Raw genomic sequence first — 57,501 nt, 5'->3', positions numbered from 1 at the left:
CGGCAAGGCGGTGTCGAAGACCTTGGCAGCAGAGGCGAAGTCGTGGCCACCGCCGACGGGGACCACCGAACATGGAATGCCGCTGCTGCTGGCCACCGAACAGAGGAACACCGCGACGGCTGCGTGGTCCGCCGGATCCACGTCGTCGGGATTCGGATCAATCGGTGGGTCCGCGGTGGCCGGGTAGTAGACCGTGGGGCCGGCGGTCGACGTGGCGAACCAGCCGGTCAGCCCGGTATACGGGCCGTGAGCCGTCATCACCGGTGCGGGATCGAAGGCGGCGAACGCCGTTGCATCGCCGCCGAAGAGGCGGGCGACGGTCTGCTGCTTGGAGCCCGCGTCGGGCCGCAGTCCTCCGTCGACGTCGACGAAGGCGGAGAAGAGGTCGGGGTGCATCACCGCGGTCATCAGCGCGCAGGTGCCGCCGGAGGACCACCCCACGATGCCCCAGTGTGACGCGGCGGGGCTGACGCCGAAGTGCGAGATGACGTAGGGCACGACGTCTTTGGTGAGGTGGTCGGCGGCGTTGCCTCGTACGCCGTCGACGCATTCGGTGTCGTTGCTGAAGCGTCCACTGGTGTCTGCGAAGACCAGTACCGGGGCATTGCCGCCGTGCGTGGTCGCGAAGTCGTCGGCAATGTGTTGAGCGCCACCGGCGGTCGGCCAGTCCGCGGGGTGACCGAACTCACCACCGGCCATTATGACGGCGGGCAGGTCTGATGCCGAATCGCCGGTGAACCAGGCGGGTGGCAGGTACACCAGCTCGTCGCGATGCTCGAATCCCGACGCGTCGTCGCCGATCGTCACCGACACCAGGACACCGCGGGTGGGTCGGACATGTTGCCGGCGAAGGTCCATCGCGCCTGCCTCGTCGGTCTGATTCGGCAGCGATGCGCCGGTGGCCCGGTCCCACGCCGAGTTCAGCGTCGGCAGGTAGCCGGTCCAGGCGTCGAGCCCAAGCGCAACGCACGACGCGCACAGTGCGATGGCCAGCAGGGACGTGACCCGTCGCGACCAGCGGGTTCCGTGCCACCCGGTCACCGCGACCGTCGCCGCCGCCGCGGTTAGACCTATCCACCACCAGAGCGATGCCGGCGCGGGATCGTCGGCCAGTGCCAGATAGCCGACCAGCCAGTAGGCCCCGCCGGCCAGTGCGGCACCCATGGCGACCGACAGCGGGAGCCACTTCAGCCGCCACGCCCGCGACCGTCGGCCGATCGCCACGCCGAGCACGATCGCGGCGACGACCTCGACGGCAATCGGAAGCCAGCCACCAGTCAAGGAGAGATCCACGAGACCATGTATCGCAAACGTGCTCGTGGATCGGCTGTGTGTTGTTGGTCAGCCGTGGGTGGCGGGGCAGTCGTTCGCGGCGGGGAGCCCGGCAAATCGGTCACCCATCCACCCGATCAGCCCTGGCATCGGGTCACCGCCGTCGAGAGGACCGGAGGAGACGACGTCGCCCATCGTGCACGCCTTGGCGAGCGCGGCGTCCGTCTGCGCCGTCGGGATCAGTCCGTCGGGTCCCTCCGGCACGACCACCATGGGTGCGCTGGTCGGCCCCTGGGGAAGCGATGTCTTCTGCAGAAATCCCCGGAGGACGCGGGTCGCATCGTCGCCGTCGGGGCGGAGGTCGTCGGGACCGATTCGTTCGGCGATCTGCGCCCGATCGCGATACGCCGGACCCCAGCACGCCGACAAGGCGTCCCAGTTGCTCTCGACCACGCCGTGCCGATAGGGGCCGAGGTCGAAGTCGTCGTACTCCTTGGCAAGTGAGGCGAGGAACTGTTGCAGCGTCAGCTGCTGATCCCTGGTGAGGGTGCCGCTGGCCGCGGAGTCGGCCAGGCCTTCGAGGGCAGCGGTCGGGTGCACGGCCGCGACGCCGACGAGGGTCAGCTTGCCCCGGTAGTCGGCTGCGAGTTCGTTGGCTGCCCACACGGCCTGACCGCCCTGTCCGACGCCGTAGGCGGCGAAGGCGTCCGAGGCGGCGGGCACCAGCGTCCGGGCGGCCCGCACCGAGTCGATGACGTCGTATCCCTCGGTCGTCGAGTCGAGGAACGGGTGGTATCCGTTGAAGGGCCCAATCGTGGGATCCGTCGTCGAGTGGTCGTCGTCGCGCAGGCCCAGGCCCTGGTAGTCGGTGGCAGTCACGACGTACCCGGCGTCGAGGAGCGACGCGATGTCGGTGGCCGACCCCAGCAGCGTCGGCGACGCCGACGGCGCGCACCGAGCCTGGATCCCCGTCGCCGGGTGGGCGTAGGCGATGATCTGCCATCCGCCGGGTGGCGGAGCTCCCTTGGGGACGAAGACGGTGCCCGTCACCAGGCTGTGGCTGTCGTTCACCCCGGAGGTGGACTCGTAGACGATGCGCGCCGCGAGCGACGTCTTGTCCCGCAGCTCGGGGTCGAGGTCGACGAGTCCCTCCGCTGACACCAGCGCTCCAGGCCCGGTGCCACTGAAGTCGGCCCTGATGGCCGGGCCCCTCGGAGGTCCGGAGTGATCAGCGGCGGGACCGGTGGACGTGGTACCGCAAGCCGCGAGAAGCGTGGTGGCACAAGCCAATAACGCTACCGAGACACGCCTCATCGGGTGTCGGCCTCGGCGAGCATCTCGTCGCAGCGGCTCAGCAATGCCGCCCGCAGCGGCGCCGAGCGGTCGGCGATGTCACGTTGGCAGCGCACGTACTCGGTGCGGCCTGCCGCGTTCTCGACGGCGATCGGCTCGATTCCGAAGCCCGCCAAATCGTAGGGACTGGCCCGCATGTCGAGCTCCCTGGCCCGTGCCGCGAGCTCCAGGCTGTCCATCAGCAACTCCGAGGGCACCAGTGCCCCGAGTTTGTAACACCACTTGTACAAGTCCATGTTGGCGTGCACGCACCCCGGTTGTTCGGTGGCGACCTGGGTTTCGCGGCTCAGCGCCTCGGCGTTGCGGGGTGCGGCGGGCTCGGTGAAGAAGCGATAGGCGTCGAAGTGACTGCAGCGCAACGGAATCGACTCAACGACCTCGTCGGTGCCCGCGGCTCCCAGTCGCAGCGGGACCTGGTCGTGCCGCACGTCGGTGGTCCGGTACACCATGGCCCACTCGTGCAGCCCGAAGCAGTTGAGCCGGGGCGGACGATCGGCGGTGGCGCGGAGCAACTTTGCAATGAAGGCGACGGTGTCGGCGCGCGTGCGCAGGTGCTCTTGGCTCACCGTGACGCCGGCGCCGGATTTCTCGTAGCCCGCGCGGTCGAGGAACCGGTGAGCCTCGCCGCCGTCGAGTGCGACGCCGAAGCCGGGGTGCCAGCGACGCAACTGCCGGGGTCGCAGGCTGTAGTAGCTGAACAGGAAGTCCCAGACCGGGTGCGCCTCGCCGCGCTGAGCCCGCGCCCGATGCGGCCCGAGGAAGGATTCGGCCCGTTCGACGTGCCCGCGCTCGCGCCCGGTCCACTCGGCTTCGTCGAGCAACCGGCGCTCGAGGAGCACCTCAGACACGGTGCGTCCCGTCGCGCACCGTCCCCACCAGGTCCTCGACCAGGTCCTCCAGCGCCACGACGGCCGTCACCCGGTCGTCGGTGGTGACCAGAGCCAGATGGCTGTTGTCGCGGCGGAGCCGAGTCAACGCGTCAGGAACCGGCAACGAGGCGGCCAGCCGTGGCAGCGCGCGGACCGTGGCCAGGTCGACGACCGCGTCGGGGTCACTCATCAATCCGAGCACGTCCTTGATGTGCAGGTAGCCGAGGAACGCGCCGGTGCTGTCGGTGACGGGGAAGCGGGAGTAGCCGGTGTCGACGAGCGCCCGTTCGATCGCGGCGACGGTGGGTCCGAGTCCCGGACCTGCGACCGGGACGGCCCTGATGTCGGCAAGCGGAATCGCGACGTCGGCCACGACGTGGGTGCGGATCTGGAGCGCGCGGGTCAACCTGCCGTGCTCCTCGGGGTCGAGCAGGCCCTCCGAGAGCGACTCGGCGATCATCTCCGAGAGCTCCACCGTGGACACCGTGACGTCGAGCTCGTCCTTCGGTTCGACGCCGAAGGAGCGCAGGGTCGTGTTGGCGCACCAGTTGTAGAACGCGATGAACGGCTTGGCCAACCGCATGTAGACCAGGTACGGCGGGATCAGCAGCATCGCCGCCGATTCCGGCCCGGCGATGGCGATGTTCTTCGGCACCATCTCGCCGAGCAGCACGTGCAGGGTGACGACGATGCCGAGCGCGATGACGAACGACACCGTGTGCAGGATCGTGTCGGGTATGCCGACGACGGCGAACGGCACTTCGAGGAGGTGGGCCACCGCCGGTTCGCCGACCCGGCCCAGCAGGATCGAGCAGATCGTGATGCCCAGTTGGGCGCCGGCCAACATCAACGACAGCCGCTCACCGGCCCTGATGACGGTGACGGCGCTCTTCTTGCCCTGTTCGGCAAGGGCTTCGAGGCGGTCGCGGCGCGCGGAGATCAGGGCGAACTCGGCGCCGACGAAGAACGCGTTGGCGCCAAGCAGGACGACGGTCAGGAGCACGCCGAAGACGTCGGATCCCATCAGCGCACCTCCTCCTCGGACTCGCCGCGGCGGCCCAGTTCGGTGAGCTCCAGCAGGTCGATGCGGCGGCCGTCCATCTGGATCACGGTCGCCTGCCAATGCACGGGGTCGTCCAGCGGACCGTCGGGGTCGAACTCGGTGAGTTCGACGGTCTCGCCGGGCTCGGGAATGTGGCCGAGCTCTTGGAGGATGAGTCCGCCGATCGTTTCGTAGTCACCCTCCGGCGGCCGGAAGGACGTCTCGCTCTCGACCTCGTCGATGCGCAACAGGCCCGAGATGCGCCAGCCGTTGCGGACCTCGACGACGTCGAGGGTGGCGTCGTCGTGCTCGTCGCGGACGTCGCCCACGATTTCCTCGATGAGATCCTCGACGGTGACCATGCCTGCCGTGCCGCCGTATTCGTCGACCACCAGGGCGGTCTGCAAACCGTTGGCGCGGATCTGGGTCATCACGGCGTCACCGTCGAGGCTCGACGGCACGGTGGACACCGGTCGCGCGAGCGTCACGAGCTGCGTGGTGCCACGGTCGGCGACCGGCACGGTAAATGCTTGCTTGACGTGCACGATGCCGACCGTCTCGTCGAGATCGCCAGCGGTGATGGGGAAGCGCGAGAAGCCGGTCTCGATGGCCTTGTGCACCAGGTCCGCGACGGTGTCGTCGACGTGCAGCGATTCGATCTTGGACCGCGGCGTCATGAGTTCCTCCGCCGACCGTTCGCCGAACTTCAGTGAGCGGTCCACCAGGTCGGCGGTGCTGGCGTCCAGGGACCCGCTGCGCTTCGAGGTGCGCACCAGCGAAACGAGTTCCTGCGGTGAGCGGGCGGACCGCAGTTCCTCGGCGGGTTCGATGCCGAGCCTGCGCAGGATCCAGTTGGCCGTGCCGTTGGTGACCTTGATGGCAGGTGTCAGAAATCGGGAGAACCACCACTGCGGCGGGGCGGCCCACCGCGCGGTGGGCAACGGCTTGGCGACGGCGAGGTTCTTGGGCACCAGCTCGCCGAAGATCATCGAGACCGACGTGGCGATCAGCAGGGCCAGGCCGAGGGAGATGCCGTCGAGCATGCTTGCGGGAACGCCGATCAGGGTGAGCGGCGCGTGGAGCAGCGTGGCGACGACCGGTTCGGCCAGGTAGCCGGTGGCCAGTGTCGTGATCGAGATGCCGAGCTGGGCGCCGGACAACTGGAATGACAGTGAGCGGTGGGCCTTTTGGACGTAGGCGTCCCGCCAGCCGCCGGACTTGGCGTTGGCTTCGACGGTGCTGCGTTCCAGCGCGGTCAGCGAGAACTCGGCGGCCACGAACAGAGCCGTCCCCGCCGTCAGCAGTAGGAAGGCGAGCAGACTGAGGGCAAGACTCATCGGAGCCACGCACCACGGGCGCCGGGCACGAGGCCCGGCTTCCTACTGGAGGGTTCGGCGTCGGATGGCTCCGAGGAGGCCCGTTCAGGTTCCGGGGCCTCGGCGGGTGCCTGCGGCACGTGTTCCCCTTCGATCGGCGTTGAGATGGACCAATCGTACCGGGACCGTCGCCACTGAGAACACCGCGGAGGTCACCAGCCCGACGGCAGCGGATGCCCTTCGGCGAAGCCTGCGGCAGATTGCACGCCGAGCACGACCTTGTCGTGGAGTTCCTCCAGCGTCGTCGCGCCGACGTAGGTGCAGGTGCTCCGCACGCCGGAGGTGATGTGGTCGAGGAGATCCTCGACGCCGCCGCGGGCCGGGTCCAGGCTCATCCGCGAGGTGGAGATTCCTTCTTCGAACAACGCCTTGCGGGCCCGGTCGAACTGGCTGTCGCCCGAGGTGCGGGCCGCGACGGCGCGCTTGGACGCCATGCCGTAGCTCTCCTTGTACAGCCGGTCGTCGCGGTCGTGCAACAGGTCGCCCGGCGATTCGTAGGTGCCCGCGAACCAAGAACCGATCATGACGTTGGCGGCGCCGGCGGCCAGGGCCAGTGCGACGTCGCGAGGATGGCGCACGCCGCCGTCGGCCCAGACGTGCCCGCCCAATTGCCGTGCGGCAGCCGAACATTCGACGACCGCCGAGAACTGGGGGCGTCCGACGCCGGTCATCATCCGCGTGGTGCACATCGCCCCGGGGCCAACGCCCACCTTGACGATCGACGCGCCGGCACTGATCAGGTCGCGAGTGCCCTCGGCCGACACCACGTTGCCCGCGGCCAGTGGAAGCCCGAGGTCCAGTGACGACACCGCCTTGATGGCGTCGAGCATCTTGAGCTGGTGACCGTGGGCGGTGTCGACCACCAGCAGGTCGACGCCCGCTTCGGCCAACGCCTGCGCCTTGGCGGCAACGTCGCCGTTGATGCCGACCGCGGCGGCGATCCGCAGCCGACCGGAGTCGTCGACGGCGGGGGAGTAGATGCCCGCCCTGATCGCGCCGGTGCGCGTCAGCACCCCAGCCAGGCGGCCGTCGGGACCGGTCATCACGGCCACGCCGACCGGGTTGTGCTCGAGCTTGTCGAACACGGTTCGCGGATCGGTGCCAACCTGCGCGGTGACGAAGTCGACCGTCGCGACGTCGCGAACCCGCGCGAAGCGGTCCACGCCGCGGCACGACGCCTCGGTGACCAGTCCGACCGGCTTGCCATCGTCGTCGACGACGACGGCGGCCCCGTGGGCGCGCTTGTGGATCAGCGCGGTGGCATCGGACACCGAATCGTCCGGCGACAGGGTGACTGGCGTGTCGACGACGAGGTCGCGGCTCTTGACGAACTCGACCATCTCGCGAACCGCCGAGGTCGGAAGGTCTTGGGGCAGAACGACGATGCCGCCGCGCCGGGCAACCGTCTCGGCCATCCGACGGCCCGCCACGGCGGTCATGTTCGCCACGACCACCGGGATCGTGGTGCCCGATCCGTCGGCGGTGGACAGGTCGACGTCGAACCGGGACGCCACGTCCGAGCGTCCCGGAACGACGAAGACGTCGTTGTAGGTCAGGTCATAGGGCGGGTGGTGCCCCTCGAGAAACTTCATGACACCTTCCATCCGCGCCGAGTGTGGACTTCATCCACGCCGTTGGGCTCTGGTGCGTGGCAAAAGTCCACGTTCGGCGGGTTGTTCACGCAGGCGACTCGCTGCGATCACCGCTCCACTGGGTGTGGAACTTCTTGCTCGGATCCTCGTCGATGCGCCCGTAGGTGTGCGCACCGAAGAAGTCGCGCAGCCCCTGGGTCAGCGCCGCGGGAAGCCGCTCGGTGCGCAGCGCGTCGTAGTACGACAGCGCGGAGGCGAATCCGGGGATCGGAATGCCAAGCTCGGTGGCCTTCACGACGACCCGACGCCAGCTGTCGATGCCCGCCTCGACCGCGTCGCGGAAGTACGGCGCGGCGATCAGGGTGGCCAGCTCGCCGTTCTCGTCGTACGCCTCCTTGATGCGGTTGAGGAACTTCGCGCGGATGATGCAGCCGCCACGCCAGATGGTGGCCATGTCGCCGAGCGTGATGTCCCAGCCGTATTCGGCGCTGCCCGCCTGAATCTGGTTGAAGCCCTGGGCGTACGCGATGATCTTCGACGCGTACAGCGCCTTGCTGACGTCGTCGACGAACTGCGCCGCGTCGTCGGGCTTGGCGCCCAATTCCCCGGCGGCCAGTCCGGTGGTGGCCTTGCGTTGGGCGACGGAGCCGGACAGGGCGCGGGCGAACACGGCCTCGGCGATGCCGGTCACCGGCACCCCGAGGTCGAGGGCCGACTTGACGGTCCAGCGACCGGTGCCCTTCTGCTCGGCCTCGTCGAGGATGACGTCGACCAGTGGCTTGCCGGTCCTCGCGTCGACCTGCTTGAGCACCTCGGCGGTGATCTCGATCAGGTAGCTGTCCAGGTCGCCCTTGTTCCATTCGGCGAAGATGTCGGCGATCTCCGGGGCGGTCTTTCCGAGCCCGTCGCGCAGCAGCTGGTAGGCCTCGCCGATGAGTTGCATGTCGGAGTACTCGATGCCGTTGTGCACCATCTTGACGAAGTGTCCCGCTCCGTCGGGTCCGATGTGCGTGCAGCACGGGACGCCGTCGACGTGGGCGGAGATTTCCTCGAGCAGCGGGCCGAGCGACGTGTAGGACTCGACGGGGCCGCCTGGCATGATCGACGGCCCGTTGAGCGCGCCCTCCTCGCCGCCGGAGATGCCGGCGCCGACGTAGTGCAGACCGCGCTCGCGGATGGCCTTCTCGCGGCGGATGGTGTCGGTGAAGAGGGAGTTGCCGCCGTCGATGATGATGTCGCCTTCCTCCATCGCGTCGGCGAGCTCGTTGATGACCGCATCGGTGGGATCGCCGGCCTTGACCATGATCAGGACCCGGCGCGGCTTCTCAAGCGTCGCAAGGAATTCCGGGATGGTGTCGCCGCGCACGAAGTTGCCCTCGGAACCGTGTGCCTCGAGCAGCGCGTCGATCTTGGCGGTCGTGCGGTTGTGCAGCGCGACGGTGTAGCCGTGGTGGGCGAAGTTGCGCGCGATGTTGGATCCCATCACCGCGAGGCCGGTGACGCCGATCTGAGCTGTTCCGGTGGTTGCAGGTGATTCCGACGAGCTCACGGGCGGCCTTTCATTGGGGGGATCGAACACGACTTCCGACAGCTGAATCTAGCCGGTGATCAAGCGTTGTAGCTCGGTGAGCCAGGGGACTGCGAGCGCGACGGTGGGCACGACGAGCAGTGCGGCGGCGGTGACGTACGCCGCGACCGCAAGGGGGACGCTGTTGGGCTTGCCGCAGAGGCGGCGTACCCGCGTCACGGTGTGCGGACCGCCCGCGGCGAGCGCGCCGGACGGTGCGTGGCTGGACGCACACGCCACCAGTGCCCTGGCCAGCGGCGTCGGGCCTGCCGTCCGCACCGCGGCGTCGTCGGCGAGAAGTTCGATGAGCAAGCGCACCGCGTCGAGCGCGTTGGCGCTGCGGACGAATCGGGGGAAGGCGGCGTGGACGGCGGTGAACATCTCGAGCACCAGATCGTGTCGGGCCCGCAGGTGCGCGCGCTCGTGGCTGAGGATGGCAGCCATCTCCGACTCCGAGAGCGCGCTCAGCGTGCCCTCGCTGACCACGACGCGGCTGCGGACACCGGGCAGGCAGTAGGCCAGCGGCTGGGCGACGTCGAGGATGCGAAGTGCGTGGGATCGTCCGTGGCACCTGCCGACGAGGTCGACGACCATCCGGTGATGCGCTCGCCGCCGTCGGGTGGCGATCGCCACCTGGACCACGGCCACGATGAGGCGGGCGCCGATCAGCAGGGTGAGGGTGAACACCACGACGTAGAGCAGCCACAGTGGCCAGCCAAGGACCTTGATCTCACTGGTGATCGTGGCGGTGGGTCTGCCGTCGGGACCTGGCACGAAGAGCCTGCTGGCGATCGCGATGCCGGCACTGAACGCCGACAGCACGGCGGCCAGCGCGATCGACTGCCACAGCACCACCGCGGCGCGGGGTGCCCGCAGCGGCCAGGACGAGCGCGCCAACAACGCAGGCACTGGTCCAATGAGGAGCAGCGCGACTACGGCGAAGGCCAGCGCGGACACACTGCCAGTGTCCCTCAGGCGGTACCCGGATTGCCAGCGGCTGCGCCAGAACGGTCCTTGGCCTCCAGTTCGGCAAGCGCGCGTCGCAGCGCGGCGGCCTCGTCGGCCCCCACCCGTTCGACGAAGTGGACGAGCGCGGCCTCTCGGCTGCCGGAATCCGAGGCCTGGTCTAGGGCGTCGACCATGAGTCCTGCGACCAGTTCGTCGCGGCCGTTGGTCGGTGCGTAGCGGTGTGCTCTGTCGTCGCGATGTTGGACGACGAGGTTCTTCTTGGCGAGGCGCTGGAGGACGGTCATGATCGTCGTGTAGGCCAGGTCTCGCCGCGCCGCCAGTGATTCGTGCACCTGGCGGACGGTTTGGGGCTCGCGCGAGGACCAGAGGTGGTCCATCACTTCGCGTTCGAGTTCCCCGAGTCGCGCTTGTTTGGCCATGTTTCGTTCACTCTCCTGAGCAATGGAATCAGGGTACTACGCGCTTACTACCGTGCGTCGTATGAGTCGCGGGACCCCGGTCGCTTCGCCAACCTGTGAGTCGGGTCACTAGGGGTTTCCCGGTTCGTCACTCTCACTATAGTAAGGCTAACCTAACTGTAGGAGGTGCCCATGACCGTCGTGGTAGACGACCCACTCATTGCACGGATGGCGATCGACCGGCCGCTGCCGCTTCACGAGTCCAGCCAGCGCTTGCGTGCGCTCTACCCGGAATGCCCGCGGGTGTACGGAGTCGCCGTCATGCGCGACCTGTCCCGGCGGCGGTGGTGGCCGCTGACCGATGCGCTGGCCACCGACCGGCTTCGAGAGATGTTCGACGCGGCGGCCGCCGAGACGGACAACATCGTCGCCGTCGCCCATCAACTCGCCGCGACGCTGGCGCACGTCGTGATCGGGCGCGTGGTGCCCCTGCTGGCTCTCGAGGGCAGGGCGTGGGACACCGGCCTGGAGAACCTCTGGGTGCACGTCGACTCGGAGGGCGCCATCGACTGGGTAGGGGTCGTCGACCCCACGCTGCGGGCACTGCCCGACGACGCGCACTTCCGGGAGGGCGCCGGTGCTGCCGTCGACCGGATCGTCGCGCTCCCGAACGAGGCGGCGTTGACGACGTGGGTGGCGCACCGCAGCCATCGCACGCTCGAGCCGTTGTTCGCCAGGCTGGTGGAGGTCAGCGACGGTGCGATGTCCACGGCCGCGATGTGGCACGTCGTCGGCACCGCCGTCGTCAGCGCGGCCACCCAGGTCCCGCTGCTCGCCGGCTCCAGCGAGTTGACGAGCATGCGGCGCGGTCAGGCCGTCCTCGACGCGCTAGTGGGTTTCGGAGCGCCCGTTCGGGGCGTACGACGGGCCTGCGTGGGCAAGGCCTTGCTAAATTAGGGCAGCCTTGCCTATGCTGTCTTCAAGCACGAACACAACTTCACCTGACCACCGGACCGCCGCGGAATCCTGAGGGCTGCAGAGATCCCCGGTCCATTCGAGGGTGGGCCCCGCGCACGCTTTGTGCGCGGGGCCCACCCGTTTTTCCGGGGTACGTGTCCTAGCCGCACCCGGAGCGTGTAGACAATTCTCTTGTGACGACTTGGATGCCCAACGGTGTGGGCGGCGGATTCGACGACGAGATCGGCCTCACCTACTTGGACGTGACGCCCGACGGCGCGAAGGCCCAGCTGACCGTCGACGCGCGGCACCTGCAGCCGCACGGCATCGTGCACGGCGGGGTGTACTGCGCCATCGTCGAAAGCGTCGCCAGCGTCTCGGCGGCAACCTGGTTGCAGGCCAAGGGCGCCGGAAGCAACGTGGTCGGGGTGAACAACAACACCGACTTCCTGCGCGCCATCACCGCGGGCATGGTCACCGCGGTGTCCACCCCCATCCATCGGGGCCGACGTCAGCAGATCTGGCTCATCGAGATCACCGACACCAACGACAAGCTGGTCGCCCGCGGCCAGGTGCGTCTGCAGAACCTGCCCAACGAGGCCTAGAACCGCGGCACGCGCAGACGCCGTCCGCGCGTGCGCTGCTGAGTGCCGCTTCCCGTGGCAGGATCGCGACCTATGCGCCTGTCACCGCACGAGCAGGATCGACTGCTCATTTCCTACGCGGCCGAACTGGCCCGCCGCCGTCAGGCGCGCGGTCTGCGGCTGAATCATCCCGAAGCGGTCGCGCTCATCACCGACCACATCCTCGAGGGCGCCCGCGACGGCCGAACCGTCGCCGAGCTGATGAACAGCGGTCGTGAGGTGCTCAGCCGTGACGACGTCATGGATGGCGTGCCCGAGATGCTGTACGACGTCCAGGCCGAGGCCACCTTTCCGGACGGTACCAAGCTCGTCACCGTCCACCACCCGATCTCCTGAGGCGGGGGATGAGCGCTTGCGTGAAGAGCAGAGGGCACCAGTGATTCCAGGCGAAATTCTGTACGGCGACGGTGACATCACGATCAACGACGGTGCCGAGAGGCTCGAACTCACCGTCGTCAACACCGGCGACCGGCCCGTGCAGGTCGGCAGCCACGTGCACCTACCGCAGTCGAACGCTGCGCTCGACTTCGACCGCGTCGCCGCCCACGGCCACCGTCTCGACATCCCCGCCGGTACGGCGGTGCGCTTCGAACCCGGTATTTCCCAACATGTTTCGCTCGTGCCGTTGGCCGGCACCCGCGAGGTGTACGGATTGTCCCTGAACCCACCCGGAAAGCTGGATACGTGAGCGACCTTTCGCGCAGTCGTTACGCCGCGCTCTTCGGCCCCACCACGGGCGACCGGATCCGATTGGCCGACACCGATCTGTTCGTCGAGATCACCGAGGACCGCAGTGGCGGTCCCGGTCGCGCGGGCGACGAAGCCGTCTTCGGTGGCGGCAAGGTGCTTCGGGAGTCCATGGGTCAGTCGAGGGCGACCAGGGCCGACGGCGCACCCGACACCGTCATCACCGGGGCGGTGATCGTCGACTACTGGGGAATCATCAAGGCCGACATCGGCATTCGTGACGGTCGCATCACCGCCATCGGCAAGGCCGGCAACCCCGACATCATGTCCGGGGTCCACCCCGACCTGGTGGTGGGACCGTCTACCGAGATCATCGCGGGCAACGGTCGCATCGTCACCGCGGGCGCGATCGACTGTCACGTCCACCTGATCTGCCCGCAGATCATGGAGGAGGCCCTCGGCGGCGGGATCACCACGATCGTGGCGGGCGGCACCGGGCCCGCGGAGGGCAGCAAGGCCACCACCGTGACACCGGGGTCCTGGCACCTGGCCCGTATGCTCGAGGCGCTCGACCACTGGCCGCTGAACGTGCTGCTCCTCGGCAAGGGCAACACAGTCAACCCCGACGCCATGTGGGAGCAATTACGCGGCGGCGCAGCCGGATTCAAGCTTCACGAGGACTGGGGCACCACGCCCGCCGCCATCGACGCCTGCTTGACCGTCGCCGACGCCGCCGGCGTCCAGGTCAACCTGCACTCCGACACCCTCAACGAGGCAGGCTTCGTCGAGGACACCCTGGCGGCGATCAACGGCCGCGCCATCCACGCCTATCACACCGAGGGTGCCGGCGGCGGGCACGCGCCCGACATCATCACGGTGGTCTCGCAGCCCAACGTGCTGCCCAGTTCGACCAACCCGACGCGGCCGCACACCGTCAACACCCTCGACGAGCACCTCGACATGCTTATGGTCTGTCACCACCTGAACCCAAGCGTGCCAGAGGATCTCGCGTTCGCCGAGAGCCGGATCCGGCCGTCGACGATCGCCGCGGAGGACCTGCTGCACGACATCGGGGCGATCTCGATGATCGGCAGCGACGCCCAGGCGATGGGCCGCATCGGCGAGGTGGTGCTGCGCACCTGGCAGACGGCGCACGTGATGAAGAAGCGCCGCGGCGCCCTCGAGGGTGACGGAGCTGCTGACAACAACAGGGTCCGCCGCTACGTCGCGAAGTACACCATCTGCCCGGCGATCGCCCACGGCGTCGACCACGAGATCGGCTCGGTCGAAGTGGGAAAGCTCGCCGACCTGGTGCTGTGGGAACCGGCCTTCTTTGGGGTCCGCCCGCATGCCGTCATCAAGGGCGGCATGATCGCGTGGGCGGCGATGGGGGACGCCAACGCGTCGATCCCGACCCCGCAGCCCGTGTTGCCGCGACCGATGTTCGGTGCCGCGCCCGCCGCGGCGGCCGCGACGTCGGTGCACTTCGTGTCGCCCCAGGCCGTCGACGACGGCCTCGCCGATCGGCTCGCCGTCAACCGCCGGCTCGTCCCCGTGCGTGACGTGCGCAAGGTCGGAAAGGCCGACATGCCGCTCAACGACGCACTGCCGCGCATCGAGGTCGACCCCGACACCTTCACCGTGACCGTCGACGGCGACGTCTGGGCCGAGCAGCCTGCCGTGGAACTGCCGATGGCGCAGAGATACTTCCTGTTCTGAGATGTCGAATCTGTCGACCCTGCTGGTCCTCGCCGACTCGCGGCTGCCCACCGGGGGGCACGTTCACTCCGGTGGCGTCGAGGAGGCGATCACCAGCGGACTGGTCGTCGACGTGGTCACCCTGCGCGCCTTCCTCCGTCGTCGCATCCGCACCAGCGGGCTGGTCACCGCGTCGATCGCGGCCGCCGTGCACGAGGGTGCACTGGGTTTCACCGCCGCCGACCTCGAAACCGATGCGCGCACACCGTCTCCCGCCGCCCGCAGCGCGTCCCGGGCACAGGGCAGGGGACTGGTCCGGCTGGCCCGCCGGGTGTGGCCGGAGCGGGATTGGGCCGCCGTCGGCGCCAAGCCGCACCTCGCCGTCGCGGCAGGTGCCGTCGGCGCGGCCAGCGGACTGCTGCCCGAACAGACCGCCGTCTCGGTGGTCTACACGACGATGACGGGGTCGGCGACGGCCGCCCAGCGACTGCTGGCACTGGACCCCGGGGACGTCGCCGCCCTCACGTTCGAACTGTCGTCGCTGTGCGACCAGACCGCGGCCGACGCCGCGAAGGAACTCGCCGACCTCTCCGACCCGCTGCTCGACGTGCTCGCCCAGCGTCACGCCGAACGCGACCGACCGCTGTTCGTCTCTTGAAAGGTTCTCCATGCCACCACATCTGCTCGACGGTGAACCCCACGCTCACGTGGAGCGGCCCCGCCGTGTCCGCCACGCGGGGGAACCGCTGCGCATCGGGATCGGGGGACCGGTGGGCTCCGGCAAGACCGCTCTGGTGGCCGCGCTGTGTCGGCAACTGCGCAACGAGCTGTCCCTCGCGGTGTTGACCAACGACATCTACACCACCGAGGACGCCGACTTCCTGCGCCGCAACGCCGTGCTTCCCGACGAGCGGATCGCCGCCGTGCAGACCGGCGGCTGCCCGCACACCGCGATCCGCGACGACATCACCGCCAACCTCGACGCGATCGACGACCTGATCGCAGGCAACCCGAAGCTCGACCTGATCCTCGTCGAGTCTGGCGGCGACAATCTGACCGCGACCTTCTCCTCCGGGTTGGTCGACGTGCAGATCTTCGTCGTCGACGTGGCGGGCGGTGACAAGGTGCCCCGCAAGGGCGGCCCCGGCGTCACGTTCTCGGATCTGTTGGTGATCAACAAGACCGACCTGGCTCCCATGGTCGGCGCCGACCTCGACGTGATGCGTCGCGACGCCGCGATGGTCCGCGGCGAGCGTCCGTTCGTGTTGATCTCGCTGACCGAGGACCCGGCGGCGACGCTGGTTCTCGACTGGGTGCATCAGCAGTTGCGCGTCCCGGTCTAAGCGAATGATCTCGGAGGTCCTGATCGTCGCGTCGCCCGGCCGCGCGCCGCGCATCGAGTGCCTCGGCGGGGTCGCGGGTCGCCGCACCGAGGCCGACACGGTGCACCTGGTCTCGGCGGCGGCGACGCCGCTGGGCGGGGACACCATGAGGTTCCGGGTGGTCGTCGAAGCCGGAGCGGTCCTGCGGGTGCGCAGTGCCGCGGCGACGATGGCGATGCCGGGCACGGCCACCATGGAATCGCGGGCTCACTGGGAGCTCGAGGTGCAGGGGCACCTGGACCTCGATCCGCAGCCGACCATCGTGGCCGGCGCCGCCAGGCACGTGACGTCGACCCGGTTGACGCTCGGAGACCAGGGCCGGGTGCGCGTGCGTGAGCGGGTGCAGATCGGCAGATCGAATGAGCGCCAAGGCTTCTGGTCGGGTTCCGTGCACGCCGACGCCGACGGTGGGCCGCTGCTACGGCACCGCGTCGAGCTCGGCGCCGGCTCGGTGACCGACGACAAACTCGGCGCTCCGCGGGCCTGCGTCAGCGAATTTCGCTATCCGGAAGCCACGTTCGAGGCCAAGGGGACGACGCTCGAACTCGCCTCAGGCGGCTGCCTGGCGACCTGGCAGGGCGACCGGCTGCTCTAGCTCGCGGCCTTCTCGGTCTCCCGCATCGAGGCCGCCATGTCCTCGAGTTGCTCGAGCCGCGTTCTCGCATAGGCCTGCTGCTCGGTGATGGTCAGCTGACCGCGCTCGCGGCTGAGGAACGTGACGGCCCACGACAGCAGCGTCGCCACCTTCGTCTTGAAGCCCACCAGGTAGATCAGGTGAAGGCCCAGCCACGCCAACCACGCGAAGAAGCCGCCGAACTCGAGCTTGCCGACCTGAGCGACGGCGTTGTACTTCGAGACCGTGGCCATCGAGCCCTTGTCGAAGTAGCTGAACGGTTCGCGGGGCTTGGGAATGGTGCCGTGCTCGCGCGCCTTGGACTCGTTCTGGATGATCTTGGCGACGTACTTCGCGCCCTGGATCGCGCCCTGCGCCATGCCGGGCACGCCTTCGACGAAGGCCATGTCGCCGATGACGAAGACGTTCGGGTGGCCAGGAATCGACAGATCCGGCAGCACCTTGACGCGGCCGGCGCGGTCGATCTCGGTCTCCGACTGCTCGGCGAGGTCGCGGCCAAGCGGGCTGGCCTGCACACCGGCGGACCACACCTTGCAGGCCGCCTCGATGCGCCGAATGGTGCCGTCGGCGTCCTTGACGGTGATGCCGTTGCGGTCGACGTCGGTGACCATGGCGTTCAACTGAACCTCGACGCCCATCTTCTCGAGGCGAGCCTGCGCCTTGAGGCCGAGCTTCTTGCCCATCGGGGGCAGGACCGCCGGCGCGGCGTCCAAGAGGATGACGTGAGCCTCGGTGGGGTCGATGTGCCGGAAGCTGCCCTTGAGGGTCTGGTCGGCCAATTCCTGGATCTGCCCGGCCATCTCGACACCGGTCGGACCCGCGCCGACGACAACGAAGGTCAGCAGCTTCTTGCGGCGCTCGGGGTCGCTGGAGCGTTCGGCCTGCTCGAATGCGCCGAGGATGCGGCCGCGGAGCTCCAGCGCGTCGTCGATGGACTTCATGCCGGGGGCGAACTCGGCGAAGTGGTCGTTGCCGAAATACGACTGGCCCGCGCCCGCTGCGATGACGAGGCTGTCATACGGCGTCACGTAGTCGTGCCCGAGCAGCTCGGAGGTCACCGTCTTGGCCTCGAGGTCGACGCGCGTGACGTCGCCGAGCAGCACCTGGGCGTTCTCCTGCTTGCGCAGGATCAACCGGGTGGGCGGGGCGATCTCGCCCTCGGAGATGATGCCGGTTGCCACCTGGTAGAGCAGCGGCTGGAAGAGGTGATGCGTCGTGCGGGCGATCAGCTTGACGTCGACGTCGGACCTCTTGAGCTTCTGGGCGGTGTTGAGACCGCCGAACCCAGAACCGATGATGACGACCTTATGCCGATCCGTTGCCGTAGCTCCGGGGTGGCTCATTGCTGCTCCTCGCGTGCGAAAACCTGTCCAGTACGACCTCTAGGTTAGTCGGACCCGTTCCCCGGAGTGCGGTGAGATGACCCACCGCACTCCGCGGACACGTGAGGTCTTCGCTCCGTACCCCTGCCGGCTACCCGTTCAGCAGGGGCTTGAGCAGCTCGCCAACCGCGGTCACCTGGCCGGGGTGGTACCCGTCGATGCTGGTGACGGGGCTGAGGATGACACCGTCAACGCCGGCGTCGAGCACCTTCTCCTTCACCTGTTCGGCGACCTGCTCGGGGCTGCCGAAGACCGCCTGCTGCCGGAAGTCCTCCGGGATGAACTCGGCGGTGACGCCCTCGCCGATGATCGCGACGACGAGCATGCTGGTCTCGAGCGTCGCCGGATCCCGGTCGATCTTCTCGCAGTTCTCCTTGACCACCCGAATCTTGCGGGCGAGCTCGTCGAAGCCGGCGATGATGTTGAGGTGGTCGAAGTGCTTGGCTGCCAACGGAATCGTCTTCTTCTCGCCGCTGCCGCCGATCATCAGCGGAATGTGGTCGCGGAAGCGTGGCTCGGCCATCGCCTCCTGGGTCTTGTAGTACTTGCCGGAGAACGTCGGCCGCTCGCCCTCGAGCATGGGCAGGATGATCTGCAGCGCCTCGCCGAGGCGGTTGAACCGGTCGGTGAAGGTGCCGAAGTCGTAGCCCAGCGAGTCGTGCTCCAGCTCGAACCAGCCGGTGCCGATGCCGAGGATCGCCCGGCCCTGGCTGATTACGTCGAGCGTGGTGATCGCCTTCGCGAGCAGCGTCGGGTTGCGGTAGGTGTTGCCCGTGACGAGGGTGCCGAGCTGCACGCTCTCGGTGGCCGCCGCGAGGGCGCCGAGGGCGGTGTAGGCCTCGAGCATCGGCTGGTCGGGAGTGCCAAGTCCAGGCAGTTGATAGAAGTGGTCCATCACGAAGACGGAGTCGAAGCCGACGGCTTCGGCTTCCTGCGCCTGGGCGATCACCGTGGGAAAGAGCTGCTCGATACCGGTGCCGTAGGAAAAGTTGGGGATCTGAAGTCCGAGTCGAATGGTCACCTGTGTGACCCTAACCACGCCAACCGGAACGGGAACCCCGTTTCGCTGTGGGCTGACGCCGGAATAACGCCGAGGTCAGGCGAAGCTGGCGAGCGCCCCGTGGCTAACGTGCAACGTCTGCCCGGTGATGTGTCGTGCCGCCGGCGTGGTCAGGAACAACGCCAACCGGGTGATCTCCGCGGCGACCGAGGGGGAGGCGCCTGCGATGCCGTCGTACCCGGGTTCGGCGCCCCGTCCCGACGCGATCGCGTTGAGCGTGATGCCCCGGATCCCGAAGTGGGTTGCTTGTCCCGCAGTCCAATTCGACAACGCGGCCTTGATGGCGGCTTCGGGGCTACCCTCGGTGGCGTTGTCGCCGACGACGTTGACGATCGAGCCACCGGAGCGCAGATGGTCACCGAGGATCTGAACGGTCAACACGGCCGACAAGACCGTGGTGTCCAGCGCCGTCCGCCAGGCCGCGGCGCGCTCGGTCAGCGAGTAGGTGCGTGGGTCGCCGCCATCCCAGCGGTGCGCGGGCACGTTGACGATCGTGTCCAGGTGATGGGGGAACTGGCTGCGGGCCTCTTCGAGGCTGGCCGGGTCGGTGTTGTCGAAGACGATCGAGTCGACGTCGAGCTCCTTGGCGGCCACCTCGAGCTCGTGGCGCCGGGAGCCCGCAATGACGACCTGGTGTCCCGCGTCGCGGAATCCCGCGGCGATGATGCGCCCCAGTTCGGTGTCACCACCGGTAAGCAGCACGTCCATCATCCCGACCTCCTCGTGTTCGACGCTGAACCCAGCGAGTCGCCAACGATGTTACTGGACAGTAGCTACTGGACGAAACGCGGCGCGCGGGGAGCCGCTGACTGCGACATTCGGGTCCCCTAGGGTTCTAGCGTGACAGGAATCCGGCGTGGGCTATCCGTCCCTTCGGTGCTGCTCCTCGCCGCACCTTGACCAGCTCGGGCGGTCTGCCGCGATGGATCTACGTGCCCGCCGTCCTCGGCGCGGCGTTCGTCGTCCTTCCGTTGGTCGCGATGGCCGCGAGGGTCGACTGGTCGCGGTTCTGGTCGCTGATCACCAGCAGCTCGTCTCTGAGCGCGCTCGAGCTCAGCGTCAAGACCGCCGCCGCCAGCACCACGCTCTGCATCCTGTTCGGCGTGCCGATGGCAATGGTGTTGGCCCGCAGTCAGTCTCGGGTCATTCGGTGGGCCAGGCCGCTGATCCTGCTGCCGCTGGTGCTGCCGCCGGTGGTGGGTGGCATTGCGCTGCTATACGCCTTCGGGCGTCTCGGCCTGCTCGGTCAATACCTCGACGCGGCAGACATCCGGATCGCGTTCACCACCACCGCGGTCGTGCTAGCCCAGACCTTCGTCTCGCTGCCGTTCCTCGTCATCGCGCTCGAGGGTGCCGCGCGGACGGCAGGGTCGGACTTCGAAGTCGTCGCCGCGACGCTGGGGGCCAGGCCGACCGCGGTGTGGTTGCGGGTGACTCTGCCGCTGCTGGCGCCCGGACTGGCCTCGGGTGCGGTCCTGGCGTTCGCCCGTGCGCTCGGCGAGTTCGGCGCGACGCTGACGTTCGCGGGGTCGCGGGAGGGCGTGACCCGCACCCTCCCGCTGGAGATCTACCTTCAGCGGGAGGTGGACGCCGACGCCGCCGTGGCGTTGTCGGTCCTACTGGTCGCGGTCGCCGCCGTCGTGGTGATCGGCCTCGGCAGTCGCAGGATCAAGGTGGGTGGGGCCAGTGGCTGGCAGTAGCCGATGAGCGGGGTCGAACTACGGGCCCGCGTCGAGAGCCGGGACCTTGACGTCGACTTCACGGTGGCGCCGGGCGAGGTGCTGGCGGTCCTCGGACCCAACGGGGCGGGAAAGTCCACCGCGCTGCACGTGATCGCGGGCTTGGTTCGACCGGACGTGGGGTCGGTCCGCGTCGGCGATCGAATCCTGACCGATTCCTCGGCCGGTCTTCACGTCGGGACGTTCGACCGTCGTGTCGGATTGTTGATGCAAGACCCGCTGCTGTTTCCGCACCTCTCGGTGGCTGCCAACGTCGCCTTCGGGGCCCGCAGCGGAAAACGGTTGAGCCGCAAGGTGTCCCGAGAGGTGGCCGCGCACTGGCTCGCCGAGGTGGACGCGGCGGACCTCGCGGACCGCAAGCCGCGCCGGCTGTCCGGCGGGCAGGCCCAACGCGTCGCGCTGGCCCGCGCACTGGCCGCCGACCCGGAGGTCCTGCTTCTCGACGAACCGCTGACCGGCCTCGACGTGGGGGTGGCTGCGGCGGTGCGTGCCGTGTTGCGCCGGGTGCTGGTCCGAGACGGACGTTCGTCGGTACTCGTCACCCACGACCTTCTCGACGTGGTGACGCTCGCCGACCGCGTGGTCGTCCTGGAAGCGGGCCGCGTGGCTGAATCCGGGCCGACGGCCACGGTGCTGACCGCGCCGCGCAGCAGCTTCGGCGCGCAGTTCGCCGGCATCAACCTGGTGAACGGTCGACTGGGCGAGAATTCCACGTTGGTGACCGAGTGGCAGCAGGTGTGGCACGGCACCGTCGACGGCGGCCTGCACGGCGGGGGAGTCGTCGCCACCTTCCACCCCTCTGCGGTGGCCGTCTACCGCGACGAGCCGCACGGCAGCCCACGCAACACCGTCGAGGTGGTGATCGCCGAGCTCGACGGCCGCGGTCCGGCGATCAGGGTCAGGGCCGAGCGCCAGCCAGACGGCTCACCCGGGTTGGCGGCCGACATCACCGCGGAGTCGGCGACCGATCTGCGGTTGGGGCCGGGGCAGCGGGTCTTCTTCGCCGTCAAGTCCCAGGAAGTGTCGATTCATCCCGCCCGGTAACGGCGGCCGCCGCGATCACGATCAACTCAGAGCAGACACCCGCGCACCGCGCGGGCGCTGCGCCGTGCCCGTACGCGCTCAGCAATCTCCAGTATGGGCCCTCGCCATGCGATTTCGTGGCACAGCAATCTCCAAGTTTGGCACTTCATTCGCAACTCACACTTGCGTCACGGCCGTAACACGGTAGTTTCTTCCTCATGCTGCACCCTCCTCGACGCAGGCGCTTCCGCAAGGCACTGGCCACGGCCGCCCTTGCTGGCCTCACTGCCGCGACAGTCGCACTTCCCGGTTCCGTCGCTCACGCCGATCCCGTTCCGGCCCCCGAGCCGGTTCCGGCCCCGGCGCCCGCCCCCGAGCCGGCGCCCCTGCCGGCCCCCGCTCCTGCGCCAGCCCCGGTGGATCCGAACGCACCGCCACCGCCGCCCGCCGACCCCAACGCCGCGCCACCGGTGGATCCCAATGTGCCGCCCGCTCCGCCACCAGAGCCGGGCCGCGTCGACAATGCCGCCGGCGGCTTCAGCTACGTCGTCCCCGCGGGCTGGAAGGTCTCGGACAACACGCAGCTGTCGTACGGACAGGCCTTGCTCACCAAGGTTCCCGAGGCGGGCGCTGAGGCACCGTCGGACACCAGCGTGCTGCTCGGTCGTCTCGACCTGAAGCTCTTCGCCGGCGCCGAGACTGACAACGCGAAGGCCGCCACCCGGTTGGCGTCCGACATGGGCGAGTTCTTCATGCCGTTCGCAGGCACCCGTCAGGGCCAGGAAGCTGGCCCGCTCGACGCCGCCGGGCTGCCTGGCGCGTTCTCCTCGTACGAGGTCAAGTTCACCGATCCGGCCAAGCCGAACGGTCAGATCTGGGCGGGCGTCGTCGGTGACGTCCCACCTCCGGGAGCGCCCCGCGGTCAGCGGACTCCCGAGCGTTGGTTCGTCGTGTGGCTCGGTTCGGCGAACCACCCGGTGGACAAGGGCGCCGCGGCGACGCTTGCGCAGTCGATCCGTTCGTTCACGCCGCCGCCACCTCCGCCGCCGCCTGCGCCGGATCCCAACGCGCCCGCGCCTGATCCCAACGCGCCGCCGGCCCGTCCCGGCGTCGGCGTCCCGGTCCCCGTGACGGACGCGCCTCCCGGAATGATGCCGGCAGGCTGACCCGACGATCGACGGACGACCGTGCACCTTTCGTGCGTCTAATCGTTACCATCGGCGGGTAGACCGGTAGCTGGCCCGGCGACGTCGCCGGGCCAGTTTGGCTACTGGCAGGAGTTCGTCATGGACGTGGTCGCGGCAACGGCATTTCTGGCCGAACGATCCAGCACGCTCACCAGCGTGGGATGGATCGGATACATCATCATTGGCGCCCTCGCGGGCTGGATCGCCGGCAAGATCGTCAAGGGCGGCGGCTCGGGCATTCTGCTCAACATCGTCATCGGCATCATCGGGGCGCTGATCGGCGGGTTCCTCTTGAGCTTCTTCGTCGACACCGCTGCGGGCGGATGGTGGTTCACACTCTTCACCGCCGTCCTAGGCTCGGTGATCCTGCTGGCCATCGTGGGGGCGGTCCGCAAGAGGTAGCCGCGGTCTGGTTGCGCCCGCGAGCAGAGGGGCCTAGGTGGAGAGGTGCCACACCGCGGCCGCGGCGAGTGCGCCAAGGCCGTTGAGCGACCAGTGCAACGCGATCGGCGCGATCAGGCTGCCGCTGCGCCTGCGCAGCCACGTGAAGACGAATCCGGCCGCGCCCGTGGCGATCACGGCCATCACGATGCCCGCAACCATGCCGAGGACGCCAGAGCCGAACAGATCGGTGAAGCCGACGTTGCTACTGGTCAAGCCGAACGACGTGGCGATGTGCCACATGCCGAAGAGAACCGAACCCGCAGCGGCGACTCCGCGGAAACCCCACGCCCGGTCGAGTGCGCCGTGCAGCACCCCGCGGAACGCGAGCTCCTCGGGGATCACCGTTTGCAGCGGAATGATGATCATCGACGCGAGCAGCGCCCCGGACATGGTGGCGTAGTGGTCGTTCATGAACATCGGACGGGTCCACGGCAGCAGCGCTCCTATGCCGATGACCGTCCCGACCAGGGCGACGGCGCCGACGGCGTACCAGGCGCCGGAGCGCCAATGGTCCCGACCGAGTCCCAGCTCGGTCCAGCCCAACCCCCTCGAGCGCACCAGGAGCACCAGGCCGATCGCCGCTGCCGGAACCACGACGACGTTGGCGAGAGGGGTGGTGAAGTGTGCGAGGAGGTTGGTCATGATCAACACGACCACCACGACGCCGACGTCGACGTACAGCCGGAAGTGATGCAATGCCGCCAGCTGACCTATCAGCGGATGGGGCGGCGCTTCGGCCGTTGCGACGTCGGACATAACCCGCTGAGCATACGTGAGAGGTCCATGTTTGCAGGTCAATGCCATTTTCACGCAACTGCGTCCCCTGGATGCCAACCCGGCCCAAGCGGCCACCGGCTGCTGAACGATACTGATCCGCATGCTTGACACGTGTCAGCTTTTGTCGTCGACGAGGGTGCTGGACGTCGGCGGTCCGAATTCGGACGGTGTCGGAAGGATCTTCGCCGACCTCGGGGCCGACGTGCTAATGGTCGAGACGCCGGGTGGATCGCCACATCGGGTGGCCCGGCCGACCGTAGCGGGGGCGTCGGTCGCCTTCACCTTGAACAACGCGAACAAGCGCAGCATCGTGCTCGACCCCGCCGTCGCGGGCGACCGCCAGCGCTTCGCCGACTTGGTCGCAGACGCCGACATCCTGGTCGACGGCGGAGGAGTGGCAGGCGCGTCGGCCTACGGGCCGTCGGTCTCGGACCTGGCGGAGCGGTACGCGCACCTGGTGGCGCTCGAGATCACCGACTTCGGGACGACGGGTCCGCGCGCGGGCTGGCTGGGCACCGACTCCGTGTTCTATGCAATGTCGACGGCGTTGTCGCGGTCCGGTCCGACGGTGGGCCGTCCCGTGTTGCCGCCCTCCGGGCTGGCCACGTCGACGGCCGCAGTTCAGGCGGCCTGGGTGGCCCTCGTCGCGTACTACCACCGATTGCGTTCCGGCAGAGGCGACTACGTCGACTTCTCGCGCTACGAAGCCGTCGTCCAGTGCCTCGATCCACCGTTCGGGTCGGAGGGGCAGGCGGCCGTCGGGCAGAAGAAGTCCGGCGAGTTGTGGCGAGGACGCCCGCGCAACCAACAGATCTATCCGACGTTCCCGTGTCGCGACGGGTTCGTCAGGATCTGTCTGCTGTCGCCGCGACAGTGGCACGGCATGCGCGCCTGGCTCGGCGAACCCGAGCAGTTCGCCGATCCGAAGTTCGAGACGATCATCGCTCGCTTCTTGGCGTCGGCCGAACTGAACGCCGCGATCGGGGAGCTGTTCGCCTCTCAAACGATGGACGCCCTCGTCACCGAGGGGCAGCGTCGAGGGGTGCCCATCGCCGCCGTGTTCACCCCAGCGAAAGCATTGGCCTCGGAGCACTTTCATTCCGTCGGCGCGCTGACCGACGTCGAGATCGGCCCTGACACGGCGCTGTCGGTGCCTGCCGGTGCGTTCGTGGTCGACGGTCGGCGGGCCGGAATCGCCCGACCAAGCCCGCAGCCGGGAGACGGCGATGGTGGCTGGCTGGGCGCTGCGCGCGCGGCGGGCGCGCCGACCGTCGAGCCGGGCCGACGGCCGTTCGAGGGGCTGCGCGTGCTCGACCTCGGCGTCATCGTTGCGGGCGGTGAACTCGGTCGCCTGTTCGCCGACCACGGCGCCGAGGTGATCAAGGTGGAGAGCGCGGCCTATCCCGACGGTCTGCGCCAGACCCCGCCCGGGCAACCGATGAGCAGGTCGTGGGCACTGACCCATCGCAACGAATCCAGCCTTGGCCTGGATCTGCGGTCGCCGGAGGGTGCCGCGCTCTTTCGGCGCCTGGTGTCGGCATCCGACGCGGTGTTCGCCAACTTCAAGCCGGGAACGCTTGCGGCCCTTGGTTTCTCCCATGACGAGCTGGCGAAGGTAAACCCCGGCATCGTGTTGGCCGAGAGCAGTGCGTTCGGCTCGAGCGGGCCGTGGAGCGATCGCATGGGTTACGGCCCGCTGGTGCGGGCCACGACCGGAGTCAGCCGGCTGTGGACCTCGGGTGACCCCGAGGACACCGGGTTCTACGACTCGACGACCATCTTTCCCGACCACGTCGTCGCACGGATCACGGCGATCGCCACCCTTGCCGCGCTGATCGGCCAGGGCGATTCCGGCGCGCACGTGCACATCTCGCAGGCCGAAGCCGCCGTCAACCAGCTCGCCACGTCCTACGTCACCGACACCGCCAGGGCCGCGGGGCTCGCCGTCGTCGACGACGACGCGCTGCACGCCGTCTACCCGTGTGCCGGGGACGACGAGTGGTGCGTGATCTCGGTGCGGTCGGACGCCGACCGGGTGGCGCTTGCAGAGATCCTCGGTGTCACCGAGCTACCTTCTGCAGCAGTCGAATTCGTCGACCTGGTTGGGCAGTGGACGGTCGCCAGAGACAAGGCTGACGTCGTCGAGTCGGTGCAGGCGGCAGGTGTTCCTGCCGGACCGATGAACCGCGCGGTGGACGTCCTCGCCGATCCGCAACTCGTCTTTCGCGGGCTCTTCGCCGACATGGTGCATCCGCTGTTCGCGGCACCCATGTCGAGTGAGACCCACCCGGCGCCGTTCCGGCGGATCCCCGATGCGCCAATGCGGCCCGCCCCGATGCCGGGCGAACACACTCGACAGGTCGTCGCGGGGGTCCTCGACCTCGACGCGACCGAAACCGACCGCCTGATCGCCGACGGCGTGCTCTTCACGTGGACCCCAAACCCCCCGCTCGCGTAACGGAAGAAAGGCCATCGTGCCCCTTGATCCCAGAACACCAGTGCTCGTTGGCTACGGACAGGTCAGCCAGCACGACAGCGACCCGACGGTGGAGCCCGTCGACCTGATGGAACGGGCGGCGCGGGCCGCCGTCGACCCCCGTGTCCTCGAAGCCGTCGATTCGGTGCGCATCGTCAACCTGCTGTCGTGGCGGTACCGCAATCCCGGTGTGCTGCTTGCCGAACGGATCGGGGCGACCGGAGCCGAGGGGCGCTACACCAGCATCGGCGGCAACGTGCCGCAGTCCCTGGTCAACCAGGCGTGCCTGGACATTCAGGCGGGCAGCGTGGACACCGTGCTGATCGCGGGTGCCGAGACGTGGCGCACCCGGACGAAGGTCAGGGCGACGGGCGGCAAGCTTCACTACACACAGCAGGACGACTCGGTGCCGGTACCGCACGGCGCCGACGACGAGTTCGTCCTGGCGGGACCGGTCGAGCTCCGCATTCAGCTGGACCGGCCGTCGTACGTCTATCCGATGTTCGAACAGGCGTTGCGGATCTCGGCGGGGGAGACGCCAGACGAACACCGCCGCCGGATCGGTGAACTCTGGGCGGGATTCAGCGCCGTCGCCCAGGGCAATCCGCACGCCTGGAACCGCAATCCCGTGACTGCCGAGGAGATCTCGGAGCCGAGTGAGAGCAACCGGATGATCAGCTGGCCGTACACCAAGCTGATGAACTCCAACAACATGGTCGACCAGGGCGCCGTGCTGATCCTGACGTCGGTGGAGAAGGCGCAGCAGCTCCAGATCCCCACGGACGGTTGGGTGTTCCCGCACGCCGGAACCGACGCGCACGACACCTATTTGATCGCCGAGCGGGCCGCCTTCGACCGGTCACCGGCCATTCGCATCGCAGGCGGCCGGGCACTCGAATTGGCGGGCAAGGGCGTCGAGGACATGGACTTCGTCGACCTGTACTCGTGCTTCCCGTCGGCCGTGCAGGTGGCGGCGCGCGAACTCGGAATCCCGCTCGACGGCGACCGCGCACTGACCGTCACCGGCGGCCTGACGTTCGCGGGTGGACCGTGGAACAACTACGTCACCCATTCCATCGCCACCATGGCCGAGCGTCTGGCGGCCTCGCCCGGCACCCTCGGCCTGGTGACGGCCAACGGTGGCTACCTGACCAAGCACAGCTTCGGTGTCTACGGCACCGAGCCGCCGACGGATGAGTTCCGTTGGGAGGACGTGCAATCCGCGGTCGACGCCGAGCCGACCGTGGTTGCCGAGGATCATTGGGAAGGCACCGGGACCGTCGAGTCGTGGACGACGCCGGTCACTCGTGAAGGCGCGGCCGAGAAGGTCTTTCTCGCGGTGCGCACTCCCGACGACACGCGTGCCCTCGCCGTCGTCACCGACGCGTCGGAGGCGGAGGCGAGCGTTCGCGAAGACATCGCGGGCGTCAAGGTCCGGGTCAACGCCGACGGGACCGCCACGCTTCTGTGACGAGGGATTTCGGCGTGATTACCGGCGGTCACCGCTGGTAATCACGCCGAAATTGCGAGGTTGACGCGATCACGAACATTCCCTACAGTGATCGCCATCACGTATTGAAACGTTTCAATCCAGCTGGAGGCGAGTGGTGGATCAAGCCGCGGTCACCCGGGTGTGCTTCGTCCTGCACCTCAAACCCGAACGCGTCGACGAGTACGTCGCCGCGCACGAACACGTCTGGCCGGAGATGCTCGAGGCGCTGAGCGAGGCCGGCTGGCACAACTATTCGCTGTTCGTCCGACCCGACGACGGGCTCGTCGTCGGCTATCTCGAGACCGACGACTTCGCGGTAGCGCAGTCGCGCATGGCCGCCACCGAAGTCAACGCGCGCTGGCAGGCCGGCATGTCCGACTTCTTCGATAACCCTGCCGGGGTCCAACCCGACCAGGCGATGACGCCGCTCACCGAGTACTTCCACCTCGACTGAAGGAACCCATGAAAATCGGAGCACGCACGACGACGGGTTGGCGGGCGACCATCGCGGTCGCCATGTCCAACTACATCGAAGCCGGGTCGATCATCGCGATCGCCACCAGCCTGGCCTTCTGGCAGTCGGAGTTCAACATTGGCAACTTCGCGGTCGGGCTCCTGGCGGCGTTGAGCGCCAACGCCTTCGGCGCGGCCATCGGCGCGATCCTCGGCGGTCCGCTGTGTGACCGGTACGGCCGCAAGGCGATCTACACCTACGACCTGCTGGTCTACATGGCCGGTGTGCTGCTGGCCGCGTTCGCCGTCAACTACGCAATGCTGTTGGCCGCCTTCGTGATCACCGGCCTCGCCGTCGGCGCAGGCGTCCCCGCGTCGTGGACCTACATCGCCGAGCAGGCGCCGACCGACGGTCGGGCCAAGCATGTCGGCACCGCCCAGTTGGCCTGGTCGGTCGGCCCATTGATCGGCTTCGGGCTGGCCGCCGCTCTGGCGCCCATGGGCCTCCTCGGGTCCCGCCTGATCTTCCTGCACCTCTTCGTCGTCGCCGCCGTCGTCTGGTGGGTGCGCCAGGGGCTCGCGGAGTCGACGATCTGGAGTGAGGAAGGTCAGAAGGAATCAGTTCCAGTCGCGAACGCGGTTGGTCTGCGCGGGCTGCGCGGTCTGTTCTCCCGCAAGGTCAACATCGCCGCGCTGCTGTTCCTCGGCGGCATCTACCTGTTCTGGAACACCGTCGCCGGTCAGGCGGGCATCTTCATGCCCCGCGTCTACGACGCCGCCGGACTGCACAGTGCCGTCGCGCAGAACATGCTGCAGGTTCTGGTGTGGGGCTGCACCGTGGCCGCGACCTACTTCGGCTTCATGCGGTACGCCGACCGGATGTCGCAGCGGCTGCTCTACGTCATCGGCGCCGCGCTCGGCATCGCCGGTTGGATCGTGCTGGTGGCGTTCACCGATGGTGGCGTGCCGACGATGCTGGCCTTCGCCGTCCTGTGGGGTGTCTCGGCAGGCATCGGCGCGCAGGCGTTCTACAGCCTCTGGGCGAGCGAGCTGTTCGCCACCCCGTACCGAGCCAGTGCCCAGGGCGTGATGTTCTGCGTCGTGCGCAGCTTCACCGGGCTGCTGAGCTACTTCTTCCCGACGTTGCTGGCGGTCACCGGGCTCACGGGTGTCGGACTTCTGCTCATCGGCCTGCTGACGGTGGCGCTGGTGATCGGCGCCGTCTGGGCTCCGGAAACGAGGGGAAAGTCATTGCGGCAGATCGAACTTGAGCGGTACGGCCCACGGGCGAGCGCAGCGACGGACAATGATGGTGTGCAGAGTTCGACCGCGACGGAGGTGGCAGTCCAATGAATCTGCTCGACAACGTGGCCATCGAACTGCCCTCGTGGGCGTTCGGAAACTCCGGCACTCGATTCAAGGTGTTCGGCACGCCCGGCACCCCGCGCACGATCGAAGAGAAGATCGCCGACGCCGCGACGGTGCACCGCTTCACCGGGATGGCGCCCACGGTCGCCCTGCACATCCCGTGGGACCGGGTCGACGACTACGCCGCCCTCGCCGCGCACGCCGCCGAGCACGGCGTGGCGCTGGGGACCGTCAACTCCAACACCTTCCAGGACGACGACTACAAGTTCGGCAGCCTCACCCACGTCGACGAGATGGTCCGGCAGAAGGCGATCGACCACCACCTGGCCTGCATCGAGATCATGAACCAGACCGGTTCGCAGGATCTGAAGATCTGGCTGGCGGACGGCACCAACTACCCCGGCCAGGGTGACATCCGCGGGCGTCAGGACCGGCTGGCCGAGTCGCTGGCCGCCATCTACCAGCACATCTCCGAAGGCCAGCGAATGGTGTTGGAGTACAAGTTCTTCGAGCCCGCGATGTACATGACCGACGTGCCGGACTGGGGCACCTCCTACGTACAGGTCTCGGCGCTCGGCGAGCGCGCGAAGGTGTGCCTCGACACCGGACACCACGCACCCGGCACCAACATCGAGTTCATCGTCGCTCAGTTGCTGCGGCTGGGGAAGCTGGGGTCCTTCGACTTCAACTCCCGGTTCTACGCCGACGACGACCTGATCGTCGGGGCGGCCGATCCGTTCCAGCTGTTCCGCATCATGTTCGAGGTGATCCGCGGTGGTGGTCTGGACGCCGGCAGCGACCTCTCGCTGATGCTGGACCAGTGCCACAACGTCGAGGCGAAGATCCCCGGCCAGATCCGCTCGGTGCTCAACGTGGCCGAGATGACCGCGCGGGCACAGCTCGTCGACGCGGATGCGCTGGCCGTCGCGCAGGAATCCGGTGACGTGCTTGGCGCCAACGAGATCTTCATGGACGCGTTCTACACCGACGTCCGGCCGGCGATGGCTCAGTGGCGCGCCGACCGCGGCCTTCCCGAACATCCGATGCGCGCCTTCGCCGAATCGGGCTACCAGGACACCGTCGACGCCGAACGCGTCGGCGGCACCCAATCTTCGTGGGGAGCATGACCACCATGACGAATCCAACCGTCGCCGAGCTGATCGCCCGATCCAACCGACTGGGCTCCGACCCGAAGAACACCAACTACGCCGGTGGCAACACCTCGGCCAAGGGCTCCGAGGTGGACCCGGTGACCGGGGCACCCGTAGACCTGTTGTGGGTCAAGGGTTCCGGTGGTGACCTGGGCACCCTGACCGAGAACGGGCTGGCCGTGCTGCGGCTGGACCGCATGCGCGCGCTGGTCGACGTCTACCCCGGCGTCGAGCGTGAGGACGAGATGGTCGCGGCCTTCGACTACTGCCTGCACGGGCGGGGTGGCGCGGCCCCGTCGATCGACACCGCGATGCACGGTCTAGTCGACGCGGCTCACGTCGACCACCTGCACCCCGACTCGGGCATCGCGTTGGCCACCGCCGCCGACGGCGAGGCGCTGACCAAGCAGATCTTCGGCGACCGCGTGGTGTGGATCCCTTGGCGCAGGCCAGGATTCCAGCTGGGCCTCGACATTGCCGAGATCAAGGAACACAACCCGCAGGCGATCGGCACCATCCTCGGTGGCCACGGCATCACCGCGTGGGGCGACACGTCGGCAGAGGCCGAGGCACGTTCCCTGGAGATCATCGACACGGTGCAGCGCTACCTGGACGCCAACGGTCGACCCCAGCCCTTCGGTACGCCGTTGGACGGCTACGGCGCGCTGCCCGACGACACCCGCCGTGCCAAGGCCGCCGAGCTGGCACCGTTCATCCGGGGTCTCGCCTCGGCCGACAAACCGCAGGTGGGTCATTTCACCGACGACCCCCGGGTGCTCGAATTCCTCTCCAGCAGTGAGCATCCCAGGTTGGCCGCGCTGGGCACCAGTTGCCCGGACCACTTCCTGCGCACCAAGGTCAAGCCGATGGTCCTCGACCTGCCCGCGGACGCGTCGGTCGACGACGCCAAGGCGAGGTTGACCGAACTGCACGAGCAGTACCGCGCGGACTACGCCGGCTACTACGAGCGGCACGCCTCGCCCGAGTCGCCCGCGATGCGCGGTGCCGACCCGGCGATCGTGCTGATTCCGGGCGTCGGAATGTTCAGCTACGGCAAGGACAAGCAGACCGCGCGCGTCGCGGGGGAGTTCTACCTCAACGCGATCAACGTGATGCGCGGTGCCGAGGCCATCTCGACCTACGCCCCCATCGACGAAGCGGAGAAGTTCCGCATCGAGTACTGGGCGCTTGAGGAGGCCAAGCTTGCGCGGATGCCCAAGCCGAAGCCACTAGCCACCCGCATCGCATTGGTCACCGGCGCCGCCTCGGGCATCGGCAAGGCCATTGCGGAACGTCTGGCCGCCGAGGGCGCGTGCGTCGTCATCGCCGACTTGGACGCCGAGAAGGCCGGTGCCGCAGCCGAGCAGATCGGCAGCACCGACGTGGCGATCGGGATCGCCGCCGACGTCACCGACGAGGCGGCCGTGCAGGCCGCGGTCGACGCGACCGTGCTGGCGTTCGGCGGGATCGACATCGTGGTCAACAACGCCGGCCTTTCGCTGTCGAAGTCGCTGCTGGAAACCACGGCGGCCGACTGGGACCTGCAGCACAACGTGATGGCCCGCGGCTCGTTCCTGGTCTCGAAGGCCGCGGCCCGCGCGCTGATCGACCAGAAGCTGGGCGGAGACATCATCTACATCTCGTCGAAGAACTCGGTGTTCGCCGGTCCCAACAACATTGCCTACTCGGCGACCAAGGCCGACCAGGCGCACCAGGTGCGGTTGCTGGCCGCCGAACTGGGCGAGCACGGCATCAAGGTCAACGGCATCAACCCCGACGGCGTCGTCCGCGGGTCCGGCATCTTCGCGGGTGGCTGGGGCGCCAAGCGGGCTGCGGTCTACGGCGTGCCGGAGGAGGAGCTGGGCGCCTACTACGCACAGCGCACCCTGCTGAAACGTGAAGTACTGCCTGAGAACATCGCGAACGCGGCGTTCGCGCTGTGCACCTCGGACTTCTCGCACACGACCGGGTTGCACGTGCCGGTGGATGCTGGCGTGGCGGCGGCTTTCCTCCGATGAGCGCACGATGAGCACCGGCCGGTTCGTCGCAGTCGACCTAGGTGCCACCAGCGGCCGGGTCATGCTGGCCGACGTCGGGCCCGGCACCCTGGAGATGCGCCAGATGAACCGGTTCGCCAACGATCCGGTGTACCTCTGGAACGGTCGGCGCACGGCGATGCACTGGGACCTGCCCGGCTTGTTCGGCAACATCTGCACGGGTCTTGCCGAGGCGAGTCGCGTCGCGCCCGACGTGGCCAGCGTCGGGGTGGACTCGTGGGCCGTCGACTACGGCCTGCTGCGCGACGGCAAACTGCTTGGGCTGCCGTACAACTACCGAGACGCCCGGTGCGCCCTCGGCGCCGATGCCGTGCACGAGACGCTGCCGCAGGAGCGCATCCACGCGCGCAACGGGCTGCAGTTCTTGGCGTTCAACACGATGTTTCAGCTGGCCGCCGACAAGCTCGAGGGTCTGCTCGACCTGGCCGACACCGCACTTCTGGTGCCCGACCTGATCGGCTACTGGCTGACCGGGCGCACTGCGACGGAACGGACCAACGCCTCGACCACCGGCCTGCTCGGCGTCGACGGCACGTGGGACACCGAGCTGGAGTCGATGCTCGGCCTGCCGGCAGGCCTGTTCCCCGAGCTGGCCGAGCCCGGCGCCGAGCTTGGCGCCGTGCTGCCCGACCTGGCCGACCGGGTGGGGTTCGGCACGGGTCTGCGGGTGGCCACCGTGGCGTCGCACGACACGGCATCGGCCATCGTCGCCATTCCGATGGACGCGGCCTCGGCGGCCTACGTCTCCTGCGGCACCTGGGCGCTGGTCGGGGTGGAGTTGGGCGCGCCGGTGATGAGTGCCGACGCCCGCATGGCCAACTTCACCAACGAAGTGGGTGCCGACGGCCGAATTCGTTTCCTGCGCAACGTCATGGGACTCTGGCTGCTCAGCGAATCCGTGCGCCACTGGGAGCGCGACGGCTCCCGCGTCGACCTTCCAGCGCTGCTCGAGCAGGCCGCGGCCTGCCCGCCGCCCGCCGACGTGTTCGACGGAGACGACCCGCGGTTCGTCGAACCCGGCGACATCCCCGGCCGGATCACGGCGTGGTACGACGAACGCGGTCTGCCCGCGCCGACGAGTCGCCCCGAGATGGCCCGCGCCATCGTCGAGAGTCTCGCTGCCGGGTTCGCCAGGGGCGTCGAGCAGTCGGCCGCCCTGACCGGTGTGCCCGTCGAGACCGTCCATCTGGTCGGCGGCGGGGCGAGGAACCGGCTGCTGTGTCAATTGGTCGCCAACCGGGTAGAGAAGCCGGTGGTCGCCGGCCCGGTGGAGGCCACCGCGATCGGCAACGTTCTGCTGCAGGCGCGTGCCAACGGCCTGCTGCGTGGCGACCTCGACGACCTACGTGCGACGATGGCCACCACGTTGCCCACGGAACGCTTCGAGCCTCGACGGGCTCCGGCAGGAAGGGTATGACGATGAACGACTCGACGAACCACTTGACGAGGCGACGCCTGCCGAGCAGGCACGACTTGGCGCCGCTGATGCAGTTCAAGAAGCCGGAGTTCAACGCGACCAAGCGTCGGCTCGACAAGGCGTTGACCATCGAAGACCTGCGCCGCATCGCGAAGCGCCGCACGCCGCGGGCGGCGTTCGACTACACCGACGGCTCGGCAGAGGCAGAGCTGTCCATTGCGCGGGCCCGACAGGCTTTCTCCGACGTCGAGTTTCACCCGGCCATCCTTCGGGACGTGTCGAAGGTGAGCACCGGTTGGGACGTCCTCGGCGCGCCGGTGGCGCTGCCGTTCGGGATCGCGCCCACGGGGTTCACCAGGATGATGCACACCGAGGGCGAGATCGCCGGGGCACACGCCGCCGCGCGCGCGGGCATCCCGTTCTCGCTGTCGACGATGGGCACCACCGCCATCGAGGACGTCAAGGCCGCGAACCCGCTGGGGCGCAACTGGTTTCAGCTGTACATGTGGAAGGACCGCGACAAGTCGATGGCATTGGTCGAGCGTGCGGTGGCCGCGGGCTACGACACGCTGCTGGTCACCGTCGACGTGCCCGTCGCGGGTGCCCGCTTGCGCGACAAGCGCAACGGCATGTCCATCCCGCCGGCGCTGACCCTGCGGACCGTCGCCAACGCGCTGCCGCGCCCGCAGTGGTGGATCGACTTCCTGACCACCGAGCCGCTGGCGTTCGCCTCCCTGGACCGGTGGTCGGGCACCGTCGCGGAGTTGCTGGACACCATGTTCGATCCGACGGTGACATTCGAGGACCTCGCCTGGATCAAGTCGCAGTGGCCGGGCAAGTTCGTGGTCAAGGGCGTGCAGACGGTCGCCGACGCACGGGCCGTCGCCGACCTGGGCGTCGACGCGGTGCTGCTGTCCAATCACGGTGGGCGCCAACTCGACCGGGCGCCCATCCCGTTCCATCTGCTACCCGAGGTGGTCCGCGAGGTCGGCAAGGATGTCGAGGTGCACCTGGACACCGGCATCATGTCGGGCGCCGACGTGGTGGCCGCGATCGCGATGGGGGCCCGCTTCACCTTGATCGGGAGGGCGTACCTCTACGGGCTGATGGCAGGCGGGGAGGCCGGGGTCAACCGTGCCATCGAGATTCTCTCCGGTCAGGTCGAGCGGACCATGCGCCTGCTGGGCGTGAACTCATTGGAGGAGCTCACCCCCGCCCACGTCACGCAGCTGGAGCGGCTTGCCCCCCGGCAACCGACGACGAGGGGCTAACTGCGGTGGCCGCCGGGATTCGTGACGTCGCCGCGGCGGCCTCGGTCTCCGTCGGCACGGTGTCCAACGTGCTCAACGCCCCGGAACGGGTTGCTCCCGCCACTGTCGCGCGGGTGCAGGCCGCGATCGAGACGTTGGGCTTCGTCCGCAACGACGCCGCGCGGCAGCTACGGGCGGGCCAGTCCCGTTGTGTGGGGCTGTTGGTCCTCGACGTCGGAAACCCGTTCTTCACCGACGTGGCGCGATCCGCGGAACTTCAGGCGGCACAACACAATCTGGTCGTCCTGCTGGGAACCTCGGACGACGACCCTCGACGCGAACGGACCTATCTGGACACGTTCGAGGAGCAACGCGTCTTCGGCCTGCTGATTTCGCCGGTGGGCGAAGACCTCGACCGCCTGCTCGCACTGCACCGCCGTGGTGTGCCCGTCGTGCTGGTGGACCGTGACGGCACGGGGACGCCGTTCGCCTCGGTGGCGGTCGACGACGTGGCCGGTGGCCGGCTCGCGGCGCACCATCTGTGCGAGCGTGGACGCCGTCGCATCGCCTACGTCGGTGGACCCCTCGGCTTGCGGCAGGTCGCGGACCGGCTGGCGGGCGCTCGAGCGGCAGTCGACGAATTTCCCGGCGCGACATTGGAAGTGGTGCCTACCGACGAACCCAGTGTGCTGGCGGGTCGCGCCGCGGGGGAGCAGTTGTGCGCCCGCCCGGCCGAGCAGCGACCCGATGCGGTCTTCTGCGCCAACGACCTGTTGGCGATCGGGATGTTGCAGGCGTTGGCCAGCGACGGAGTGAGCGTCCCCGGCGACGTCGCGCTGATCGGCTACGACGACATCGACTTCGCCCGCTCGGCGGCGGTGCCATTGTCGTCGATCCGCCAGCCGAGCGCGGACATCGGGGCCACGGCGCTCGACCTTCTGATCGCCTCGGCGGAGTCGCCGAAGGCCGAGCCCAACCACGTGATTTTCCGTCCGGAACTGGTGGCCCGCGCGTCGACTACCTGATGACTACTTGATGGTGTAACCGCCATCGACGACGAGGTCGGCCCCGTTGACCATGGCCGCGGCATCGGAGGCCAGATAGATTGCCGCAGCAGCGATCTCGTTGGGGTAGGCGAATCGGCCGGTGGGGATCAGCTTCTTGAGCGCGTCACCCTTCGGATTGTCCCACGCCTTGATTCCGAGATCGGTGAGAACCACGGTCGGGGAGATGCTGTTGACCCGCACGCCGCGGCCCGCCCATTCGGTGGCGAGCACCTTGGTGACGCCGAGGACGCCGAACTTCGACGCGCAGTAGGCGACGTGTTCCTCGATGGCCACGCTGGCGGCTTGGGACGCCATGTTGACGATCGCACCACGGCCTGCGGCAAGCATGTGCCGTCCGACGACCTGACACATCAGGAAGGTGCCCTTGAGGTTGACGGCCATCGTCGAATCCCAATCCGCGAGCGAAATCTCCTCCGCGGGTGCGAGTCTGGCGATGCCGGCGCTGTTGACCAGGATGTCGATCTTGCCGTGGTCGGCGATGACGGCAGCCACGGTGCTCTCGACCGATTCGGGATCGGAGACGTCACAGGTGTACCCGCCGTCGGTGGCGAGATCCGCGACGGCGACCGTGGCCCCCTTGGTCACGAAGGCCGCCGCGATGGCTGCCCCAATTCCGGATGCGCCGCCGGTCACCAGGGCGACCCGATCGGTCAGCCGGAAGTCGAAGTCCACGGTAGGTTCGGTTGCTTCGGGCATGTCTCTCATCTCTCCTCGTCGGTGGTGGGCATGATCAATTGAGAACTGCTGTGGCGATGTCGATGTCGGTGACCAGCGAGGACACCAGGCCAGAGTTGAGGACGGCTTGGGTGGCGGCGGCCTTTTCCTTGCCGGCCGCGATGGCGATTCTGGTGGGGATCGCGCGCAACACCGCTTCTTCGATGCCCATCCGGCGTTCGTCGAGTCCTGGGATGCGCTGGCCATCGGCGTCCAAGAGCAGAGCGCAGGTCTCGGCGCACACGCCTGCCGCCTCGAGGGCGGCGGTCTCGTCGGCGGTCAACGAGTCGTATACCTGGGAGGCGCCCTCGGTCCACGCGCCGACCGAGACGATGGCGCAGCTGACCGACGCGTGGCGGGCGGTCGTCTCGCGAATCTGTGGAGTGTCGCCGAGGCTCCGCGCGGTGCGGGCGTCGGTGACCACCAGCGGGGCGTACAGCGGCCAGGAGTCGCCACCGCTGACTTCACTGACGCGCCGGACGAGGTCGGTTCCGTTGGAGGTGATGGGGCCGGCCATGCCCGTGAGTTGTACGACGTCGCACCGGGGTAACGACGTGAGGTATGGCGCGATGTGGGTCAGGGTGCGGCCACAGTCGACGCCGACGACGTCACCGTCGCGGAGGATCGACTGCAGCAGTTCGGCCATCGCCTTCGCGACGGCGTCGACGTGATCGGCGGCGTTGGTCGAGTCCGCAGACACGGCGTAGGCGTGCTCGAGCCCGTACTGGCGTTGCAGGGCCGTCGACAGTTCGACGTCGACGGCTCCGGGATTGTGAATCTTGATCTCCACCATGCCGGATTCGAGCGCCTCGTCGAGCATTCTGGCCACCTTGAAGCGGGACAGCCCGAACTCCTCGGCGATCTGAATTCGCGTGCGGCCCTCGAGGTAATAGCGCCGGGCGATGACCGCGCGCTGGAACAGCTCGTCTGGCCCCATGGGTCGCCTCCCGTGACTCCTGAGCCGCTAGGCTCACCCCGTCTTGCACATATGTGCAGAGACATTGACATGTGAGCATACGCATTGCATGATCCACATCACACAAGAATCTCACTAGCAGCAAGGTTGACAGTTGAGCAGCGACGACCCCGGTCTCGACGAAGAGGGCCTGGCCAACCTCGCCGGTGAGGTGTTGTCCCGGGAGTCCGCCGCGATCGCGGCGCTCGTGGGAGCGGTCGAGTCGAGCATCGTCACGGTCGCCCACCAGATGTTCGCCGTCGCAGGCAAAGTCGTGACGACCGGCTCCGGCACCTCCGGCATCATGGCCGAGCGACTGGCTCACCTCCTCTCGGTCTGCGGCACGCCCGCGGTGTACCTGCCTTCGATGGACGCACTGCACGGCGGGATGGGCGCGATCACGCCGTCGGATCTCGTCGTCGCGATCTCGAAGACGGGCCGGAGCACCGAACTCACCAGCCTCGTCGAGCGTCTCGGCCGTCGCGGCATTCACGTCGTCGCCGTGACGGAGAGCCCCGACTCACCCTTCGCGACCGCGGCGAGCAGTGTCGCCCCGCTGCCGCCGACGCCGTCCGACGCCGATCCCGGCGACATGATCGCGATGGCGAGCACCCTGGCCGTCGGCGCGTGGAGTGACGCGGTGGCCGTGGTGACCATGTCGATGCGCGGTCACACCCTCCGCGACGTCGTCGACGGTCATCCGGCCGGTGGCGTCGGTGCCCGTGGCCACCGTTCCGGCGACGAGTCGGCACCGGTGGTGCGCGGCGCATGACCACACCGGCCGTAATGGGCGTCGACTCGTCGACGCAATCGTGCAAGGTCGAGATCCGCGACCTGGCCTCGGGGAACATTCTTGGTTCGGGCGCCGCCCCGCACCCGCCTGCCTTTCCGCCGTGCAGTGAGCAGCATCCACGTGACTGGGTCGCCGCGCTGGTCACCGCCGCGGGCCAGGCCATGGCCGCGTGCGCCGAGCGCCCCGACATCCGGGCGATCTCCGTTGCGGCGCAATGCCACGGCCTGGTGCTGCTCGACGCGCAGGGCGAGGTGCTCCGCGCCGCCAAGTTGTGGAACGACACGACCGGGGCACCCAACCTCGCGCGCCTCGTCGAGCGCATCGGGGCCCGCCGCTGGGTCATGCGGATCGGCACGTTGCCGACCGCGGCCTTCACCATCGCCAAGCTGGCGTGGGTCGCCGAGCACGAGCCGGGGCTGCTGGACCGAGTCGACACGATGCTCCTGCCGCACGACTACCTGACGTTCTGGTTGACCGGGGAGAAGGTGACCGACCGCTCGGAGGCGTCCGGCACCGGGTACTTCGACGCCGTTGAGGGACAGTGGATCCCGTCCTACCTCGAGGTGGCGGCCGGGTCACGGGACTGGGCCGCGAAGCTGCCGACCGTGCTCGGACCGACCGATGCGGCGGGACGGGTGCTACCCGCCAGGGCGGCTCTGCTCGGCATCGGGGACGACGTGGTGGTCGGCGCGGGCGGTGGCGACCAGCATGCCGCCTATCTCGGGCTGGGCCTGACCGACGGAGACCAGTACTTCAGCATCGGCACCTCGGGTGTGGTGGCGACGTCCTCGCGGGGCCCCGTCTTCGACACGACCGGTGCCGTGGACGGTGTCGCCGACATGACGGGCGGGTATCTGCCGTTGATGAGCACCCTCAACGCCGCACGGGTCGTGGACCGTGCGGCGGTACTTCTCGGCACCGATCTTGCCGGGATCTCCGAGCTTGCGCTCGCTGCGGGGCCCACCCAGGGGCCGGTGCTGGTGCCGTTCCTGGACGGGGAACGCACCCCGGACCGACCCGATGCCCGCGGCGCCGTCGCCGACCTCACGTCGGGCAGCACCCGTGAGGAACTGGCGCGCGCCTTCGTCGAAGGTCCACTGCTGTCGCTGATGTCCGGCCGCGACAGCCTCCTCGCATGCGGTGTCGAAATGACCGGCGCCGCAACGGCCGTCGGTGGGGGAGCGCGCTCACCCGCGACGCTGCAACTGCTGGCCGACCTGCTCGACGACGAGGTGACGGTGCCCGACGTCGACGAAGCGACCGCCCGGGGCGCCTGTATCCAGGCCGCCGCCGTGGCCTCCCGTGCCGACCGGGCGGGGCTCGTCGACCTGGCCAAGCGATGGCAGCCCGATGCCAGAACCCGCGTCGAACCACGTTCGCACGGCAGGGATCTCCCCGCGCTCAGGGCGCGGTGGGCGTCGCTCGCGGCGTCGCCGCTACTGGACGGAGGCGGGCGATGATCGCATTGGCACCCTGGCATCGCGACTTTCCCGGTCTGCTGGCCGGTTCGGTGTACTCCGCGACGGACTCCCGGGTCGCCGCCGCGCTCACGTTGGCCGACACGGGACTCGACGTCCACGTCGACGTCATGGCAGTGTCGGAGGGTTTGCCAGCCGGTGTGAGTCTGGCTGAGCTGCAGATGATCTCGACGGCCGTCGACCGCCAGAAGATCGGCGTCCACCTGATCGGCTCGGCGGACTTCGTCGACGCGGTGCTCCCGAAGATCCTCGCGCTCCACCCCGGTGCGGTGTTCCTGCCGTGGCAGGCCTTCACGTCCGAGCGGGCGCACGCCATCCGCGCCGCCGGCGGCTCGGCGTGGATCGCGGTGTGGCGGGAATGGGACGGCCTCGCCGATCCGCAATGGCCCGCCGAACCCGACGGTGTTCTGGTGATGCTCATCGAACCCGGTACCAAGGACCGCTGTGGACTCGAGCGACTGAGTCTCGTCACCGCCTGCACCACCAGATCCGAACTACCCGTTGCCGTCGACGGCGGAGTCACCGAGGAGATCGCGCCGCTGTGCGCTGCCGCCGGTGTCCAGCAGATAGTCGTCGGCCGGGCCCTCCTGACATCCGAACGAAGGGAAGCAATATGACCGAGACCATTTCCGACACCATGCGCGCGAGTGTGATGACCGGCGTCGGAACGCTGAAGATCGAGGACCGGCCCGTCCCGACGCCGGGGTCCCACGAGGTTCTGGTGGAGGTGGCCGCCGTCGGCGTCTGTGGCTCCGACGTGCACTACTACCGCCACGGCCGCATCGGCGACTTCGTCGTCGAGGACCCGATGATCCTCGGACACGAACTGTCGGGCCGCATCGCCGCCGTCGGCGACCAGGTCGACCCGACCCGGGTCGGACAGCGTGTGGCCGTCGAGCCGCAGCACCCGTGTCGCCGGTGCAAGCAGTGCATGGCCGGGCGGTACAACCTGTGCCCGTACATGGAGTTCTACGCCACCCCGCCGATCGACGGCGCATTTTGCCGCTACGTCGTCATCGACGCCGAATTCGCCCATCCCGTCCCGGATTCCATGTCGGATGAGGCCGCTGCACTGCTGGAGCCTCTGTCGGTCGCCGTCACCACTATGCGCAAGGCGCACGTGGCGCCGGGCACCTCGGTGCTCATCGCGGGTGCCGGACCGATCGGCGTGATCTGCGCGCAGACCGCGCGTGCCTTCGGTGCGTCCCGCGTCGTCGTGTCGGACCCGCTCGAGTCGCGGCGGGAGGCCGTGTTGCGCTTCGGGGCGACCGAGGTCCTCGATCCGATGGTCGACGACGTCGCCGCACTCGATCCTCAGGTCGACGTGTTCATCGACGCCAGCGGCGCCGCTCCGGCGGTCACCAGCGGCATCAAGGCCGTCGGCCCGGCCGGCTACGTCGTGCTGGTCGGGATGGGCTCCGGGGACTACCCGCTACCCATCGGCCACATCCAGAACATGGAGATCAACGTGACCGGCGTGTTCCGCTACACCGACACCTGGCCCGCTGCAATCCATTTGGTGGCCTCCGGTGCCGTCGACCTCGACGGGATGGTGACCGGCAGGTACGACCTGGAACACGTCGGTGAGGCGCTCGACAGCGACACCGATCCCGCCAGCCTCAAGTCGATCGTGGTGCCCTCGTGACCAAGCGCTCACCATTCGACCTGACCGGCCGCACCGCGCTGGTCACCGGCGGCAACCAGGGACTCGGGCGGGCGTTCGCGTTCGGTCTTGCCGACGCGGGCGCCACCGTGGCCATCGCGGGCCGCAGCGCCGAGCGCAACGCGACGGTCGTGGCAGAGGCGGCGGAAGCCGGGCACACGATGCACCCGATCACCGCCGACATCACCAAGGCCGACGACGTGGCACGGATGACGGCCGAGGCCGTCGAGGCGCTCGGACACGTCGACGTCTTGGTCAACAACGCGGGCACCTGCTACCACGCCGACTCCTGGGACGTCACCGAACAGCAGTGGGACGACGTGTTCGACCTCAACGTCAAGGCGCTGTGGGCGTGCTCGCTGGCCGTCGGCGCCCACATGCGCGAACGCGGATCGGGTTCGGTGGTCAACATCGGGTCGATGTCCGGCCTGATCGTCAACCGGCCGCAGATGCAGCCGGCATACAACGCGTCGAAGGCGGCGGTGCACCACCTCACCAAATCGCTTGCCGCCGAATGGGGTCCGCTGGGCATCCGCGTCAACGCCGTGGCCCCCGGCTACTGCAAGACCGAGATGGCACCGGTCGACCGGCCCGACCTCAAGCGGTACTGGATCGACGACGCACCCCAGCAGCGCTACGCGATGCCCGAGGAGATCGCCCCGAGCGTGGTCTTCCTCGCCAGCGACGCCGCGTCGTTCATCACCGGATCGGTTCTCGTCGCCGACGGCGGGTACACCGCATGGTGAGCCCGGCCGCCCCCGGGGAGAACCGCCGCGTCGTCGTCAACGCGATCGACGACATCGTCTTCGAGACGGTGCCCGAAGCCGGTCCCGAGGCTGGCGAGGTCCGCATCCGCGGCACCGTCGTCGGGATCTGCGGATCGGATACACACGCGGCGTGCGGTCATCACCCGTTCATCGACCTGCCGTACCGCCCCGGGCACGAGGTGATCGGCGTCGTCGACGCCGTGGGTGCCGGAGTCGACGACTCCTGGGTCGGGACCCGCGTCGTCGTGGAGCCCAACCTCGCCTGCGGGCACTGCACGCAGTGCCGGGCAGGCCGATACAACATCTGCCAGGAACTGCTGGTGCTGGGTTGCCAAACCCCCGGCGGGCTGGCTGACAGCTTCACCGTCGCCGTCGATCGGGTCATCGCGCTGGACCCCGCGCTCGACGACGACCACGCCATCCTCATCGAGCCGCTGGCCACCCCGGTGCACGCCGTCCGCCGCGCCGCCGAGACGGTCGGCGATCTGCGGGATCGCCCCGTCGTGGTGATCGGGGCAGGCCCCATCGGACTGTTCGTGCTGCTGGCGCTGCGAGACGCCGGGGCCAAGGTCGTGGTCGCCGACCTGCTGGAGTCCAAGCGAGAGCGGGCCGAACGACTGGGTGCGGCAGGCACTTTCGACCCCACCGCACCCGATGCGGTCACCTCGGCGCTGGCCCTGCTCGGTGGTCCCGCCGCCGTCGTGGTCGACTGCGTGGCCAGGGAGAGCTCGGTGGCCCAGGCGATCGAGTTGGTGGACAAGGGCGGCGCTGTGATGGTCGTCGGCGTCGCCGCGGGCGCCGTCCCGGTGCGCTTGGACCTGATCCAGGATCGCGAGATCGCCTTGATCGGCAGTCTGATGTACGTCCGCGAGGACTACACCGCCGCGATGGACCTGCTGTCCTCGGGTGCGGTTCCCGTCGACGAGATCATCACGGCTCGCTACGACTTCGAACACTCCGCCGAGGCGTTCGGGGCGTCGATGGACCCGGAGAACGTGAAGGTCCTGGTGAACATCGGTGGGGCGAGCGAAGCGACGGGAAGTGTGAGATGAGCTCAGCCATCCTCGAATGTGCCGACATCACCAAGAGTTTCGGCGGTGTGCCGGTGCTCAAGGGCATCACCCTGAACCTCGAGCCGGGGACGGTCACCGCGCTGGCCGGTGAGAACGGTGCAGGCAAGTCGACGCTGATGAAGATCGTGAGCGGCCAGTACAGTGCCGACGGCGGAACGGTCACGGTGTCGGGCACCCACCTGACGCCCGGCAACCCGCGTGACGCGGTCCGCCACGGCGTGGCGATCGTGCCGCAGGAGCTGGCGTCCATCGAGGACATGACGGTCTACGAGAACTTGTTCGTGGGACGGGAGATCAAGGCCGGGCCGTTCCTGAACCGCAAGGCGATGATCGGCGAGGCGAAGGAAGCCCTGGCGGTGTTCGGCGTGGACATCTCGCCGACCGCGCGGATGGGCAGCCTGCCCGTCGGATTGCGGCAGATCGTGGAGATCGTCAAGGCGGCCCGCACGGGGGCCCAGGTCGTGATGCTCGACGAGCCCACCTCGGCCATCTCCGAACGCGAGGTCGAGGGGCTGTACGGCATCGTCCGACGGCTGCGTGAACACGGCGTCGCGATGGTCTACACCACCCACAAGATGGCCGAGATCCGGGCCATCGCCGACCGAGTGGTGGTGCTTCGCGACGGCGGGCTGATACTCGACGAGCCGCTCACCGAGGTCACCGACGACGACATCGTCACCGCGATGATCGGCCGGGAACTCAACGGGTTGTTCCCCGATCGGGTCGCACCGAAGTCCGACGCCGTGCTCGAGGTGCGCAACCTACAGGTCGACGGCGCCTCGGAACCGGTGTCGTTCACGGTCGGCTCGGGTGAGATCGTCGGACTGGCCGGTCTGGTCGGCGCGGGACGAACGGAGTTGCTGGAGGCCATCTTCGGCGCCAGGCACACCAGTTCCGGTGAGATCGTCGTGCGGGGCAAGAGCGTCAAGCGCAACTCTCCCGCCGCGGCGATCACCGCGGGCATGGCGATGGTTCCCGAGGACCGCAAGATCTCCGGGGTCGTGCTGTCGATGAGCGTGCTCGACAACGGATCGCTTCCGCGACTGTCGTCGTTCAGCGTCGCGGGCTGGCTCAAGGGCAAGTCCCGCACCACGGCCGTCTCCGACGTGATGAAGTCCGTGCGGCTGCGCAGCAGCGGAATGGGCCAGCTCGTCGGCACGCTCTCTGGCGGCAACCAGCAGAAGGTCGTGCTGGCCCGCTGGTTGACCGGCGACGTCAACGTGCTGCTGCTCGACGAGCCGACACGCGGGGTCGACGTCGGTGCGCGCAGCGAGATTTACCGCATCATCACCGAATTCGCCGAAGCCGGCATGGCGGTGCTGATGGCGTCGTCGGATATGCCGGAGATCATCGGGCTGTCCCACCGAGCCTTCGTCATGCGCGACGGCACCTTCGTCGGCGAGCTCGACCGCGACGCCCTCGACCATCCGGCGGTGCAGGAATCCGTGTTCCGGATGGCGACTGCACTCGACGGCCCCAAACACGTCCAACATCCCGACCCGGAGGAACAATCGTGACCACCCCAGTCGACACCACGACCCCGGAGCCATCCGGTAGTACGCCGGTCGTCACGTCGCCGATCACGGGGGAGCCCGTGCGGCTGTTCTCCCGCGAGTGGATCGGCGGCATCGCGCTTCGCTACTCGATGGTCATCATCATGCTGTTGGTGATTGCCTACTTCAGTTACCGCAGTGCACGTTTCGGCACCGTCGACAACCTCCTGACCATCCTGGTGGCGGCCGCTCCGTTCGCGCTCATCGCGCTGGGCCAGACGCTGGTGGTGCTCACCGGCGGCATCGACCTGTCGGTCGGCTCGGTGATTGCGGTGTCGGCCATGGCTGGTGCGGCGACCGCCAAGGCCAATCCCGGTCAGGTGTGGATGACCGTCGCCGTGGCGATGGTCGTCGGCCTGGCCGTCGGTTCCATCAACGGAATCCTGGTGTCCCGAATAAACGTGCCACCGTTCATCGCGACGTTGGGCACGTTGACCGCGGGCTCGGGTCTTGCCTACGTCATCGGTGGCGGCGCCCCGATCAACGGGCTGCCCGCCGAATTCGGTTCCATCGCCAACACCAAGATCTTCGGGCTGACGATCCCGGTCCTCGTCATGATCATCGGCATCATCGTGCTGGCGATCGTGATGAAGCGGACCACCTACGGGATGCGCGTGTACGCCGTCGGCGGCAACCGCAACGCCGCGGAGATCGCAGGCATCAACGCCAAGAACGTGTTGTTCAGCGTCTACGCACTGTCCGGCCTGCTGGCCGGAATCTCGGGCGTGATGCTGTCCTCCCGCGTCATCTCCGGACCCCCCAACCTGGGGCAGGGCTACGAACTCGACGCCATCGCCGCAGTGGTGATCGGCGGCGCCAGCCTGATGGGCGGCCGCGGCACCATCTGGGGAACCGTGCTGGGCCTCTTCATCATTCAGACGCTGAACAACGGCTTGGACATCCTCGTCGTGCCCGCCTACTGGCAGGACGTGATCAAGGGTGTGCTGATCGTCGCAGCGGTCGCGGTCGACGTGTGGTCGACCCGGCGAAGAACGTAAACCCTTGTCCACGACCACGTTTTCACATCAACGAACGAGAGTGAGAGACCAGATGAGACTGACAACGAAGTTCGTCGCCGTCGCCTCCGCAGGGCTGTTGGGCTTGGGCCTGACCGCGTGCGGCGCGGGTGACACCGAATCCCAAAGCGGCAAGACCCGAATCGGCGTCTCGGTGTACGACATGAGTTCGTTCATCACCGCGGGCAAGGAGGGGATGGACCAGTACGCCAAGGACAACAACATCGAGCTGGTGTGGAACTCGGCGAACCTCGACGTCTCCACTCAGGCCAACCAGGTCGACCAGATGATCAACCAGGGCGTCGCCGCGATCATCGTCGTTCCCGTGCAAGCCGATTCGCTCGGCCCGCAGGTGGCGTCGGCCAAGGCCAAGGGCATCCCGCTGGTTCCGGTGAACGCCGCGCTCAACAGCAAGGACATTGCCGCCAACGTGCAGCCCGACGACGTCAAGGCCGGTGAGCAGGAAATGCAGATGATGGCCGACAAGCTCGGCGGCAAGGGCAACATCGTCGTTCTGCAGGGGCCGCTCGGCCAGTCCGGCGAACTCGACCGCACCAAGGGCATTCAGAACATCCTCGCCAAGTACCCGGACATCAAGGTGCTGGCGATGGACACCGCCAACTGGAAGCGTGACGAAGCGGTCAACAAGACGAAGAACTGGATCTCGGGCTTCGGGCCGCAGATCACCGGCGTGGTCGCCGAGAACGACGACATGGGCCTCGGTGCCCTGCAGGCGCTCAAGGAAGCCGGTCGCACCGACGTGCCGATCGTGGGCATCGACGGCATCGAGGACGGGCTGAACGCCGTCAAGAGCGGTGAGTTCATCGGAACGTCGCTGCAGAACGGCACCGTGGAGCTCTCCGCCGGTCTGGCCGTCGCCAACGCGCTTGCCAAGAAGGAACAGGTCAACACCAACCCCGTCTACATCATGCCGGCGATCACGCAGGCGAACGTCGACGTCGCGATCGAGCACGTCGTCACCAAGCGAGCGGAGTTCCTGGCCGGACTGTCCGAGCTGACCAAGAAGAACCTCGAGACCGGCGACATCGCCTACGAGGGAATCCCCGGCCAGAAGCAGCCCTGATCAACCCCTTTCCGTTACAACATCATTGGAGAAAGTGAATAGATGAGACTGACCACCAAGCTGGGCGTCATCGCCTCGGCGGGCGCGCTGACGATCGGCATGACCGCCTGCGGCGCGGGCGACACCGCGGCCAACAGTGACACCACCCGCATCGGTGTCACGGTGTACGACATGAGCTCGTTCATCACCGCGGGCAAGGAGGGCATGGACACCTATGCCAAGGCCAACAACATCGAATTGGTGTGGAACTCGGCCAACAACGACGTGTCCACCCAGGCAAGCCAGGTCGACTCGCTGATCAACCAGGGCGTCGCCGCGATCATCGTCGTTCCGGTGCAAGCGGATTCGCTGGGCCCGCAGATCCAGGCCGCCAAGTCCAAGGGCATTCCGCTGTTGGCGGTCAACGCCGCGCTCGACAGCCCCGATCTCGCGGGCAACGTGCAGCCCGACGACGTCGCCGCCGGTGCGCAGGAAATGCAGATGATGGCCGACCGCCTCGGCGGCAAGGGCAACATCGTGATCCTGCAGGGGCCCCTCGGCGGTTCCGGTGAGATCAACCGCGGCAAGGGCATCGACCAGGTGCTCGCCAAGTACCCGGACATCAAGGTGCTGGCCAAGGACACCGCGAACTGGAAGCGCGACGAAGCGGTCAACAAGATGAAGAACTGGATCTCCAGCTTCGGACCGCAAATCAACGGCGTCGTGTCCCAGAACGACGACATGGGCTTGGGCGCGCTGCAGGCGCTGAAGGAAGCCAACCGCACCGACGTGCCGATCGTCGGCATCGACGGCATCGAGGACGGCCTCAACGCCGTCAAGAGCGGTGAGTTCATCGGCACCTCGCTGCAGAACGGCACCGTGGAGCTGTCCGCAGGGTTGGCCGTCGCCAACGCGCTGGTCAAGAAGGAAGACGTCAACAAGGCTCCCGTCTACGTGATGCCCGCCATCACCAAGGACAACGTCGACGTCGCGATCCAGCACGTCGTCACCGAGCGCCAGAAGTTCCTCGACGGCCTTGGCGAGCTGACCGCCCAGAACCTCAAGACCGGCGACATCGCCTACGAGGGCATTCCGGGACAGAAGAAGCCGTAACGCAGTTCCGACGACGCGGGGCCGACCACATCCGTGGCCGGCCCCGTTTCGTCATTTGAGATGAGTTTTTCGAGCCAGGGCGGTCCGTACCAACATGACCTTTGAACACGTATTTGCCGTCGTCCCCGTCACCAGCCTGGACGCGGCGAAGGCCTTCTACGAGAAACTCTTCGGTCGCGCACCCGACAACAACCCGATGCCGGTGCTCGTCGAATGGCAGGTGGTGCCCGGCGGCTGGGTGCAGGTCTTCGTCGACGAGGAACGGGCCGGAAGCGGCCTGGTGAACTTCGCCGTCGACGATCTCGCGGCCCACGTCGCCGAGGCCGACGAGCGCGGGCTCGCGCCGGGTGAGATCGAAGGCGTGAACAAGGGCGTCGAGTTGGCGACCTTGACGGACCCGGACGGCAACCTGATCCGACTGATCGGCAACTTCCGCGTGGAGTACTGACCCGTTCGTAGCGTCCCCGTTACAAGCGTCTCATCGTTCCGACACGTCATCGACGTATCCATTGTCGATGACCGACTCCCAGCAGGCGACGAACGGCGCGGCGGACACGCCGCGGAGATCGCGGTGGTACACGTCGCTGTTCACCCAACTCCTGGTCGCCATCGTCGCGGGCATTCTGGTCGGCTGGCTCTGGCCCGCGTTCGGTGCCGATCTCAAGCCGGTCGCGGACGCCTTCATCAAGCTGATCAAGATGCTGATCGCGCCGATCATTTTCTGCACCGTGGTGATCGGGATCGCCCACGTCGGCGATCTCAAGTCGGTGGGCCGCATCGGCGTGAAGGCCCTGATCTACTTCGAGGTCGTCACCACCTTCGCGCTGCTGTTCGGACTGGTGATCGCCAACGTCGTCAAACCCGGCGCGGGCTTCAACATCGATCCTCAGACGCTGGCCTCCGGGGCCGACGCCGTCGCCAAGAAGACGGGCAGCGGGGAACTGCCCCACACCGTGGAGTTCTTGCTGAACATCATTCCGACGTCGGTGTTCTCGGCCTTCGCGGAGAATCAGCTGCTCCAGGTCCTCTTCTTCGCGGTGCTATTCGGGTTGGCGCTGGCCAAGTTCGGTGAGCACGGTCCGCCGGTGGTCTTCGAGCTGATCGAGCACCTCAGCAGCCTGCTGTTCACCATCATCGGATGGATCATGAAGCTGGCGCCGCTGGCCGCGTTCGGCGCAATGGCCTACATCATCGGCCAGTACGGCATCTCGTCGTTGGGCAGCTACGCCAAGCTGATTGGTGCCTGCTATCTCGGGGCGGCGCTGTTCATCCTTGTCCTCGGGGTGATCGTGTGGTTCCTCGCCGGCGTCAACCTGTGGCGCTTCGTGGTCTACATCAAGGACGAGCTGTTCCTCGCGCTGGGAACGGCCTCCACCGAAGTGGTGCTGCCACGGATCATGGACAAGTTGATCTTCGCCGGATGCTCGAGGACCACAACGGGTTTGGTGGTTCCAACGGGCTATTCGTTCAACCTCGACGGTGCCACGCTGTACCTGTCCATCTGCGTACTGTTCCTGGCGCAGGCGCTCGGCGTCGACCTCAGCGTCGGCGAGCAGATCACCGCCGTGCTGGTGCTGATGCTGACCTCCAAGGGCATGGCCGGTGTGCCAGGGTCGTCGTTCCTGGCGTTGTCGGCGACCGTCGCCGCCATCGGGCACGGAGCGATTCCGGTGGCCGCGGTCGCCCTGCTGCTGGGCGCCGACCGGATCATGGACTCGATGCGGGTGTCGGTCAACCTGCTCGGCAACTGCGTGGCGACCATCGTGGTGGCGCGCTGGGAGGGCCAGCTGGACTCCGAGCGCATGAGCGCCGTGCTCCGCGGCGACGTGACCGAACCCGTTGAGGCCGAGGACGTTCCCGAGGTGGTCGTGTCGGCGCGCTAGAGCTACACGCGCGTCGAGCGTGGGCCTCGTGCACGCGAATTCGCGAAAATTCGCGCGCGAGGCCCACACTCGAGATCAGCCCTTGGGCCCCAGCGGCCGGCGCGCCAACTCGAGGACCTCCTCGGTGGTGAGCGGACTGTGTGGGTGCTGCGACAGACACCATGGCGTCGTGATCTTCTGAAAGGCAGTGCCTTCGAGCGCAGCGTAGAAGTTTCCGGCCCGCAATCTGCTGATGTCGGGCACCAGGCCGCCCTTGACCCGGGCCATCTCCTTGGCGACGGCGATCTGGACGGGCGCGTTGAGCAGTCCGAACAGTTGCGTCGCCGCGTTGCCGGGGATGTTCGGGTTGAGACCGCGGGGGGCCTGGGTGGCGTACACCAACCCCAAGCCGTATTTGCGAGCCTGCGACGACAGCGCCAACGTGCTGCGCGTCGCGACCGTGGTGCGGCCCGACGGCGCAAAGTTCTGCGCCTCGTCCATCACCAGCAGACCACCGAGTGGCCGATCACCCGCCGGATTGCGCTTGATCCACGCGAACAACGCCATCTGCAGTTGGTTCACGAACCCTTCGCGCTGCGTCCCGTCGGAGAGTCCGACCATGCTGATCACCGACACCCTGGCGCGATAACCATCCGACGGCGTCAACAGCGATCCAGGGTCGGCCGGGGCGCCGTCGCCACCGAACATCGGGTCGTTGACCATGGCGGCGCGCAGGTTCTGACTCAACTCGGCCGCTCGGTCACGGGCATTCGCGATGACGCTGACGCCGTCGGGCAGATCCGCGAGTGCGCCCAGGAACCCGGTCAGCGTGGGCGACGACCGCCGGCCGTACCACTGCAGCGCCTCGCGAAGCACCGCTCGCGACTGGTTGGCCTTGGGGGTCTTGCCCGCGATGTGAGCGTGGGGTTCCATTGCGGCGAAGGCAGATTCGACTGCCTCGTTGAACTCGTCGCGGTCGTCGACGACGCTGGCGAAGTCCGGGAGGGGCTGAAAGGACAGCGGCCGTCCGGCTGAGCGGCGAGGCGTCCACACGACCACCTCGGTGTTGTCGAAGTAGTCCGCGGCCAACGCCGAGTCGGCCGCCCGCCAACCGCTGGGGTGTTCCGTCCAGGGCACGCCGAGCCGCGCCAAGTCGTTGTTGGGGTCCAGCACGATCGACGACACCCCGCGCAGCGCGCACTCCTCGACGAGTCGGCGGATCAACACCGTCTTGCCCGATCCCGACCCCGCGAAGATCGCGGTGTGCTTGCGCAGGGCAAGCAACTCCACGCTGAGCGGCTGCCCGGTGGCGTCGTCGACGCCGAGCGGAATCGCCGTGCTGGTGACCTGTTCGCGGGGGACGTCCTTCTTCAACCGCTTCGCCCACGGCTCTGGCTCCAGCTCTGGAATCGGCTCGGGTTCGGAAACCGTTGTCGGCGTGGGTATCTCGGCCGCCTCGGGTCCAGCCTCGTCGCCAAGCGCCTCTCGCAAGAAACCCAGCCCATGTGCGGGCCTACGGCTCGTCAACCATCCGACGAGGTCGGGATGGTTGTCGTCGATGAGATCGCGCAGCGCCGATGCGGTACGAAGATCGTCATCCGACAGCGTGAGCGTGCGACCACCGGACTCCCCAAATGCGGCAACCACCTCAGCTGTCTTCACGCCACCCGGCCACGGGGTGTTCCGCAACAGGAACAACTGGCGCTTGTCTGCGTTGCTGCCGAAACCAGCTGCGACACAGGCGTTCTTGATCCGATTCTGGACTGCGATGGCGTTGCCGCTCGCGATCGCCCGGAACGCCCAGTGCCGTTCGTCATCGGTCACTGCGTCGAGGCGCTGCCGAAGTCGGCCGTGCAACGGAACCTGCTTGCCAGGAGGCGGGTCGAGGGCGAACGTCTGCTCGGCGTCGCCGCGTTCGATGATCCAGGCGTCCAACGCGGCGGACAGCAGGCCTGGCACCGTGATGTCCTCGCCCTCGGGGTCAAGAGCCGCCGCGCCGACCGCTCGCCTGCGAAAGTCGTTGAACAAGCGGTCCAGATCGGTCGTTTCCAACGGTGTGTCGACGGGTGCGGGCTGCCCCGAGTCGGTGGATGCATTGAGGTGGGCCAGTTCCTCGACCACGTCGCGATCGAGACATGCGCGAACATGGGTGTCGGCGCGCTGAAGCAGTCGGCGTGGGGTGTATTGCTGCGCGTCGTCGAACGCCGACGGCAGAATCGGCCAACTCGGGTAGCGGGGTGTGAAGTCGACGGCCCGGTAGCTTGCGGTGAACCGGCGCTCGAGAATGGCCCGGCCGATGTCGGCACTCGGCAGTTCGTGTAGGGGCGCGGTTTCCCGGAATCGATCGGCCACCGACGCCGCCGCCCTCGATCGGATCGACTCCCACACCGACGGCAGGCACGCCACGACCTCTGCGGTGCGCCGCATCGTCTCGCGGATCGACATGAGTCCGTGCGCGACGTGCTCCAGGTCGCGGTTGTCCGTCGTGCCGTCGTCGCGGCCCCCCGTCGACGTGGCGGACTGCGCCAGCAGGGTGTCGATCTGATCGATCGCCATCACCGACGGGCCGGCGAGCGCGACCAAGCGCGAGATGTCCCGCACGCACTCCTGTGGCGTCAACGTCGACACACCGATCGCCCAGTGCCTGCGACCGGTGTCGTCCACGTCCTCCGCGGAGTTGAGGTACGCCTGCCCGATGTCCTGGGTACCGAGATCATCGGCGCCGAGCAGGGTGAGGGCGCGAAGGGTGTGCTGCGTTTGGCGGACCGTCTGCGGTGCCGCCTTGTGGAGAGCGTTGACGAAGGCGGTCAGGATCTCCGGGGTGAGTTCGTCCTCACCGGACACCGCCCGACGATCAGCGCGGGAAACGTGAGCCACCGATGCGAGTTCCCACAGGAGTTGCTTGAGCTGAGTTTCGCGGTCCTGTGCCGGCCGGCCGAGACTCTCCAGAATGCTGCTCCGCGCCGACTCCCAGAAGCTCGTCGCATCGAGCAGTTGCAACAGGAAGAAGAACCCGCCGCCGGCCTGCACCCGCTCGCGGACCTGGCCAAGCAGATGCGTCTTGCCGGAGCCTGCGGTGCCGCGCACGACCACACCCAGCGGGCTGGATTCTGGGTGCCGGTCGGCGTCGGAGAACGCGTCCATCACCTGTTCGAGCGCCTTGTCGTGGACGCCGGGCACGTGGAACGCACCCTGTGCGTTCCACAGGTCGTCGGCCGACGGCGCAAACGACAGACGAAGGGACTTGAGGGCTTCCCGTTCCCGCGGATCCATCACGACTCGATCGCGATCAGGTGCCTGGCCCGGTTGCCGATCTCGACGGCGGCCGCATGGTCCTCGTCGGTCAACGTCTTCTGATTCTCCTCGGGAATGAGACTGACGCCCGGCTTGCGCTGCATCTGCGTCAGCGCGTCGTCCAACTCGGATTTGGTCACGTCGGGCAGTTCGGCGCGCAGTCGCACCAGGTCCACCCAGCCTCCGGCGCGAGCGGCGAGTTTGACGTACGCGGCCCGGACCTGGCTTTCGACGTCGACCGAGTCATCCTGTGCGAAGAAGAGGTCGGCAGGAGCCAAGCCTTCACGGTCGAGGTGGCGTCGCAGTGCGCGCAGGACGGTGTAGAGCGCCCTACCCTGACCTGACGGCCGCTCGGGAACGGCGGCGCCGATGATGGCCGCGCACGTCGCCCACCCACTGTCGGTCAGCTCGAGTGCCATGGCGCGACTCTCCGTCGTGACCTCGATCAGCTTCTTCTCGAGCAGGCGATCGCGACCGCCCTTCTTCAGTTCGGGCCCAAGATCGCGCAATTCGGGGTTGCGGACGGGTCGCGCTTCGGCCATCAGAACCAGCAGCACGGCTTGCTCGGTGCCGGTGAGTTCATCGGGGGCGACGCTCAAGGCAGATTCCCTTCGTTGGTTCTCTTCTTCGACAGCAGGCCTTCGATGACGGCCAGAACCCGAGAGGGATCGTCGTCGATCTCCTCGTTGGTGAATCGCAGCACGGCGAAGCCGTCGAGGGTCAGGCCGTTGTCGCGCCGTCGATCGGCTGCGTACTTGAGACTGCCACGGTGGTCCGGTCCGTCGATCTCCACCACGCACCGTTCGGCCGGCCACATCAGATCCACCCGGATGGGCGGCACCAGCGAACCGCCGCTGTACTGCTGATTCCAGGTTCGTCCGACTGCCCAGGCGCACCGGGCGAGACGACGCTCGAGGGCTTGCTCGGCCGCACTGGCCGGATGCGGCAGTCCCGCCAGCGCCGGATAGTCGACGGGCGGCGGCGCGTCGGGGGCGTCGCGCGACAGGGCGTCGAGATACCCAGGGACGGCCAGCTGCCAGGTTGGATAGCGGTCGACGAGCGGCAGGACGCCAGCGGCTAGCCACGTTCCGACACCGTGGTCGGCCAGCCAGTCGAAGGCCAGTGCAGCGCGCCGCTGAGCGCCGTCGGTGTGTGGTCCGTTCTCGCCAATCAGTAGCGAGATGCCGTCTCGGCCATAGCTCTCGGTGATCGCCCTGGTCAGCCCACGGGCGCGGATGTCGAGATCGAAGCGCCGCTCGGTGGGCGTGCCATCAAGTGCCGCCTCGGCAAGGTCGGCGAGGAACGGTCCGAAGTGGGCGGTGTCGGCGGCATACCGATGCGCGACCTCCCGCACCACGCGACGGTCGAAGTCGCTGGCGGTGTCGATGGCTCCGGCGTCCGGCAACCAGGCCGGAAAGAGCTCGATTGCGATGGACTCGAGTTGGCCGAGAACGTCCTCCACTACGTCTTGGGCCGACGACACCTCGGTCAGGAGCCGGTGACGGATCACCACGGGCGAACCGTCGGGCAGCGGGTCGAGACTGACCGCGAGCTGCTCCGCGGTGACGCCCGCCAGCCGGACGACCCGGCCACCGGGAAGGTGCGTCGACGACAGCGGTTGCCCGCATGCCGCTGAACTCACCCGACCTCCTGCACCGTCGTCGTATCGCACCCATTCTGTCCTAGGTGCCGCGTAGTCGTCAGACGACGGCGGCGCGCAGGTCGTCGGACAGCGACGCCCGCACCAGCGCCGCGGCGAACTCGGCGTCGCGGCCTGCGGCGAGTGCGCTCAGCTCCAGCGGGTCGGTGGGCAGCCCAAGCTGTTCGGCGGCACCGCGCGCCCGCTCGTCGTAGAACGGCCGCACCCACGTCCAGGTGTCCTGTACCTCGCGAAGGAAGATGTCGGACCCGGTCGCCCCGATGCCCTTGAATCGCTGCAGCAGCGTGGCCGCGGCGGCTGCATCACCGTCGGCGGCGTCGGCGAGCTTGCGCAGGTCGTCGCCGTACTCGTCACCGACGGTCCGGGCCATCTCCGTGAGCCGAGTCGCCGAACTCTCGTCGTAGCGGGCGTATGCCGCGCGTCCGAAGGCGTCGATCATGGTCGTGCGGTCGGCGTCGCGGACGGCCTCGGGTGTGCGCAGGCCGACGTGGAACACCTCGCGTGCGGCGGCGACGGCAATGCCCGCGTCGACGGGCTTGCTGGCAAGCATGCAAAGGACGAGCAGTTCGAACAGCGGCATCGGGGTGTCCTTGAGCGTGATGCCTGCCTCGCGGGCGTAGGTGGTGCCCGCCTCCCTCAGCAGCCGCTTGGCGATGTCGCCGCGGCGAGAGTCGTTCTGCGCCATGGCGCGGGCATACCCGACGACGATGGCGGCAAACCGCTACTTCGCGGGAAGTCCTTCGGCGTAGCGGGCGCCCTTGTCGACCCACGTGCGCAGTTGCCGTTTGGTCGCCACACCGGCGGTGCCCACGCGGATCCAGCCGCGCGTCTGGCGCCCTGCCATCACCATCGGCTCGACGTGCGCGCGTGCGAGCAGCGCGTCGGTCTCGTCGGCGGGGACGCGAACCATCAGGCCGCCCTGGCCGCTGACGCACACGGCCATGTTGCCGCCGACCATGAACGCCAGGCCGCCGAACATCCGCTTCTCGTCGACGCCGGCAGTCTCACTGAGCAGCTCACGGACGCGGTGGGCCAAATCCTCGTCGTAGGGCACGTGTCGAGGTTCTCACGTCGCGGGCGTCCAGCCCAGCCGTGGCCCGAGGTTCTCCGCCAGGTCGTCGATGATCTGGCGGTAGTCGGCCTCCTCGAAGGAGAACGGCAGCGCGAAGGCAATTTCGTTGGCGCGCTGGAACCCGGCGTGTTCGAACAGCTGGTCGGCCAGTTCGTCGGACGTGCCGACGTAGTCGGGGGAGAACAGCATGCCCTTGGGTCCCTGCGGAGCCTTGGTGCGCTCGAACCGGCTGGCCGCGTACTCGCGGTAGCGTCGGATCTGGTCGTCGGTCGCGGAGTCGGTGGGAATGACCACCAAACCCTGTGACACGCGTGCCCTTTCGGGCCTCGGGTGGCTTTCCCGATAGGCGTCGATCTGCTGGCCTTGGATGGTGGCGAAGTCGGGGGACCCCGTGCCTTCCGGAGTGTCTCCGGCGCTGACCACCGAGCTCGTCAGGTAGTTGACACCCTGTGCGCCAGCCCATTTCGCGGATTCGAGTCCGCCGCCGTACCAGACCCGGTCGGCGAGGCCGGGGGAGTGCGGCTGGACGCGACGGGTGAAGCGTTCGATGCCGACGACGCCCTCGAAGTCGCTGACCGGCTCACCGCGCAGCGCGCGCAACAGCCGCAGCACCCGCTCCTTGGAGAAGTCCTCGAGGTCGTG

Annotated in this window: 54 protein-coding genes (2 of these 54 cut by a window edge); 33 read left to right on the top strand and 21 right to left on the bottom strand. The window is 68.1% G+C overall.

Annotated features, from left to right (window positions below; genetic code table 11):
- The 9 genes from B1790_RS05265 to B1790_RS05225 form a co-directional block, all read right to left on the bottom strand.
- Positions 1-1,293, bottom strand: partial view of an alpha/beta hydrolase family protein gene (locus B1790_RS05265; RefSeq protein ID WP_079922144.1) — the 5' portion only. Its footprint begins 72 nt before the window's first position; only the first 1,293 of its 1,365 coding nucleotides appear in the window; the start codon lies at positions 1,291-1,293; its stop codon lies beyond the left edge, outside the window.
- Between the two features lie 48 nt (positions 1,294-1,341).
- Positions 1,342-2,433, bottom strand: a complete 1,092-nt coding sequence (locus B1790_RS05260; protein ID WP_079922143.1) for a lipase family protein — start codon at positions 2,431-2,433, stop codon at positions 1,342-1,344.
- 149 nt (positions 2,434-2,582) lie between these two features.
- On the bottom strand, positions 2,583-3,473 hold the full coding sequence (locus B1790_RS05255; protein ID WP_233164942.1) for a 3-methyladenine DNA glycosylase: 891 nt from the start codon (positions 3,471-3,473) through the stop codon (positions 2,583-2,585).
- Positions 3,466-4,518, bottom strand: a complete 1,053-nt coding sequence (locus B1790_RS05250; RefSeq protein WP_079922142.1) for a hemolysin family protein — start codon at positions 4,516-4,518, stop codon at positions 3,466-3,468. Before B1790_RS05250 ends, B1790_RS05255 begins: the two co-directional genes overlap by 8 nt.
- A complete protein-coding gene (locus B1790_RS05245) occupies positions 4,518-5,873 on the bottom strand; it encodes a hemolysin family protein (RefSeq protein ID WP_079922141.1) in 1,356 nt (451 codons plus the stop codon). The genes B1790_RS05250 and B1790_RS05245 overlap by 1 nt, the downstream gene beginning before the upstream one ends.
- Before the next feature lie 191 nt (positions 5,874-6,064).
- Positions 6,065-7,504 carry a GuaB1 family IMP dehydrogenase-related protein gene (locus B1790_RS05240; RefSeq protein ID WP_079922181.1) on the bottom strand — a complete coding sequence of 480 codons (1,440 nt, stop codon included), beginning with the start codon at positions 7,502-7,504 and terminating at the stop codon, positions 6,065-6,067.
- A gap of 85 nt (positions 7,505-7,589) precedes the next feature.
- Positions 7,590-9,053, bottom strand: a complete 1,464-nt coding sequence (gndA, locus tag B1790_RS05235; RefSeq protein ID WP_079922140.1) for an NADP-dependent phosphogluconate dehydrogenase — start codon at positions 9,051-9,053, stop codon at positions 7,590-7,592.
- 48 nt (positions 9,054-9,101) lie between these two features.
- Positions 9,102-10,028: a M56 family metallopeptidase gene (locus B1790_RS05230; protein WP_079922139.1), complete on the bottom strand. Its 927-nt coding sequence runs from the start codon at positions 10,026-10,028 to the stop codon at positions 9,102-9,104.
- 14 nt (positions 10,029-10,042) lie between these two features.
- Positions 10,043-10,459 carry a BlaI/MecI/CopY family transcriptional regulator gene (locus B1790_RS05225; protein ID WP_079922138.1) on the bottom strand — a complete coding sequence of 139 codons (417 nt, stop codon included), beginning with the start codon at positions 10,457-10,459 and terminating at the stop codon, positions 10,043-10,045.
- A 171-nt stretch (positions 10,460-10,630) separates the two neighbouring features.
- On the opposite strand from B1790_RS05225, the gene B1790_RS05220 reads away from it, so the two are divergent.
- From B1790_RS05220 to B1790_RS05185, 8 genes are all read left to right on the top strand, one after another.
- The gene (locus tag B1790_RS05220; protein WP_079922137.1) at positions 10,631-11,395 is read left to right on the top strand and encodes an iron reductase; all 765 of its coding nucleotides are present in this window, start codon (positions 10,631-10,633) and stop codon (positions 11,393-11,395) included.
- 194 nt (positions 11,396-11,589) lie between these two features.
- Complete coding sequence (locus B1790_RS05215) at positions 11,590-12,000, top strand: PaaI family thioesterase (protein WP_079922136.1); 411 nt, start codon at positions 11,590-11,592, stop codon at positions 11,998-12,000.
- 72 nt (positions 12,001-12,072) lie between these two features.
- Positions 12,073-12,375, top strand: coding sequence for an urease subunit gamma (locus B1790_RS05210; protein WP_079922135.1), 303 nt, complete (start codon positions 12,073-12,075; stop codon positions 12,373-12,375).
- Positions 12,376-12,415: 40 nt separating this feature from the next.
- A complete protein-coding gene (locus B1790_RS05205) occupies positions 12,416-12,727 on the top strand; it encodes an urease subunit beta (RefSeq protein WP_079922134.1) in 312 nt (103 codons plus the stop codon).
- Positions 12,724-14,445, top strand: a complete 1,722-nt coding sequence (locus B1790_RS05200; RefSeq protein WP_079922133.1) for an urease subunit alpha — start codon at positions 12,724-12,726, stop codon at positions 14,443-14,445. The genes B1790_RS05205 and B1790_RS05200 overlap by 4 nt, the downstream gene beginning before the upstream one ends.
- Position 14,446: 1 nt before the next feature.
- Positions 14,447-15,082 carry an urease accessory protein UreF gene (locus B1790_RS05195; protein ID WP_079922132.1) on the top strand — a complete coding sequence of 212 codons (636 nt, stop codon included), beginning with the start codon at positions 14,447-14,449 and terminating at the stop codon, positions 15,080-15,082.
- A gap of 10 nt (positions 15,083-15,092) precedes the next feature.
- Positions 15,093-15,767, top strand: a complete 675-nt coding sequence (gene ureG, locus B1790_RS05190) for an urease accessory protein UreG (RefSeq protein ID WP_056546611.1) — start codon at positions 15,093-15,095, stop codon at positions 15,765-15,767.
- A gap of 4 nt (positions 15,768-15,771) precedes the next feature.
- A complete protein-coding gene (locus B1790_RS05185) occupies positions 15,772-16,401 on the top strand; it encodes an urease accessory protein UreD (protein WP_079922131.1) in 630 nt (209 codons plus the stop codon).
- Here the strand turns inward: B1790_RS05185 and B1790_RS05180 are convergent.
- The 3 genes from B1790_RS05180 to B1790_RS05170 all read right to left on the bottom strand — a co-directional run bounded on the left by B1790_RS05180 (position 16,398) and on the right by B1790_RS05170 (position 19,590).
- Positions 16,398-17,783 carry an NAD(P)/FAD-dependent oxidoreductase gene (locus tag B1790_RS05180; protein ID WP_079922130.1) on the bottom strand — a complete coding sequence of 462 codons (1,386 nt, stop codon included), beginning with the start codon at positions 17,781-17,783 and terminating at the stop codon, positions 16,398-16,400. The genes B1790_RS05185 and B1790_RS05180 overlap by 4 nt on opposite strands.
- Before the next feature lie 130 nt (positions 17,784-17,913).
- Complete coding sequence (locus B1790_RS05175) at positions 17,914-18,843, bottom strand: LLM class F420-dependent oxidoreductase (protein WP_079922129.1); 930 nt, start codon at positions 18,841-18,843, stop codon at positions 17,914-17,916.
- 75 nt (positions 18,844-18,918) lie between these two features.
- A complete protein-coding gene (locus B1790_RS05170) occupies positions 18,919-19,590 on the bottom strand; it encodes an SDR family oxidoreductase (RefSeq protein ID WP_079922180.1) in 672 nt (223 codons plus the stop codon).
- A gap of 188 nt (positions 19,591-19,778) precedes the next feature.
- Here B1790_RS05170 and B1790_RS05165 point away from each other — a divergent pair, with 188 nt between their 5' ends.
- From B1790_RS05165 to B1790_RS05150, 4 genes are all read left to right on the top strand, one after another.
- The gene (locus B1790_RS05165) at positions 19,779-20,582 is read left to right on the top strand and encodes an ABC transporter permease (protein ID WP_079922128.1); all 804 of its coding nucleotides are present in this window, start codon (positions 19,779-19,781) and stop codon (positions 20,580-20,582) included.
- 3 nt (positions 20,583-20,585) lie between these two features.
- Positions 20,586-21,665 carry a sulfate/molybdate ABC transporter ATP-binding protein gene (locus B1790_RS05160; protein WP_079922127.1) on the top strand — a complete coding sequence of 360 codons (1,080 nt, stop codon included), beginning with the start codon at positions 20,586-20,588 and terminating at the stop codon, positions 21,663-21,665.
- A gap of 197 nt (positions 21,666-21,862) precedes the next feature.
- The gene (locus B1790_RS05155; RefSeq protein ID WP_079922126.1) at positions 21,863-22,810 is read left to right on the top strand and encodes an APA family fibronectin-binding glycoprotein; all 948 of its coding nucleotides are present in this window, start codon (positions 21,863-21,865) and stop codon (positions 22,808-22,810) included.
- Between the two features lie 120 nt (positions 22,811-22,930).
- The gene (locus tag B1790_RS05150) at positions 22,931-23,233 is read left to right on the top strand and encodes a GlsB/YeaQ/YmgE family stress response membrane protein (RefSeq protein ID WP_079922125.1); all 303 of its coding nucleotides are present in this window, start codon (positions 22,931-22,933) and stop codon (positions 23,231-23,233) included.
- A gap of 33 nt (positions 23,234-23,266) precedes the next feature.
- On the opposite strand, the gene B1790_RS05145 is transcribed toward B1790_RS05150, so the two are convergent.
- Positions 23,267-24,031: a CPBP family intramembrane glutamic endopeptidase gene (locus tag B1790_RS05145; RefSeq protein WP_079922124.1), complete on the bottom strand. Its 765-nt coding sequence runs from the start codon at positions 24,029-24,031 to the stop codon at positions 23,267-23,269.
- Positions 24,032-24,152: 121 nt separating this feature from the next.
- Between B1790_RS05145 and B1790_RS05140 the strand changes: the two genes are divergently transcribed.
- The 9 genes from B1790_RS05140 to B1790_RS05100 all read left to right on the top strand — a co-directional run bounded on the left by B1790_RS05140 (position 24,153) and on the right by B1790_RS05100 (position 36,741).
- Positions 24,153-26,510 (top strand): CoA transferase, encoded by a 2,358-nt coding sequence (locus tag B1790_RS05140; RefSeq protein ID WP_198951913.1) that lies wholly within the window; start codon positions 24,153-24,155, stop codon positions 26,508-26,510.
- Between the two features lie 16 nt (positions 26,511-26,526).
- Entirely contained in the window at positions 26,527-27,999 is a 1,473-nt protein-coding gene (locus B1790_RS05135) for an acetyl-CoA acetyltransferase (RefSeq protein WP_079922123.1), read from the top strand.
- Positions 28,000-28,135: 136 nt separating this feature from the next.
- Positions 28,136-28,474: an L-rhamnose mutarotase gene (locus B1790_RS05130; protein WP_079922179.1), complete on the top strand. Its 339-nt coding sequence runs from the start codon at positions 28,136-28,138 to the stop codon at positions 28,472-28,474.
- Between the two features lie 8 nt (positions 28,475-28,482).
- A complete protein-coding gene (locus tag B1790_RS05125; protein ID WP_079922122.1) occupies positions 28,483-29,826 on the top strand; it encodes an MFS transporter in 1,344 nt (447 codons plus the stop codon).
- Positions 29,823-30,968, top strand: a complete 1,146-nt coding sequence (rhaI, locus tag B1790_RS05120) for an L-rhamnose isomerase (RefSeq protein WP_079922121.1) — start codon at positions 29,823-29,825, stop codon at positions 30,966-30,968. Before B1790_RS05125 ends, rhaI begins: the two co-directional genes overlap by 4 nt.
- Positions 30,969-30,973: 5 nt before the next feature.
- Positions 30,974-33,010: a bifunctional rhamnulose-1-phosphate aldolase/short-chain dehydrogenase gene (locus tag B1790_RS05115; RefSeq protein ID WP_079922178.1), complete on the top strand. Its 2,037-nt coding sequence runs from the start codon at positions 30,974-30,976 to the stop codon at positions 33,008-33,010.
- A 7-nt stretch (positions 33,011-33,017) separates the two neighbouring features.
- Positions 33,018-34,466, top strand: coding sequence for a rhamnulokinase family protein (locus tag B1790_RS05110; RefSeq protein WP_079922177.1), 1,449 nt, complete (start codon positions 33,018-33,020; stop codon positions 34,464-34,466).
- 2 nt (positions 34,467-34,468) lie between these two features.
- Positions 34,469-35,737 (top strand): alpha-hydroxy acid oxidase, encoded by a 1,269-nt coding sequence (locus tag B1790_RS05105; protein WP_198951912.1) that lies wholly within the window; start codon positions 34,469-34,471, stop codon positions 35,735-35,737.
- Between the two features lie 5 nt (positions 35,738-35,742).
- A complete protein-coding gene (locus tag B1790_RS05100) occupies positions 35,743-36,741 on the top strand; it encodes a LacI family DNA-binding transcriptional regulator (RefSeq protein ID WP_142271037.1) in 999 nt (332 codons plus the stop codon).
- A gap of 3 nt (positions 36,742-36,744) precedes the next feature.
- Here B1790_RS05100 and B1790_RS05095 read toward each other — a convergent pair whose 3' ends face one another.
- Together B1790_RS05095 and B1790_RS05090 are read right to left on the bottom strand one after the other, a co-directional pair.
- Positions 36,745-37,479, bottom strand: a complete 735-nt coding sequence (locus B1790_RS05095; RefSeq protein ID WP_079922120.1) for a GolD/DthD family dehydrogenase — start codon at positions 37,477-37,479, stop codon at positions 36,745-36,747.
- A 34-nt stretch (positions 37,480-37,513) separates the two neighbouring features.
- Positions 37,514-38,434, bottom strand: coding sequence for a sugar-binding transcriptional regulator (locus B1790_RS05090; protein WP_079922119.1), 921 nt, complete (start codon positions 38,432-38,434; stop codon positions 37,514-37,516).
- A gap of 133 nt (positions 38,435-38,567) precedes the next feature.
- Between B1790_RS05090 and B1790_RS05085 the strand changes: the two genes are divergently transcribed.
- The 12 genes from B1790_RS05085 to dctA all read left to right on the top strand — a co-directional run bounded on the left by B1790_RS05085 (position 38,568) and on the right by dctA (position 50,854).
- Positions 38,568-39,224, top strand: a complete 657-nt coding sequence (locus B1790_RS05085) for an SIS domain-containing protein (protein ID WP_079922118.1) — start codon at positions 38,568-38,570, stop codon at positions 39,222-39,224.
- Positions 39,221-40,705 carry a xylulokinase gene (gene xylB / locus B1790_RS05080; protein WP_079922117.1) on the top strand — a complete coding sequence of 495 codons (1,485 nt, stop codon included), beginning with the start codon at positions 39,221-39,223 and terminating at the stop codon, positions 40,703-40,705. Before B1790_RS05085 ends, xylB begins: the two co-directional genes overlap by 4 nt.
- Entirely contained in the window at positions 40,702-41,340 is a 639-nt protein-coding gene (locus B1790_RS05075) for a ribulose phosphate epimerase (protein ID WP_079922116.1), read from the top strand. The genes xylB and B1790_RS05075 overlap by 4 nt, the downstream gene beginning before the upstream one ends.
- Entirely contained in the window at positions 41,337-42,368 is a 1,032-nt protein-coding gene (locus tag B1790_RS05070) for an NAD(P)-dependent alcohol dehydrogenase (RefSeq protein WP_079922115.1), read from the top strand. The genes B1790_RS05075 and B1790_RS05070 overlap by 4 nt, the downstream gene beginning before the upstream one ends.
- Positions 42,365-43,132, top strand: coding sequence for an SDR family NAD(P)-dependent oxidoreductase (locus tag B1790_RS05065; RefSeq protein ID WP_079922114.1), 768 nt, complete (start codon positions 42,365-42,367; stop codon positions 43,130-43,132). The genes B1790_RS05070 and B1790_RS05065 overlap by 4 nt, the downstream gene beginning before the upstream one ends.
- Positions 43,126-44,205 (top strand): zinc-binding dehydrogenase, encoded by a 1,080-nt coding sequence (locus tag B1790_RS05060; protein WP_079922113.1) that lies wholly within the window; start codon positions 43,126-43,128, stop codon positions 44,203-44,205. The genes B1790_RS05065 and B1790_RS05060 overlap by 7 nt, the downstream gene beginning before the upstream one ends.
- Entirely contained in the window at positions 44,202-45,743 is a 1,542-nt protein-coding gene (locus B1790_RS05055; RefSeq protein WP_079922112.1) for a sugar ABC transporter ATP-binding protein, read from the top strand. Before B1790_RS05060 ends, B1790_RS05055 begins: the two co-directional genes overlap by 4 nt.
- Positions 45,740-46,777, top strand: a complete 1,038-nt coding sequence (locus tag B1790_RS05050; protein WP_079922111.1) for an ABC transporter permease — start codon at positions 45,740-45,742, stop codon at positions 46,775-46,777. Before B1790_RS05055 ends, B1790_RS05050 begins: the two co-directional genes overlap by 4 nt.
- 52 nt (positions 46,778-46,829) lie before the next feature.
- Complete coding sequence (locus B1790_RS05045) at positions 46,830-47,879, top strand: substrate-binding domain-containing protein (protein ID WP_079922110.1); 1,050 nt, start codon at positions 46,830-46,832, stop codon at positions 47,877-47,879.
- A 42-nt stretch (positions 47,880-47,921) separates the two neighbouring features.
- The gene (xypA, locus tag B1790_RS05040; RefSeq protein ID WP_079922109.1) at positions 47,922-48,971 is read left to right on the top strand and encodes a sugar ABC transporter xylitol/L-sorbitol-binding protein XypA; all 1,050 of its coding nucleotides are present in this window, start codon (positions 47,922-47,924) and stop codon (positions 48,969-48,971) included.
- A gap of 94 nt (positions 48,972-49,065) precedes the next feature.
- Entirely contained in the window at positions 49,066-49,419 is a 354-nt protein-coding gene (locus B1790_RS05035; RefSeq protein WP_079922108.1) for a VOC family protein, read from the top strand.
- A 67-nt stretch (positions 49,420-49,486) separates the two neighbouring features.
- Positions 49,487-50,854 carry a C4-dicarboxylate transporter DctA gene (gene dctA, locus B1790_RS05030; RefSeq protein WP_079922107.1) on the top strand — a complete coding sequence of 456 codons (1,368 nt, stop codon included), beginning with the start codon at positions 49,487-49,489 and terminating at the stop codon, positions 50,852-50,854.
- A 75-nt stretch (positions 50,855-50,929) separates the two neighbouring features.
- On the opposite strand, the gene B1790_RS05025 is transcribed toward dctA, so the two are convergent.
- The 6 genes in view from B1790_RS05025 to B1790_RS05000 are tightly spaced (at most 58 nt apart) and all read right to left on the bottom strand, a layout consistent with a single transcriptional unit that may run on beyond the window.
- On the bottom strand, positions 50,930-54,106 hold the full coding sequence (locus B1790_RS05025; RefSeq protein ID WP_079922106.1) for a helicase HerA domain-containing protein: 3,177 nt from the start codon (positions 54,104-54,106) through the stop codon (positions 50,930-50,932).
- Positions 54,106-54,726: a hypothetical protein gene (locus B1790_RS05020; protein ID WP_079922105.1), complete on the bottom strand. Its 621-nt coding sequence runs from the start codon at positions 54,724-54,726 to the stop codon at positions 54,106-54,108. The genes B1790_RS05025 and B1790_RS05020 overlap by 1 nt, the downstream gene beginning before the upstream one ends.
- Positions 54,723-55,769, bottom strand: coding sequence for an endonuclease domain-containing protein (locus B1790_RS05015; protein ID WP_233164941.1), 1,047 nt, complete (start codon positions 55,767-55,769; stop codon positions 54,723-54,725). The genes B1790_RS05020 and B1790_RS05015 overlap by 4 nt, the downstream gene beginning before the upstream one ends.
- 58 nt (positions 55,770-55,827) lie before the next feature.
- On the bottom strand, positions 55,828-56,472 hold the full coding sequence (locus B1790_RS05010) for an endonuclease (RefSeq protein WP_079922104.1): 645 nt from the start codon (positions 56,470-56,472) through the stop codon (positions 55,828-55,830).
- A gap of 36 nt (positions 56,473-56,508) precedes the next feature.
- Complete coding sequence (locus B1790_RS05005) at positions 56,509-56,841, bottom strand: TfoX/Sxy family protein (protein WP_079922103.1); 333 nt, start codon at positions 56,839-56,841, stop codon at positions 56,509-56,511.
- A 12-nt stretch (positions 56,842-56,853) separates the two neighbouring features.
- Positions 56,854-57,501, bottom strand: the 3' portion of a protein-coding gene (locus B1790_RS05000) for an LLM class flavin-dependent oxidoreductase (protein WP_079922102.1). The gene runs 387 nt beyond the window's last position; only the last 648 of its 1,035 coding nucleotides appear in the window; the start codon falls outside the window, past its right edge; it ends in the stop codon at positions 56,854-56,856.

This window comes from Mycobacterium sp. AT1 (genome assembly GCF_002043095.1).
GTDB lineage: Bacteria > Actinomycetota > Actinomycetes > Mycobacteriales > Mycobacteriaceae > Mycobacterium.
The sequence above is the reverse complement of the archived record's forward strand: the minus strand, read 5'-3'. Positions and strand labels throughout refer to the sequence as shown.

What these genes read in the sequence shown, in the direction of transcription:
- B1790_RS05250 (WP_079922142.1), bottom strand. Translation starts at nt 4,518, where the DNA reads ATGGGATCCGACGTCTTCGGCGTGCTCCTGACCGTCGTCCTGCTTGGC.
- B1790_RS05245 (WP_079922141.1), bottom strand. Translation starts at nt 5,873, where the DNA reads ATGAGTCTTGCCCTCAGTCTGCTCGCCTTCCTACTGCTGACGGCGGGG.
- B1790_RS05240 (WP_079922181.1), bottom strand. Translation starts at nt 7,504, where the DNA reads ATGAAGTTTCTCGAGGGGCACCACCCGCCCTATGACCTGACCTACAAC.
- B1790_RS05225 (WP_079922138.1), bottom strand. Translation starts at nt 10,459, where the DNA reads ATGGCCAAACAAGCGCGACTCGGGGAACTCGAACGCGAAGTGATGGAC.
- B1790_RS05220 (WP_079922137.1), top strand. Translation starts at nt 10,631, where the DNA reads ATGACCGTCGTGGTAGACGACCCACTCATTGCACGGATGGCGATCGAC.
- B1790_RS05210 (WP_079922135.1), top strand. Translation starts at nt 12,073, where the DNA reads ATGCGCCTGTCACCGCACGAGCAGGATCGACTGCTCATTTCCTACGCG.
- B1790_RS05195 (WP_079922132.1), top strand. Translation starts at nt 14,447, where the DNA reads ATGTCGAATCTGTCGACCCTGCTGGTCCTCGCCGACTCGCGGCTGCCC.
- ureG (WP_056546611.1), top strand. Translation starts at nt 15,093, where the DNA reads ATGCCACCACATCTGCTCGACGGTGAACCCCACGCTCACGTGGAGCGG.
- B1790_RS05185 (WP_079922131.1), top strand. Translation starts at nt 15,772, where the DNA reads ATGATCTCGGAGGTCCTGATCGTCGCGTCGCCCGGCCGCGCGCCGCGC.
- B1790_RS05180 (WP_079922130.1), bottom strand. Translation starts at nt 17,783, where the DNA reads ATGAGCCACCCCGGAGCTACGGCAACGGATCGGCATAAGGTCGTCATC.
- B1790_RS05170 (WP_079922180.1), bottom strand. Translation starts at nt 19,590, where the DNA reads ATGGACGTGCTGCTTACCGGTGGTGACACCGAACTGGGGCGCATCATC.
- B1790_RS05160 (WP_079922127.1), top strand. Translation starts at nt 20,586, where the DNA reads ATGAGCGGGGTCGAACTACGGGCCCGCGTCGAGAGCCGGGACCTTGAC.
- B1790_RS05155 (WP_079922126.1), top strand. Translation starts at nt 21,863, where the DNA reads ATGCTGCACCCTCCTCGACGCAGGCGCTTCCGCAAGGCACTGGCCACG.
- B1790_RS05150 (WP_079922125.1), top strand. Translation starts at nt 22,931, where the DNA reads ATGGACGTGGTCGCGGCAACGGCATTTCTGGCCGAACGATCCAGCACG.
- B1790_RS05145 (WP_079922124.1), bottom strand. Translation starts at nt 24,031, where the DNA reads ATGTCCGACGTCGCAACGGCCGAAGCGCCGCCCCATCCGCTGATAGGT.
- B1790_RS05140 (WP_198951913.1), top strand. Translation starts at nt 24,153, where the DNA reads ATGCTTGACACGTGTCAGCTTTTGTCGTCGACGAGGGTGCTGGACGTC.
- B1790_RS05125 (WP_079922122.1), top strand. Translation starts at nt 28,483, where the DNA reads ATGAAAATCGGAGCACGCACGACGACGGGTTGGCGGGCGACCATCGCG.
- rhaI (WP_079922121.1), top strand. Translation starts at nt 29,823, where the DNA reads ATGAATCTGCTCGACAACGTGGCCATCGAACTGCCCTCGTGGGCGTTC.
- B1790_RS05115 (WP_079922178.1), top strand. Translation starts at nt 30,974, where the DNA reads ATGACGAATCCAACCGTCGCCGAGCTGATCGCCCGATCCAACCGACTG.
- B1790_RS05110 (WP_079922177.1), top strand. Translation starts at nt 33,018, where the DNA reads ATGAGCACCGGCCGGTTCGTCGCAGTCGACCTAGGTGCCACCAGCGGC.
- B1790_RS05105 (WP_198951912.1), top strand. Translation starts at nt 34,469, where the DNA reads ATGAACGACTCGACGAACCACTTGACGAGGCGACGCCTGCCGAGCAGG.
- B1790_RS05095 (WP_079922120.1), bottom strand. Translation starts at nt 37,479, where the DNA reads ATGCCCGAAGCAACCGAACCTACCGTGGACTTCGACTTCCGGCTGACC.
- B1790_RS05090 (WP_079922119.1), bottom strand. Translation starts at nt 38,434, where the DNA reads ATGGGGCCAGACGAGCTGTTCCAGCGCGCGGTCATCGCCCGGCGCTAT.
- xylB (WP_079922117.1), top strand. Translation starts at nt 39,221, where the DNA reads ATGACCACACCGGCCGTAATGGGCGTCGACTCGTCGACGCAATCGTGC.
- B1790_RS05075 (WP_079922116.1), top strand. Translation starts at nt 40,702, where the DNA reads ATGATCGCATTGGCACCCTGGCATCGCGACTTTCCCGGTCTGCTGGCC.
- B1790_RS05070 (WP_079922115.1), top strand. Translation starts at nt 41,337, where the DNA reads ATGACCGAGACCATTTCCGACACCATGCGCGCGAGTGTGATGACCGGC.
- B1790_RS05060 (WP_079922113.1), top strand. Translation starts at nt 43,126, where the DNA reads ATGGTGAGCCCGGCCGCCCCCGGGGAGAACCGCCGCGTCGTCGTCAAC.
- B1790_RS05055 (WP_079922112.1), top strand. Translation starts at nt 44,202, where the DNA reads ATGAGCTCAGCCATCCTCGAATGTGCCGACATCACCAAGAGTTTCGGC.
- B1790_RS05045 (WP_079922110.1), top strand. Translation starts at nt 46,830, where the DNA reads ATGAGACTGACAACGAAGTTCGTCGCCGTCGCCTCCGCAGGGCTGTTG.
- xypA (WP_079922109.1), top strand. Translation starts at nt 47,922, where the DNA reads ATGAGACTGACCACCAAGCTGGGCGTCATCGCCTCGGCGGGCGCGCTG.
- B1790_RS05035 (WP_079922108.1), top strand. Translation starts at nt 49,066, where the DNA reads ATGACCTTTGAACACGTATTTGCCGTCGTCCCCGTCACCAGCCTGGAC.
- dctA (WP_079922107.1), top strand. Translation starts at nt 49,487, where the DNA reads ATGACCGACTCCCAGCAGGCGACGAACGGCGCGGCGGACACGCCGCGG.
- B1790_RS05025 (WP_079922106.1), bottom strand. Translation starts at nt 54,106, where the DNA reads ATGGATCCGCGGGAACGGGAAGCCCTCAAGTCCCTTCGTCTGTCGTTT.
- B1790_RS05010 (WP_079922104.1), bottom strand. Translation starts at nt 56,472, where the DNA reads ATGGCGCAGAACGACTCTCGCCGCGGCGACATCGCCAAGCGGCTGCTG.